Raw genomic sequence first — 57671 nt, forward strand, 5'->3', positions numbered from 1 at the left:
TTTAAATCGTAATTTTTTAAAATAAAATCGGTTTCAGTCAAAACAAAAATTTTGAGCAAAGATACTAGTTTTAGCTAAACATTTTCTAATCTTTGAAGTACATCTTTTTTATAACTTCTACTTATTGGCAAAGCCTTTTTATTTACTTCAATAAATTCATTTGTAAACGATTCAATTTTTGAAATAGAAACAATATAAGAACGATGAATTCTTAAAAAACTAGCTTTTGGAAGTTTAGCTTCTATACTTGATATAGTTTCACGTGTTACTATCACTTTTTCTTTTAAATGAAACTTAATATAATCGCTAAAACTTTCTATGTGGTTTATTTCAGAGAAATTTATTTTTACCATTTTCCTGTCAGCTCTCACAAAAATAAAATCGTTTTTTTCTGGTGTAATTTCTTCTGAAGCCACAACAACCTCAACATTGCTTTCCCCTATAAATTTATTTACAGCTTGTAATAAACGTTCAAACGAAATTGGTTTTAATAAATAATCAACAGCTTGTAAATTAAAACCATCAATTGCATATTCTCGGTAAGCCGTTGTAAAAATTACCTTTATGTTTTTATTGATAGATTTTGCAAACGAAAGCCCTGTAATTTCAGGCATATTAATATCTAAAAAAATTAAATCTATTTGGTTAGAATTAATTTGATTAAAGGCTTCAATGGCATTTTTACAAGTAGCAACAACATTTACTGCTTCAACTTTTTGCAAATGATTTTCAATAATTTCTCTTGCTACTGGCTCATCATCAACTATTATACAATTTACTATTTTACTCATTTTTAAATTGTTTTAAATTATCAATAGTTAATTTAACTTTAAAATATTTTTCTGTTTGATTTGTTTCTAAAATATGTGAATTTGCGTACAACATTTCTAGTCGTTTTTCAATATTCTCTAATCCAATACCATTATTGGTTTTGTTTTCTTTTATTGAAGTGTTTTCAATTTTAAAAAACAACTGATCTCCTTCTGTTTTAATATCAATTTTCACTTTTAAACTTCCATTTACAATATCACCGTGCTTAAAGGCATTTTCAACAAAAGGAATTAATAACATTGGCGCTATTTGAACTGTTTTATCTGTTATATTTATTGTTGTTTCTACTTCTAACGTATCGTGAAAACGCATTTTTTCTAATGAAACGTAATCTAACAAATGGTTTATTTCGTCCATTAATAACACTTGCGGCTTTTCAATTTGATATAAAATATAATCTAACAAATTAGACAGTTTTAAAATCATTTCTGGCGCTTCATCTTTCTTATTTAAAGCAAATCCATAAATAGTATTTAACGAGTTAAATAAAAAATGTGGATGAATTTGCATTTTTAAAAACCGAAGCTCTTGATCTTTAATCTGCAATTGAGTTTCTAATATCTTACTTTTTAAATTCTCGTTACTTACAATAGATTTATAATTGTGCATTATTAAACTAAACGACACAATAATTAATACCACAAAATAAACACCTAAAATTATAAATGGTAGTGTTTTTGTTAACGGAACTGTGCCAACTTCTTTATAACCTTCAGAATATAATAACCCATATAATATGGATAAAATAATTACATATATGGAAATTATAAATGTGTAAATACAATATAAAATAAAATATTTATACTTTTTTGTAAGTAGGTAATTTGGTATTAAATAATAAATTAAAAAATAGCTAATTAATATAGTAACAGGCATTAAAAATCCTGAAAACTGATTTACATACTTGGTATTAGAACTACCATAACCCAAAAAGTAAGCGTAAAAATAATAGATGACTATCCAAAATAGTAGATGACCACAAATGGTTAAAAGGTATTTTAAAATAGTATTCTTACTTTTCATAAAGTGCAATATGCAAATAATGCTAAAGCTACATTTATTTTAGCGACAGAAATAGAAAAACATACGTCTTTTCACCATTTTTTAGCTTAATTCAACAAAATCATCATTTAATCAGTCAATTATCGTATCTTTTTAGTTAAATATCGCATTAAAAAATAATAAGTCCGTTCAGCGCTTACTTTTGATTTATAATTTTAAAAAAACCGTATTATGTTATTAGCTTTTCAAACCATTAAACCTTTAGTTGGAAACCCATTTATTGCAAGATTAAATGAAGGTGGACCACTTTTTATGTACACAACATTATTTTTACTAATAGTAATTTTAGCACTTTTAATTAGAGGCTTTATTAAAACCAAAGCAAGACAAAAAACCATAACATTGGTAAGTTCCATTAGTTTATTTGTATTGGTTTGGGGATTTTTAGGTCAAATGATTGGCTTAATAACTGCTTTTGATGCCATAGAAGCAGCTGGAGATATTTCACCTGCAATGTTAGCTGGCGGACTTAAAATAGCAATTCTTTCTCCTTTATTTGGAATGGTAGTTTTCTTAATTGCCAGAATTGGAATTATTATTTTGAATGTACTTAAAAAATAAATTATTTCTTATTTGAATTCATTATTAAAGTGAAGTTTATCAACAAACTTCACTTTTTTTATTTGTATCCTTGGAATGATTATTATTAAGTTTACACCCTAGAAAATTCATTTTTACTAACTAAAACATCAAAAATGACGAAACGTTTTATCATTGCCGTATTTTCTTTAATAGTTTTATTTACAGCTCAAAAAATACAAGCTCAAATAAATACAGACACCAAAAGTGATAGTATTTATTCAAACACCTTTAATGAGTTCAAAAATATTTGGGTGAAGTTACCGGATAATTACAATCCAGCTAGTTCCGAGAAATATCCGGTTGTTTTTATTTTAGACGGAAGTGTTCAATTAAATACGTTAGAAACTGTTTACAATAATTATTGGGGACATTATTTACCACATATGATTTTGGTTGGAATCTCTAACCAAACAAATAGAACACGCGATTTAACAACTTCGCAAATAAAAATGCGCCGTGGTACTGAAATGGATGAAGATACTGGTGGTGCTGAAAAATTTACCGAATATATTACTAAAGAATTGATTCCACATATTGACAAAAATTATCCTACAACTTCTTACAGGACGCTAATCGGACATTCTTATGCTGGCTTATTTACAGTAAATATGCTAATTAATCATAAAGAATTCTTTAAAAATTATATTGCAATCGACCCGAGTTTAGATTGGGATAACCAAAAATTATTAAAACAAGCAAAAGAAAAATTAGCATCTGAAGATTTTAAAGGAAAATCGCTTTTTGTTTCAATGTCGGCTGAACAATTACATATGATGGATGAAAGTGTAACTATTGATAATTTAATGGAAAACACATCTGAATTCACCCTATTTCCTCGTTCAATTATGGAGTTTTCAAATTTTGCTGAATCCCACAAAGAAAGCGGTTTAAATTTCTCTTTTAAAATATATCCTGAAGATTTGCACGGTACTGTTCCTTTGCCTTCCATTAGAGATGGCTTGGTTTTCTTATTCAATTGGTTTCAATTTAAAAATCCACCAACATACAATAATCCAGAAACCACAGTTGCAGAATTGACCGAATTGTTAAACATTCAGGCAAAAATTTATGCAGAAAATTTTGGTTACAATGTACCACCAATGGTTGAAGAATTGTTTAATGGTTATGGTTATATGAATATGCAAATGGGAGCTCCTGAAAAAGCTAAACTATTTTTTGAAATGGGTGTAAAATATTATCCAAATAGTGCCAATGTATATGACTCATTAGCTGAATACTATGAGTCTGTTGAAGATTTTTCAAATGCTTTAAAATATATTAAAAAAGCATTTGAAATTAGCGGAAGTTTAACTCACAAAAAAAGGCTAGAAGAAATTCAAGCTAAAAATTAAACACATCAATCTTAAATAATAAATCAAACTAGTGTCTCTTTTTAATTAAATTTGCATTTATGAAGTTAAAAAAAGCATTTATTTTATTAAATGGTTTAAAACCAAAAGTGTTTCCTAATTTAGATAATTACCACTTTTCTTGTGCCATTGATGGCGCATACAATCATTTTGAAGCTAACAATATTGTTCCAGATTTAGTTACTGGTGATTTTGACTCTATAAATTCAGTTCCTACCACTGTTGAAGTTATAAATACACCCGACCAAAACTTTACAGATTTTGAAAAAGCGCTTCAAATTTTAAAAGAAAGAGGTTATACTTCTATAGATATTTACGGTGGAAGCGGAAAAGAACACGATCATTTTTTAGGTAATTTAAGTACAGCTTTGCTTTGGAAAAAAAATGTACGAATTACTTTTTTTGACGATTATGGAACTTATTTTTTTATTGAAGATGAATGTGTTTTAGACAATGTTTTAGATAAAACCATTTCATTAATTCCTTTTCCAATTGCGCAAGGTGTAAAAACTGAAGGATTAAAATATCCTTTAAAAAATGAGCCTTTAACTTTTGGCAAACGTATTGGAACTAGAAATAAAGCCGTAGCAAACAATGTAAAAATATCTATAAATACTGGTGAATTATTAGTTTACATTAGCAATAAATAAAATGAATAGAAAACTAAAATTAATTTGGGATTTTCGTGGACCAGCTTCACAAAAAACAGCAGAACACCATTGCATTCATTTAAAAGAATTTGCTACAATAGAAAAACTCCATTTTTACGAAGTTGATTTTAAAATACTTTCTGAAATGCATGCCATTGCATTTATTACAGTAGATGAAATTGATATGAAAACTTACAGAGACGCTTTAAAACCTCATCGTGGGCAATTAGCGTAACTCTTCTTTTACAAACTTTGCTGTAATTTCATTTAAATAATTTGCACTATTCTCCATTGCATCTTCAAGGCTTAATGCTCTTTCAATCACAGAATCTATATATGAAATTCCCATAGTTGAAATTTCTTTTTCATTAATAGCTACGCTACCACAAAAAGCCGCAGTTTTAATATTCAATTTTTTAGCAGATTCTAAAACTCCTTGAATTACTTTGCCAGACAATGTTTGATTATCTAATTTACCTTCACCAGTAATAATCCAATCTGCATTTTTTATATGCTCATCAAAACGTGCCAATTCTTTAATCAAGTTTATACCTGAAATTAATTCACCGTTTAAAAACACTTTTGAAGCAATTCCCATTCCTCCTGCCGCGCCGGCACCTTCAATATTTTGAGGATTTATTTTAAAATCCTGCTCAATTAGTTTGGCAATATGCTGTAATCCATCATCCAACATTTTTACTTCATCTTTTGAAGCTCCTTTTTGAGCCGCATATACATAAGCCGCACCATTTTTACCATATAACGGATTGGTTACATCACACGCTATTTTAAAAACCGTATCTATTAAAAACGGATGATTTTTTGAAGCATCTATTGTAGTAATTTCGCTTAAATTTTTACCAATAGGAATTACTTTATTGCCTTTTTTATCTAAAAACTGATAGCCTAAAGCTGCTGCCATACCAATTCCACAATCGTTAGTTGCACTTCCTCCTATTCCTAAAATAATAGTTTTTACACCTTTTTCTAACGCATCAATAATTAGCTCACCAGTTCCAAAAGTAGTAGCCTCCATACAATTTAGTTCTTCCTTTTGAAGTAATTTAACGCCAGAAGCTTCAGCCATTTCAATAAAAGCAGTTTTGGAATTTTCAGAAAATAAATACGAAGCTTTTACTGGTTTAAAAAATGGATTGTTTACTATTACTTCAACAAACTCACCTTCTAAATAATAATTTGCAACTTCTATTGTTCCATCTCCACCATCAGCTAATGGAAGTTTCAAAATTTCAGAATTAGGTTTTAATTCTAAAATATTTTCTTCAACAATATTGCAAAACTCAATACCCGTTAATGAACCTTTAAATTTATCTGGAGCAATAACTACTTTCATAATTATTCTATTGAATTTGCCACAATCCAACCGCCTGTCCAAGCATTTTGAAAATTAAAACCTCCTGTTACCGCATCAATATTTAAAACTTCCCCTGCAAAGAACAAGTTTTTATGGATTTTACTTTCAAAACGTTTAAAGTTAATTTCTTTTAAATCTATTCCACCTGCAGTAACAAACTCATCTTTAAACGTACTTTTTCCATTTACTTTAAATACACATTTTGTTAATTGGTTTGCTAAATCTTCTAATTGTTTATTGCTTAACTGTGCCCATTGCGTAGTTTCAGAAATTTGTGCTGCTTTTACTAGTTTAGACCATAAACGTTTAGAAATATCTTCAAAAACCGAACGCAAAATGACTTGTTTTTTTGTGTTTTTATTCTTTTGAGATTTTAAAAACTCCAGTACATTTTCAGTTCTTTTAGACAACCAATTCACTTCAATTTCAAACTGATAATTTTTATTAAATAATTCTAAAGCTCCCCAAGCTGAAAGTTTTAAAATTCCAGGACCGCTTAAACCCCAATGCGTTATTAATAAAGGTCCTTGTTCGGCTAATTTTGAGTTTAATATTTTTACTGAAGCATATGGAACTGATATTCCAGGAATGTCTTTCAATCGTTCATCAGAAATATTAAATGTAAATAATGATGGAACTGGTGGTTCTATTTTATGACCTAAATTTTTAATCAAATCCCAAACCTTTGTATTGCTACCGGCTGCAATCAACACATAATCTGCAATAAATTCTTCGGAATTAGTTTTTACTATATATTGATCATCTTTTTTATCTATTGAATCAACTCTGGAACTCATTTTTACAACTACACCAGCATTGTTAGCACTATCAATAAAACAATCTATAATAGTTTGAGATGAATTACTTTCAGGAAAAATTCTATTGTCATCTTCAATTTTTAATGGTACTCCTCTTTTCTCAAACCATTCCATAGTATCGCCTGTCATAAATTGATGAAATGGACCTAATAATTCTTTTCTACCACGTGGATAAAACTCGGTTAAATCTTTTGGAACAAAACAAGCGTGTGTAACATTGCAACGTCCACCACCACTAACTTTTACTTTTTGTAATACTTTGTTACTTCCTTCTAAAATAACAACTTCCAATTCCGGATTTAACTCTGCGGCATTAATTGCTGCAAAATATCCTGCTGCTCCACCACCTACTATTATTAGTTTTTTCTTCATATTTATTTTTTAAAAAACGTCAATCTGAATTTAGTTCAGGTTCTCATCCTCATTTTTTATTAGTATGATGTGATTCTGAAACAAGTTCAGAATGACGAGTTACTCTATTATAAAATTAAATCTTTATAAGGAATTACAGTTTGAAATCCTTTTTGTTTGAAATATTCTGAAGAATCCTCGTTTCCAGTAGCTAAAATAAAATCACCTCCCCAAGCACCTAAACTTTTTGTTTGCCCAAAATAATCTGCAAAGTATTTTTCTTGAACCGTTTGCAACTGAATAGTTTTTGAAACAATTTGCTCGTGTTCTTTTAGTAAACCTTCAAAATCATTCAAATTTGAACACTTCAAAAACGCATCACTTAATTTTGAAATTTGTTGTATTTCTGAAGTTAAATTACCTTTTAACTCTTTAAAACGTTTAATACCTTCTCTACTATTTTGTTTTTGATTTAAATACACAAAATACAATTGATTTTTAAACACAGGATTGAATTCAACTTCTTCTACCATTGGTGTTTTTCCCACATTCGCATAAAAAATTGGCGTATTGTGTTTTGCACAAGCTAAATCGTAACCACTACCTCCAAATGTGTTTTCTAATAATTTATACGGATTCACTTTAGCCCAACTGGCCAAATTATTTATTAATGTGGAAGATGTTCCCAATCCCCAGTTTTTAGGAAACGTTAAATGAGTTTCTACCAAACACCCTTTATTGCAATTTAAAAATGCTGGATTTAGATTTCGAACTTCATTTAATATTTTCATCAAGTTTTCAGCCAACATATCATTTCCTCCATCTTCAGTAGCTTCAAAATCGGCACTAAACAAACGTAGTTTTGGTAAATCGAAAACAGCCTCTAACCAACACTCATTTGTATTTGTATAACTTTTCCAAATTAGTTGTGGTTCTGCAATTGGCTTCACTATTAAATCTTGTCCACAAGTAGTTGGTACTGCAAGAGATTTTGCTCCGTCTAAAACAAAATACTCTCCAGTTAATAATAACTTTCCGTTGCTGTAGAATTCTTTCATCAATCTTTTCCTTTTTGGTGGTTGAGCGTAGTCGAAGCCTTTTTACTAAAATGAGTTTCATTTTTACATTCCGCAAATTTCGATAATTCTTCTATTTTATTATTTATTAAAGCTAATTTCTTTTTCCTACTCCAACCTTGAACTTGTTTTTCTCTTTTAAAAGCTTCTTCAATACTAGTAAACTCTTCAAAAAACATAAGTTTAACAGGTAATCTTTTTCTAGTATGATTAGCTCCCTTACCTTCTTGATGTTGAATAAACCTTAACTCTAAATCAATTGTACTTCCTGTATAATAGCTCCCGTCTGAACATTCTAATATGTATACAAAACCTTTTTTCATACTTAACAATGTGGTTTCGACTCCGCTCAACCACCGATTAAAACTACTTCAAAAACTTACTTATTTCTGAAATGTTTTCAACTTCTAAATAATTATATTCAGCTAAACTGCCATTAACTTCTTCGTGTGACCAAGTTGTATGAAACGGAACATGAACTGCTTTTGCTCCAATTTTTAAGACAGGAAGTACGTCAGATTTCACTGAATTACCAATCATTAAAAAATGTTCAGGTTTACAATCTAAATGTTTCAATAGCTTTTTATAATCAACACTTTTTTTATCACTCATTATTTCAATATGATGAAAATGTTTTTCTAAACCAGATTTTATTAATTTTCGCTCTTGATCCAATAAATCTCCTTTTGTGGCTAACACTAACCTATAATCACCATTTAGACTTTTTAAAACTTGTTCAACGCCATCTAACAATTCAATAGGCTTATTCAGCATCTGTTTACCAAGCTTAATAATTTTATTAATAAGTTGAATTTTACCTGAACCGTTGGTTATTTTCGAGGCAGTTTCAATCATAGAAAGCATAAAGCCTTTTATACCATAACCATACAAAGAAAGGTTTTTAATTTCAACCTTAAACAGTTCTTTATTTATTTCATCTTCAGGTAAAAACTCTTTTAATAATTCTGCAAATTTTTGTTCTGTTTCTCGAAAATAGGGTTCATTAACCCACAACGTATCATCTGCATCAAAAGCAATTACTTTAATGTTTTTCATTACTATTTTTACTTTCTTAAATTATTATAAGCTTCTACAACTGCATTATGAGTTACTGTTTTATTCTCAAAATAATTGATTAAAAATTGTTTATCAGCTTCACTAGCACCTAGCCCTTTTATAATATTTGTTAAGTGCATTTTCATATGTCCTTTTTGAATTCCTGTTGTTGTTAAAGCCCGTAACGCTGCAAAATTTTGAGCTAAACCAGCTACTGCAATAATTTCCATTAATTCTTTTGCTGAAGGTTTTCCAAGCATTTCCATTGCTAATTTAGAAAGTGGATGTAACGCTGTTAACCCTCCAACTGTTCCCACTGCCAACGGTATTTCTATCCAAAATTTAAAAATACCATTTTCAATAGTAGCATTTGACAAACTCTTGTATTTTCCATCTTTTGCAGCATAGGCATGCACACAAGATTCAATAGCTCTAAAATCGTTTCCAGTAGCAATTACAACAGCATCAATACCATTCATAATTCCTTTATTATGTGTAACTGCTCTATGCGGCTCTACATTAGCAATTTGTACGGCCTCTACAAATTTTTGCGCTAAATATTCTGAATTTTCAGCATATAAATTCTCAACCTTACAGCTAACTTCTGCTCTTACCAAACATTCAGGAACATAATTTGAAAGAATACTCATTACTATATGAATATCATCATTCCTAAATTTATTTGCCATTGCTTCTAAACAAGAATTAATAAAATTGGCTCCCATACTATCAACTGTTTCAAATGTAACGTGCAATTGATAATAATTAGCTAATTCTGAAGTCTTATCTCGTAATTCTATATCTAAAATCCCACCTCCACGCTTTCGCATATTTTTAGTGATATCTTCAGTAGTTTTTAGTAAAGCTTCTTTTTTTGAAGTGAAATAATTTTGAAGTTCTGCCTTATCACCTTCATACATAAAATGAACTTGCCCAATTTTAGTAGTTGAAATAACTTTAGCTTTAAATCCTCCACGTGTACTCCAAAATTTAGCAACTAATGAAGCTGCTGCAACTACCGAACTTTCTTCAATTGCCATTGGTATTGTAATATCTTTTCCGTTAATCACAAAATTTGGAGCAATTCCAAAAGGCAAATAATAATTTGAAATTGTATTTTCTATAAAATCATCGTGTAAATCTTGAATAATTTTATTCTCGTTCCAATATTGACTTAAAATATTTTTTGTGTTGGTATCACCTTCAAAAAAGTTTTCAATTAACCAGTTAATTTTTTCGTCTTTTGTTAATTTTGAAAATCCGTTGATAGTTTTAGACATAATTAATCTTCTATTATAAAAAAGCAAAGATACTTGATTAATTAATTATAATTCTAAATTGATATAATTGTATTTTTATGACTTTACACACTAGTAAATTGCTAGATTTTTCTTAAACTTGAACTTTATTTTTCGAAAACTTATTTATGAAGAAAATTCTTTTCGCCTTTTTAGTTGTAACTTCCATAGTTTCAGCTCAAAAAAAAGATATTACATTAGAAGAAATTTGGAGCGGAGCCTTTAGAACTGAAGGCATGAACGAGTTAAACTCTATGAACGGTGATTATTACACACTTTTAGGGTTTAATAGAGATACCAGAAGTACAAGCGTAGATAAATACAGCTACAAAACCCTTGAAAAGGTTGAAACTATTGTTGATAGCAAAAATTTGGACAATTTAAAGTATTTTGAAACCTATAGTTTTAACAATAATGAAACAAAACTACTTTTAGGTGTAGATTCCGAACCTATTTATCGTCGCTCTAGTTTAGGTATTTTCTTTGTCTATGATATCGCATCAAAATCTTTACAATTAATTGATGAAGAAAAAATTCAAGAACCAACTTTCTCCCCAGATAGTAAAAAAGTAGCTTATGCTAAAGGAAACAATATTTTTATTAAAAATTTAGAAACCAATCAACTTACTCAAATAACAAATGATGGGGAAAAGAATAAAATTATTAATGGTATTTGCGATTGGGTGTACGAAGAAGAATTTAGTTTTGTAAAAGCTTTTGAATGGAGTTCTGATAGTAAAAATCTTGCTTTTTTACGCTTTGATGAAACAGAAGTTCCAACATTTTCAATGGATATTACGGGAAAAAGTTTGTATCCTACCCAACAAGTTTTTAAATACCCGAAAGCAGGTGAAAAAAATTCAGTTGTTACACTTCATTTATTTAATAATGAATCAAAAAACATTTCAAACATAGATTTAGGAGATTACGAATATATTCCACGAATCAAATGGACAAAAGATACTTCTACGTTAAGTGCAACAACTTTAAATCGTCATCAAAATAACTTGAATTTATTTTTTGTTAATGCTAAAACTAATAAAGCTACAATTGTTCTAAATGAAACAGATAAAGCGTATGTTGATATACATGATAATCTTACATTTTTAAAAGACAATAGTTTTATTTGGACTAGTGAAAAAGATGGTTTCAATCATATTTATCATTATTCAAAAGAAGGAAAACTTAAAAATCAAATAACATCAGGAAATTGGGAAGTAACTAGTTTTTATGGTGTAAATGAAAAAACTAAAACAATTTATTATCAATCGGTTGAAGATGGTTCCATCAACAGAACAGTTTATTCTGTTGGTTTAAATGGGAAAAACAAAAAACGATTGACAAACCCTTCAGGTACAAATCGTGTTTCATTCAGTAAAAATTTAAATTACTTTATAAATACATTTTCTGATGCTAACACTCCTCCTATTTACACACTTCATAATAGCGAAGGAAAACAATTAAAAGAAATTCTAAACAACAGTAAATTAAGTGAAGAACTTAAAAACTTCAACCTTTCTAAAAAAGAATTTTTCATTTTAAAAACTGAAAATGCAGAATTGAATGCTTGGATACTAAAACCTGCTGATTTTGATCAAAATAAAGAATATCCGTTGTTTATGACTCAATATTCCGGACCTGGTTCACAATCGGTAAGCAATTCTTGGAATGGTTACAACGATTATTGGTACCAACATTTAGCACAAAAAGGGTATGTGGTTGTTTGTGTTGACCCTAGAGGAACAGGTTTTAAAGGAAGAGATTTTAAGAAAGTTACTTATAAAGAGTTGGGTAAATACGAAGTTATAGATCAAATTGATGCTGCAAAAGAATTAGGACAACTTCCATACATAAATAAAGATGAAATTGGAATTTGGGGTTGGAGTTACGGTGGATTTATGTCTAGCAATTGTTTGTTAAAAGGAAACGATGTATTTAAAATGGCAATAGCCGTTGCACCGGTAACTAGCTGGCGTTTTTATGACAGTGTTTACACAGAGCGCTACATGCAAACACCACAAGAAAACCCTTCAGGATATGATGAAAATTCTCCATTAAATTTTGCTTCAATGTTAAATGGAAAATTTTTACTAGCGCATGGATCTGGAGATGACAACGTTCATATTCAAAATACAATGAGATTAACAAACGCATTAATTGAAGAGAATAAACCTTTTGAACAAGCAATTTATCCAGATAGAACGCATGGAATTTATAGAGGTAAAAACACACGTTTACACCTTTACAATAAAATGACTAATTTTATCGAGCAAAATTTAGGAAATAATAAACAAACATTAGAGCTTCTTAAACAATAGAAGTCCAATAAATTAAATTTTTAAAACATGAAAGAAATACCATTTAGAAAATCACATCCTAAAGGTCTTTATACCTTATTTGCAACAGAAATGTGGGAGCGATTCAGTTATTATGGCATGCGTGCTTTATTAGTACTGTATCTAACTGCCGAATTAGTTAATGGTGGTTTTGGATTAGAAAGACAAGAAGCCCTTGAATTGTATGCAATCTTTACAGGATTGGTTTATTTAACTCCTATTTTAGGAGGTTGGGTATCTGATAAATATTTTGGCCAACGAAAAACAGTTTATATTGGTGGTTTAGTTATGGCCATTGGGCAATTTTTATTAGCTGCCAGTGCTTTGTTATATCAATCTACTCAAACAAGTTCTGATCATCGTCAGTTCTTATTTAATTTTGGATTAGGAGTACTTATTATTGGAAATGGTTTTTTTAAACCAAATATTTCTACAGTAGTTGGTGAATTTTATCATAATAATGATCCAATGAAAGATTCTGCTTTTAACATCTTCTATTTAGGAATAAATTTAGGAGCTATTCTTGGTACTTTTATTGCTGGTGGTTTGGGAGAAAGTGTAGAATGGGGTTATGGTTTTTTAGCAGCAGGTGTAGGTATGATTTTAGGTGTATTTTGGCTTAAAATAAAAGAAAAAACACTAGAACATTATGGATTACCACCAAACTCTCCTGAAGATAAAACTATATTAAATAGTAAAGATTGGGTAACTATTTTTATTTCAATGATTGTTTTAATTGTTGGTACTTATATTTTAATGTTCTTATGGGCTTTATTACCAGATATTGTAAAAACAATTATTACTTATGGTGGTTTTGCAGCAATCATAATAGGTTTAGCTTACACCATTACTAAAGGTACAAATGGTTCTGATGAATGGAGTAGAATGGCGGTAATTATTGTACTAGCAATTTTTAATATTGTTTTCTGGGCTGGTTTTGAACAAGCAGGAGGAACATTTAGTTTATTTGCAAAAGATAATACAGATAGAATAATGTTTGGTTGGGAAATGCCAGCAACTTGGTTTCAAAATGTTAATTCATTTGCCATTTTAATATTTGCCTCTATATTTTCTATAATGTGGATATGGTTAGACAAAAAAGGATGGAATCCTAGAACTCCAATGAAGTTTGCATTAGGTTTTTTCCTAGGAGCTATTGCCTTTTTTGTAATGACACAGGCTCAAAATCTTGCTGATACAGGTATTAAAATTTCACCTTGGTGGTTAGTTTCAGTATATGTGTTGTTAACTTTAGGAGAGCTAATGCTTTCTCCTATAGGATTATCAATGATTACCAAATTAGCACCACCTAAATTAGTTTCAGTTGTAATGGGATTATGGATGGCAAGTTTTGCTGCTGGAAACTTTATGGCTGGAATGCTAGAAGGAATTCTTAATAAGTTTGATTACCCATTATACCCTTTTATTATGTGGGTAATGATTATTATTGGAGTTATAACGGTACTTATATCTCCTCTATTAAATAAGGCAATGAAAGGAATTCACTAAAATGAATTTACATACTATATAAATATAACTTTTAAAGCTCACGTACAATGTATGTGAGCTTTTTCATTCTTAAATATAAATTATGAGTACAGAAAATAAAGATTTAGGTTTTATCGGATTATTAAAATCTTTTACACAACCTTTTTGGATTGCAAGTGCAATGGAATTATTTGAACGTTGGGCTTGGTATGGTTTATTTGCTGTTTTAGCATTGTACTTAACAGGTTCAACTGATGACGGCGCTTTAGGCTTCACTCACATTGAAAGAGGTGAAATAATGTCGTATGTAACTTTTATTTTATACTTATTACCAATTATTACAGGAGCAATCTCGGATAAGATTGGTTATAAACTTTCATTAATTATAGCATATCTATTATTGGGTATTGGCTACTATTTTATGGGAGAAGTAACTTCATATTCTGCTGTTTTTCTTTTGTTTTTAATTGTAGCAGTTGGCGCAGCAATGTTTAAACCTGTAGCCTCTGCAATAGTTACAAAATCTACTAATGAAACTAATTCATCATTTGGTTTTGGGGTATTTTATATGATGGTAAATATTGGAGGTTTCTTTGGCCCACTTTTTTCAGCAAAATTGAGAGATCAATACGGTTGGAAAATTGTATTTTTAATGGCTGCCATTGCAATAGCAATAAACTTAATAATTGTAATCTTCTTTTTCAAGGAACCAAACAGAGAAAAAAATGAAGATTCATTAGGAGAAACAATCATTAAATCATTAAAAAATATTTTGGAAGCTCTTTCGGATATGAAATTGACTTTACTTTTAGTTATTATGGTTGGATTCTGGTTAATGTTTAATCAATTATTCTATACATTACCTGTATTTATTGAAGAATGGGTAAACACTAAACCTCTTTATGATGCATTATCAAACTATTCTCCTTGGGTAGCTGAATTCTTCAAAAATAAACATGGTGGTATTAATCCTGAAATGGTTGTAAATCTTGATGCGTTTTTTATTGTTATTTTACAAATGATTGTTTCAACCATCATCTTAAAATGGAAACCAATTAATGCTATGATGACTGGAATTTTTATTGCAGTTATTGGTATTGCATTATCTTTTTACACTTCAAATGTATTTTTTACAATATTTGGTATATTAATTTTTGCAATTGGAGAAATGACTTCAAACCCAAAATTTTCTGATTATATTGCTAAAATATCACCTAAAGGAAAAGAAGCGCTTTATATGGGTACTTATTTTTTACCTATTGCTTTTGCAAATTTATTAACTAAATGGATTACAGGAGATTTGTATCAAAACCTATCGGATAAAGTAAGTTTAATCCGAAAAGAATTGACCTCAAAAAATATTGAATTACCAGAAATAAGTGAAGCATATACAAAAAATCAGTTTTACGAAGAAGCTGCATCTAAATTACAAATGACACAAGATCAAATGACCAACCATATATGGGATATTTATCATCCTGGTAATATTTGGTATGTAATTGCTGTTATTGGATTTTCTACTATTATTGGGCTAGTAATCTATGATTATGTAATTAAGAAAAAATTAAAAAAAGAAGCTGTAAACTAACATTTTAAACATGAGTAAAAAACACAACGAGTTTTTCGAAACACAAGTATTAGGACATCCTTCAGGGCTTTTTGTTTTATTTTTCACTGAAATGTGGGAACGGTTTTCATTCTATGGAATGAGAGCATTATTAGTTTTGTTTCTTGTTAGCTCATTAGGTATTGGAGGCTGGGATTGGCCTAGAGAAAATGCTTTAGCTTTATATGGAACTTATTTAGCGCTTTTATACTTAACGCCTATTATTGGAGGAACATTAGCCGATAAATATCTTGGAAACAGAAAAGCCATTATTATTGGTGCGTTAATTATGACTTTTGGTCATGCGAGTATGGCTATTGAAACTCCTTTTTTCTTATATTTAGGATTGTTATTATTGGTTGTTGGAACTGGTTTTTTTAAACCGAATATGAGTTCGTTCATATCAATTTTATATAAAGATTTTCCAGAAAAAAAAGATGGTGCCTACACTATTTTTTATATGGGAGTTAATGCTGGTGCTTTTCTAGGAATAATGCTTTGTGGCTATTTAGGTGAAATTTTAGGTTGGAGCTGGGGATTTGGTTTAGCTGGTATTTTTATGTTACTTGGTTTATTACAATTTACATTAGCCCAAGGTATATTTGGTGATGCAGGAAGCAAACCCAATAAGGTTAACAAAACTATTGAAGCAGATGACCATACTGAAATTGAAGACAAGTTAAACCCGTTTAAACTAATTGATAAAATACTAATTGTAGTAATTGCTACTTTAGGCTTAATATGGATTATAAACGATCCTTTATCTAAAATAGGTGGTGTAAACTTTCTTGAATTTGGAGGAACAGATTATTCTGGGCAAACTATAATTACAACACTTATTCTATTTTTATATTTATTGGTTTCTAGAATTGTAAGATACAGTAGAATTACACGTGATAAAATGATTGCGGTTGTAATAATTGCTTTCTTTATTATCTTCTTCTGGGCTTCATTTGAGCAAGCTGGTGGATCTATGAGTATTTTTGCAAAAGATTATACCAATAGAATTTTAGCAGGAAATGCTGCTTTAATTTTTAATATTATTGATGTTATTATTACGGTAGTTCCAATAGCTTTAATTACTTGGGTTTTATACTTATTATTTCGTCAAACATTTCGAAAATATTTGGTTTCTAATTTAATTTTAGGATTTAGTTTTGTACTAATTTGGGGAATTGTTGGTTGGAAAATCTATAACAATTTTAATACATATTCCTATGAGATTAGTTATCCTAGTTATAAAATGGCGCCAGATGATGAAAAATCCATTGCTATAACTCCAATAACAACTGTTCCTGAAAATGCAATTATTGGAGAATCATTAACTGTTATTAGATCTTCTTCAGAGTTTACAAAAAACACTTCGATTTCAATAATTGATCTTGATAAAAAAGGGATTAATTATAAATATTTACCAGAAGATAAGGCTAGTCAAATAAACACTTCGTTTAAAGCATCTGTTGTAAGAAAAAAAGAGAATGAAATTCAAATTCCTGCAACATGGTTTTTAATTTTAAATTCATTATTTATTATTGCTTTTGCTCCTTTATTTTCAAAATGGTGGGAAAGTAAATACAATCCTGCTCCTGCATCTAAATACGCTATTGGTTTGTTCTTTTTAGCAATTGGATTTGGGTTTTTAGCTTATGGAGCTAACGGAATACCGCAAGGTGCAAAAACTGCTTCGGTAAGTTTGCTCTGGCTTGTATTAGCTTATTTATTCCATACGCTTGGAGAACTTTGTGTTTCACCTGTTGGACTATCATACGTAAGTAAATTAGTACCTCCTAGAATGATTGCTTTTATGTTTGGTGTTTGGTATTTAGCTTTAGCTATTGGTAACAAAGCGTCAGGAAAAATGGGTGCTATGATTGATGTTATTACAACAAAATATGATATTTCAACATTCTTTTTAATATTTACAATTGTTCCAATAATTATTGGAGTAATTGCGTTATTATTAAGTCCGTTACTCAAAAAATTAATGCACGGAGTTAAATAATTGTAACTTTGGCAAGTTTTTTGTGTCAAATCAATAGAAATCTAAAAAAATCAAAAAGTTGAAGAAATTAATTATTGCACTAGTTTTAATCGTTGGGTTTTCAATAAATGCCCAAGAGATTAAGTGGATGAGTTTGGAAGAAGCTGTAGCAGCTCAAAAGGTAACGCCTAAAAAAATTATGCTAGATGCCTACACCGTTTGGTGTGGACCATGTAAAATGCTCGATAAAAAAACATTTAAAAATAAAGATGTTGCTAATTATGTAAATGAAAATTTTTACGCGGTAAAGTTTAATGCTGAAGGAAATGAAACTGTAAATTTTCTAGGGAATACATTTACCAATCCTAACTTTGACTCTAGTAAGGGAAATGGTAGAAATAGCTCACACCAATTATCTCAATATTTTGGAATTAGAGCATATCCAACAATTGTATTTTTAGATGAAGATGCTAATTTAATTGCTCCGCTACCAGGTTATAAAACACCTCAACAATTAGAGTTATATTTAAAATTATTTAAATCTGACGATTTTAAAACTATAACTGAACAAGGTGATTGGGAAGCTTACCAACAAAATTTTAAATATGCTTTTAAAGATTAATTAGCGTATTTATTTAGAATAAAAGCTCCTTTTTGTGATGTATCATAAAAGGGAGTTTTCTTTTTTATGCATGTTTTACTCCAATTAAAAATAGAACTTTTGTAATTGGAACCATCAGCAACAATCAATTTTGGTTTATAGGTATTAATCAACCGTTCTAGATTTATTTTGGGAGAATTTTGTAATAGTATAATTGTTGGATTGATTGAGTTAAATTCAAATAACAATAAGCTATCCACAACTAAAATCTCTTCATTATTAAAATTAAAATAATTCACATTCGATTTGATAAATTCAGATTTATTAAATCTATTCTTTAAACTATAATCTCTTATAAAACCACGATTATTAAATATTGAATCGTTAGAATAAATTTTAAAACTATTTCCATTTTTTAAACCTATTACACTTTCTTTATTTTTATGAAATACAATAAACTGGCTTGAAGTTTCAACATTATATTTTTCAAAAATTAGTACAGTACTAATCAACAGTAGAGAAGTTAGAAAAAGTGTAAATCGATAAAATAATTTCTTTTCTATCCACTTAAAAAGTAAAAGAAACGAAACATACCAAAGAATTAAAATTGAAAATGATATAGATAAACTATCTAGTATAAATTCTTCATGAGAAGCAACCCAACCAACAAAATAGTTTAACAAACCAATTATAAATTGATAAGCTTCAGCAATAACCTTTGGTAATAGATCTACTAATGCTAGTGCAATAACTAGAAAACCTGCAACTAATAAAAATCCTAAAAAAGGAATAATCACTAAATTCGAGACAAAAAACAATCCTGGAAACTGATTGAAATAAAAAATACTTAAAGGAGCAACACCAATTTGAGCTGCTAACGAAACAGTTAATAACTGCCACAATTTATTTATTATCCAAATTTTTGGTTGCCAAACACTTGCAAATTTAGGTTGTAACCAAACAATGGAAAACACTGCTAAATAGCTTAATTGAAAACCTACTTCAAACAAATAAAAAGGATGAATTAATAATAAAAAGAACATTGAAATAAATAGCGTATTATAAATATTTGTTGGTTTATTAGCATAAATCCCAATGGTTAACGCACTAAACATAGTAACTGCACGCACTACTGAAGGTGATAAACCAGCTACAACCGCATACATCCACAACAAAATAATTATAGCTATTGATATAAAAATTTTACCATTTTTAAATAACTCTAATGGTTTTAAAATAAATGAAAGTATTAATAATATAATTCCAATATGAAGTCCGGATACAGCTAAAATATGAATAGCTCCAGCTTTTGAATAATCAGTTAATAAATCTTTTGAAACTGTTTGACGCTGACCTAATAATAATGCGTTTATAACCGCTAACTCTTCATTTTTAAATCCATTTTTAATTAATGAATTGTTTATATTTTCTCTAAATACAGCGGCAATACTAATTATAGTTTTTCTTTTTCCAACTTTTTTAAAGTGTTGATTATTATAAACTGTAATTTGATGAAAAATTTGTTGATTCTCTAAATACTTTTTGTAATTGAATCCAAAAGGATTTTTAGGCAAAGGAATTGTTTTAAATACGTTTTTAACTAGAATTAAATCATCTACTTTTAAGTTACTATTTATAGAGTCTTTTTGAATATTTAATAAAACTTTCCCTGTGACTTTTTTAGAATTTAATTCTTGTATTTCTGCTTTATACTTAAAATAAAAATCGTTAGATTTTAACTCCTTTCTAATTAACAATGTAGAAACATTTACTGAATCTAATACAGTCAATTGCTTTGTATAATGATTTGTTTTATTAGTTTGAGTTTTATAGATAATTGAAGCTGCACCAATAAGTGTCACCACTATAAAAACTAGTATTGAAAACACAAACCCAATTCTATTTAACCTAGTTGAAACAACATAAACTAACGCTAAACATACTACAAAAAAAAGAGAAACAACACCAATAATTTCTGGTTCAACAGAATAATAAGTAGCAAATAAAATCCCTATAATTAAATACAAGGTAAGTTGCACAGGTATAAACCTTAACATTTTTTTCATAGCGTTATAAAACTACTAAAAATATATCTAACTATCAATTGCAACCTATAGTAACATTAGTTACATAGTGATTTATATCATAATAGCCATTTTTTAGAATTGTTATCTTGAAAACTTAAACAAACACAATCATGAAAAAACTATTTATTAGCATTCTTTTAGTCTGCTCTTTTAACTATTTAGCTTCACAAGAGCTATCTCCATATATTAAAGTGGGAGAATCGACAGAATCAGTTGAAAACATTTCTGCAAAAATTATAACAACTTTACAAAACAATCAATTTACTGTTTTAGGTACTTACAATCCTTCCAGTAAAATGAATTTAAAAGTAATTACCTTTACTAATAATACTTTAAAAAATACGGTTATAAAAGTAAAAGATAGAGGTGCTTTAGCAGCTGTTTTTAAAATTGGATTGGTAAAAAAAGATGGTAAAGTTGTTATTTCATACACTAACCCAGATTATATTTTACGTGCCTATTTAGGAGATAGTTTTAATACTTACAAAAGTGTTTTTTCAAAATTTAGTAGCGATTTAAAAACTGCAATGACACCTTTTGGAACATATTTTAAACAATTTGGAGGAAAAATTAAAGCCGATAAACTAAAAAAATACCATTATAAAGTAATGATGCCTTATTTTTCTGATCCTGTTACTTTAAATGAATTCTCGTCTTTTGAAGAAGGATTAAAAATTATTGAAACAAATTTAAATGCTAGAAAAGGAAATACAACAAAAGTATATACTCTAAAATATACTAACCAAAAAGTGGCTGTTTTTGGTGTTGGTTTAAGAAGTGGTAAAGATGGTGAAGCTAATTTTTTACCAAAAATTGGAGAAAATCATGTTGCTGCAATGCCGTATGAAATTATTTTACAAGGTACTAAAGCAACAATGCTTCATGGAAAATATAGATTGGCTTTACATTGGCCAGAATTAACTATGGGAACTTTTATGAAAATTATGAGTACTCCTGGAGATATTGAAGATACTTTAGAAGCACTTTGTAATAATTAATTATTGGTTATTTATTAAAAAACTCTAAAGTATTAAGTTGTTTTAGAGTTTTTTAGTATTAATTCAACTGTTTTTTTAGAAGCTCCTTTACCTCCTAATTTCTGTTCTAAATCATAGTAATCTAGAAATAACCTTGCTCTATTAGTATCGTCTAATATTTTAACCAATTCTTTCTCTAAACTTTCTTCATTAAAATCATTTTGAATTAATTCTTTTACAACCTCTTTATCCATTATTAAATTTACTAAAGAAATAAATTTTAAATTAATTAAACGTTTTCCTATTTGATAGCTAATCCAACTTGTTTTGTAACAAACAATTTCTGGTACTTTAAACAATGCTGTTTCTAAAGTTGCGGTTCCAGAGGTTACAATTGCAGCGTAAGAAATTGACAATAAATCATATGTTTTATTACTTACAAATTGTACATTATTTTGCGTAATAAATGGTTTGTAAAATTCAAAATCTTGACTTGGAGCACCAGCAATTACAAATTCAAAATCGGGAAATTTTGCGGGCATTTTAAGCATTATAGAAAGTAATTTTTGAATTTCTTGTTTTCTACTTCCAGGTAATAATGCTATAATTGGTTTATTTGATAAGTTATTGTTTTTTCTAAATTCTAGTTCGCTTACTTTATTTCTATTTGAAATAGCATCTAAAAGTGGATGACCCACAAAATTTACATTGTAATCAAACTTTTTGTAAAAATCTTTTACAAAAGGTAAAACCACATACATTTCATCTATATCACGTTTTATTGCTTTAACCCTACCTGCTCTACTTGCCCAAACTTGAGGTGAAATATAATAGATAGTATTAAAATTGTGTGCTTTTGCCCATTTAGCAATACGAAGATTAAATCCTGAATTATCTATAAAAATTAATTTATCTGGATTAAATTCTAAAATATCTGCTTTACAAAACTTTATAAACCCTAAAATTTTAGATAGGTTAGTAAACACTTCAGCAAAACCCATAAAAGCACGTTCTTTATAATGTGTTACAAGTATTCCGCCAGCTTGCTCCATTAAATCGCCTCCCCAACATCTAATTTCAGCATTTTTATCCTGAATTTTTAGTTGTTTTATAAGATTTGAACCATGTAAATCTCCCGAAGCTTCACCAGAAATTATGTAATATTTCATTTAAAAAAACAATGTTAAAACTGTTACAAATAACGCAATTAAAATGGTTTCTAACAAAACACCTCTTGCTCTATAAATTTGATTCTTTTTAATAAACATAAAAAACACAAATAAATTTGCTAACGCACCTATAACCAAAACCTTACCTTGCAAATTACCTTCTTTTATTAAAGCTAAACTTTTCTCAAAATCATAATTTGAAAAAAATTCAATAAAAATATAACTTCCAAAACTTGTTGCTATTAATGCAATAACAAATCCAATTGCCATTTCTTTATACATGTTGTCTTTATTCATTTAAATTCCATGTATTTAATTTTTGAATAAAATGATGTGCTGTTAAATCGAACTGCACAGGAACTACAGAAATATAGTTTTGCTCCAAAGCTCGTTCATCAGTATCTTCACCAGCATCCATATTGGTAAATTTACCCGTTAACCAATAATACTCTCTACCTTGCGGATTTACACGCTTATCAAATTCTTCTACCCAGTTAGCACGTGCTTGTCTACATATTTTAACACCTTTAAATGTTCCACTATTTGGAAAATTCACATTTAAAACTACACCATCTGGCAAGCCATTTTTTAAAACATTTAATGCAATTTTTTTAATAAATTCCCTTAAAGGTTCAAAATTTGCATTCCAAGAATAATCTAACAACGAAAATCCAATAGCAGGAATTCCTTCAACACCAGCTTCAACAGCAGCGCTCATAGTTCCAGAATAAATTACATTAATAGATGAGTTTGAACCATGGTTAATACCTGACACACATAAATCTGGCTTTCTTTTCATAATTTCACTTACTGCCAATTTCACACAATCTGCAGGAGTTCCAGAAGATTTATACTCAATTTGTGGTCCATCATCAATCTTAATTTTATTACAATACAATGTTTCGTTAATAGTAACCGCATGTCCCATTCCACTTTGTGGCCCATCAGGTGCTAACACAACAACATCACCTATTTGATTCATCACATCAATTAAAGTTCTAATTCCTGGAGCTGTAATACCATCATCGTTTGTAACTAAAATTAAAGGTCTTTTTTTCATTTTTACTGTTTTAAATAACAAAACTACTACATTTTAAATTGTTTCAACCTAACAAACTTTAACATTTTGTAAACTCACTATAGCTATTGTTTTCGCTATAATTGTACATAGATTTTATAATTTAAATTGCAAACGCTAAATATTCAATTACGTTACTCATAAATTATTGTAAAAAATATAATGGGAAAATTCAAAAAATTAGTAAGACACTTAAAGGAATCTATAAAAAAAAGTTAAATTAGTCGCTCTGCAAAATAATGGCATTATTTTAGCAGTTTAAATAGCATAAAAATATAGAACAAGAATATGTTGATTAGAAAAATTATTGTAACCGTACTATTTGGATTAAGCTTATTAATAAGTTTTCCAATAAATGCAACTGAAAAAGAAAAAGACAAGGTATTATTAAGCATTTTAAAATATGTGCTTACACAAGGTCATTACCATCCACAGGAAATGGACGACGCGTTTTCTGAAGATGTTTTTAACGACTTTATTAATAAATTAGATTCATCAAAACGCTATTTTCTACAAAGTGATATTGATGAATTCAGTAAATATAAAACACTTATAGACGACCAAATTAAAAATGAAGATTTAACGTTTTTCTTTTTAGTACACGATCGTTTTATTCAACGTTTTAATGAAAGTAAAATCTATTATGAAGAAATTTTAGCTACAGAATTCAACTTCGATAAAAAAGAAATTTTAGATGTCAATTACGAAAACAAAAAGTATGCAACAAACAAAACTCAACTAATCCAAAATTGGCTAAAACAATTAAAGTTCAGTACATTATCTAGAATTCACGATAAAATAACAGATGAAGAAGATAAAAAGAAAGAAGATGAAACATACCAAGTAAAATCGTTTAAAGAACTTGAGGTAATTTCTCGCGAAGCTACTTTATCTAATATGAATGATTTTTATGAAAGAATGGACGAATTAACTTCATCTGATTGGTTTTCAACCTTTGTTAATTGTATAACTGAAGATTTTGATCCGCATACTACTTATTTAGATCCAAGCTTAAAAAAACGTTTTGATATTTCTATGGCGGGAAAATTAGAAGGTATTGGAGCACGATTAATGAAGAAAAATGATTATACTAAAGTAAGTGAAATTATTTCTGGTGGTCCAGCCTGGAAACAAGGTGAATTAGAACCTGAAGATCTAATCACAAAAGTAGCACAAGGTGATGAAGAACCAGTTGATATTGTTGGTATGCGTTTAGATGATGCTATTGAATACATAAAAGGTAAAAAAGGTACTGAAGTTAAACTTACTGTAAAAAAAATTGATGGAACTGTAAAAGTAATTTCAATAATTAGAGATGTTGTTGAACTAGACGAAACTTTTGTTAAATCTTCTATAGTTAAAAAAGAAAACAAAACTTTTGGTGTAATTAATTTACCTAAATTTTATATAGATTTTGACGAAAAAAATTATCGAAATTCTGCTACAGATATGGAGCAAGAAATAGAGCGTTTAAAAGAAGAAAATATTGAAGGTTTAGTAATTGATTTACGAAACAACGGTGGAGGATCTTTAAAAACAGCCATTGAAATTACAGGTTTATTTATAGATAAAGGTCCTGTTGTTCAGGTAAAATATAGAGACGAAAACGCTAAAGTAAAATCTGATGAAGATTCAAAAGTTGTTTGGGATGGACCATTGGTTGTACTAGTAAATGAAATGTCTGCTTCAGCTTCTGAAATTTTTGCTGCAGCAATGCAAGATTATGGAAGAGCAATAGTAATTGGCGGTAAACAAACCTATGGAAAAGGTACAGTTCAAAGTGTATTAGACTTGAATAGATATACCAATTTAAAAGAAGATTTGGGTGCTTTAAAAATGACTATTCAAAAATTTTATAGAATAAACGGAGGTTCTACACAGCTAGAAGGTGTAAAATCTGATATTATTATTCCAAGCAGATATAGCTACATGGAAATTGGTGAAAGAGATTTACCAAAAGCACTGCAATTTGATAAAGTTCCACAAGCTACTTATAACCTATGGAATTATTATAAGAATTTTGACAAGGTAATTAATAATAGTAAAAAAAGAATTTCAACAAATTCACAATTTAAATTAATTGACGAAAATGCAAAGTGGCTAAAAAAATCACAAGACGATACAATTATTTATTTAAGTTACGAAGATTATAAAAACGATTTAGAATCTCATAAAAGCGAATCTGAAAAATACGAAAGTATATATGATTACAGTACTAATTTAACTTACAGCTCTCCAAATTACGAGCAAGCAATTATAAAAACTGATGAAGGTTTAGCTGAAAAACGCGAGCGTTGGCATAAAAATCTTAAAAAAGATATTTATATGGAAGAAGCTTTAAATGTAGTATCAGAATTAAAAATTAAACCATCACATTTATTAGTTAAAAACTAAACCTAAAATTGTATTTTTACGCTTGTAAAACACAAGCATTTGAAAACAAATACCAATTCATTAACAATATTAGCACTTCAAAAGTTTAAAAAAAACACTATTGGAGTGCTTTCTTTTTGGTTTATAGTTTTATGTGGTTTTGTTGCTATATTTGCGTATGCAATTGCACCAGATAGCAGCAGTAATGCTAATCAAATGCATTTAGAAATTCATTCTAAAAAACCAGGTTTTGAAACATTAATGTTATCTATTCCTTCTAAAAATAAAACAGAACAATCTTTTTTAAATAAATTATTTTTTGGAAGTATAAACACTAATATTGAAGTACCTATTTCTGAATATCAAATGGAAAACAATGAATTAAACTACACCACTTTTCCTCAAAACATTCATAAATCAATTTCAATTACCTCATTTCAAAACAAAGAAATTTCAAACTTTATCTCAAAAAGAAAATTTTATTTAGGTACCGATAAATATGGTAGAGATTTATTAAGTCGAATGCTTGTTGGAACACGAATTTCGTTTTTTATTGGTTTTGTAGCTGTGTTTATTTCATTAGTTATCGGTATTTCAATTGGAGCAACTGCTGGTTATTTTGGCGGAAAAGTTGATACATTTATCATGTGGCTTATAAATATAACATGGTCAATACCTACACTTTTATTGGTAATAGCAATTACATTAGCTTTAGGAAAAGGGTTTTGGCAAGTGTTTATTGCTGTTGGACTTACTATGTGGGTTGAAGTTGCCAGAGTTGTTCGTGGTCAAATAATGAGTTCCAAAAAAATGCAATATGTTGAAGCTGCCAAAGCTTTAGGTTTTTCAAACTTTAGAATAGTATTCAATCATATTTTACCAAATATTATGGCGCCTGTTATAGTTATTTCAGCTGCAAATTTTGCGGGAGCAATTTTAATAGAAAGCGGTTTAAGTTTTTTAGGAATTGGTGCCCAACCTCCTACTCCTTCTTGGGGCGCAATGATTAAAGATCACTACAGTTATATTATTTTAGGCAAAGCCTATTTGGCTATTATTCCTGGTTTAGCAATTATGAGTTTAGTTATGGCTTTTATGCTTATTGGAAATGCACTACGAGATGCTTTAGATGTGAAAAGCTAAATTTTTAATCCACTTTATCGAATCAACACTACCGTTAATAGATTCACTCTTTATTTCACTATTCATTGACTATATATTTGTTTGACAAATATTTATTTTAAATTCTCACAAACAATTTCAGAAAAAGATTGATGTAGTATTTAATTACGAAAAAAATAAATAGTCCCTATATTTTTATTTACACAAAAGCAGTTAGTTTAGAATTAACTGCTTTTTCACTTTATCAAATCAACATAACACTTCATCGAATGAAGCTATTTTTTATAGTATTACTAGTATATGTTTGTAATTGAACTTTAATAAATTATTATGAAAACAAAACTACTTTTAATTACAGTACTGTTTATTAGTACATTTGGATTTAGCCAAACTATACTTATACCCAATGGAGGCTTTAATATAGACACTTCAGGTTGGGCAATTACAGGAACAGATACAAGTATTAATGCATCTGGAGGAGAGATGTACCTAAATGTTTCAGGTATCTATACTAGAGATTTTATACTTACTTCTCCTCAATTTTATTTAGATGCTAGTAAAGCGTATAAATTATTTACTGAATATAAGAATACTCAGTATGACCCAATGATGGGAGAAATAGGGCTTGGTGGATTTTGGGGTGTTAATTTAAAAGATATCAATGGTACAACTGTAACAAACGTTGGATTAGTTAATGGCAATTCTAGTGGTTATTTAGAAGAATGGAGTTCTGGAAGTTTCAATATTGTAACTAGTGGGGTTTATTATTTAGAATATACTGGGCAACATAGTCAAGACGCACAATTTATTGTAGATAACGTTGGTTTTAGAGAAGTTATTGAAAACACATTTAGTGGTAAAGTAACCTTAGATGTTAATAATGATGGGTGTTCCACATCAAGTACAATAATTGAGAATTTTTCTATTCAGTTAAATGAAACTAATTCTAACACAAGCTACAATGTACTAACTGATGCAAATGGAGATTTTTCAATAGAAACATCAGCATCAGGTAATTTTGTAACCCAAACAAATCAAACACTCTACAATGCAACTCCAGCAAACTATACAAATACAATTAACTCTGGAATTAATAATATTACAAACCAAGATTTCTGTGTTACTCCAAACTCTGTTGTAAATGATGTAATAGTATCTATAATTCCAACCACTCAAGCAAGACCAGGTTTTAATACAGCTTATCAATTAAGATATACCAATATTGGGACTACTACATTAAGTGGCGTAGTAGATTTAACTTACGATAATACAAAGGTTACGTTTTTAGGAGCATCTATACCACCTACAGCAACTACTAGTCCATTAATTTGGAGTTACAATAATTTAATGCCTTTAGAGACTAGATATATAGATATTAACTTTAATATTTTTACGCCACCAACAGTAAATAATGGAGATATTTTAAGTTATACAGCTTCTGTTACTCCAATTACTGGAGATTACACACCAACAAACAATACATTTACATTTGACCAAATTACTATTGGTTCTTACGACCCTAATGACATAACATTTCTTGAAGGCCCTTTAATTACAGAAACTCAAGCAGATGATTTTTTAAGTGTAATTATTAGATTTCAGAATACAGGAACAGCTTCAGCAATTAATATTACTGTAGAAAACACTCTAGATGCATTTTTAGATTGGAGTACCTTTCAACCTATAGCTGCAAGTCATAATTATAATACAGTTATTAATAATGTTAATGAGATAGATTTTGTTTTTAATGGAATTAATTTAGCAGACAGCACAACCGATGAACCAGGAAGTCATGGTTGGATTTACTACAGAGTAAAACCCAAAAGCACATTTGTTGCAGGAGATATTATTTCTAATATTGCTCATATTTATTTTGATTATAACTTACCAATTATTACAAATACGGCAACCACACAAATTAACACAACCTTATCGTCTAACGAATTTTCAAAAAACAATTTGAAATATCATATTTTTCCAAACCCAGTAAAAGAAAAATTAACTGTAAAAATAAATAACGAAGGAAGTTTTATACTCTCTAATCTACAAGGTCAAACTGTAAAAACTGGTGAATTACAAAACGGTAACAACGTATTAAACATTTCATATTTAAACAGTGGTATTTACTTTATAGCCATAAAAACTTCTGAAGGGATTTTAACTAAAAAAATTGTAAAAAAGTAAGTTATGCATCCCGAATTATTTAGTTTTCCTATTGGAAATCATCAAATAACTATTTATACCTATGCTTTTTGTATTGTATTAGGAACCTTATTGGGTACGTTGTACACAAAATGGAGAGCAAAAAAAGAGTTGGGAATAAAAAACCTTTCCAACAATTTCTTTTACATCATATTTATAGCTGGTTTTGTTGGAGGAAAACTATTTTATTATTTAGAAAGACCAATCCATTTTTGGAATAATCCTCACCTAATGCTCGATAATTTTTCTGGCGGATTTGTATTCTATGGATCGTTTGTAACCATAATTCCAATTGTAATTTGGTATTTAAAACACTATAAAATACCCGTATTACCAATATTAGATATTATGGCTATTACAACAGTTATAGCGCATAGTTTAGGTAGAATTGGATGTTTTAACGCTGGCTGCTGCTATGGTTCAGAAACCACAAGTTTTTTTGGAGTAACATTTCCAAACTCTAATAATTTAACAGTTCACCCAACACAATTATATGAAGTAAGTATTTTAATTAGTATCGCTCTAATTCTTCTTATCATAAAAAAACGACAACAATTTAAAGGCCAACTATTTATACTCTATGTTTCAATGTACGCAATTAGCAGAACTATTATTGAACTTTTTAGAGGCGATAACCGAGGCTATATTATTGAAAATTGGCTTTCTCATTCTCAATTTATAGCAATCCTTATATTAATCATAGCTTCTTTATTCTACATTAAATTAAAAACAAAAAATAAATTAATCTTAAAATAAACAATATGAAAAAACGAATTATAAACATCGGTATTCCTTTAACACTTTTAGTAGTTGCAATATTTATAATTGGACCTGCGTGTTCAGGAGAACCAACTTATAGATGGTATCCAGATATGGATGACGACGGATATGCCGATACTTCAGCTACACCAATTGAAGCATATCTTGCAGACCAACCTGCAGGTTATATTAGAGGAGCACAAGCAGATTGTGATGACACCAACGCTGATGTTTATCCAGGAGCAACAGAAATACCTGATAATTTAACTGATGAAGATTGCAATGGTAAAATTGCAATTACTTTTTATGCTGATAAAGATGAAGATGGCTTTGGGAATCCAGATAGCCCAGTTATAATAGAAATTGATGATTATAATAATGATGACGCTCCAAACGGGTATTCATGGGTTGCTGGTGATTGTGATGATAGTAATGTTGCAATTAACCCTTTAGCTGAAGAAATTTACAATAATGGTATGGATGATAACTGTAATGGTGAAACTGATATAGACGACGTTAAATATAAAGACGCCGATGGAGATGGATATGGTTCAACAACATTTGCAGATGGAGATGGCGGCGTGTCAAATAATTTAGATTGTGATGATTCAAATGCCAAAGTTCATCCATACGCTAAAGAAGTTTTAGATGGTTTGGATAATGATTGTGATGGTACTATTGATGAAATTAGTTTCTAGTATAAACATATAATTTCATTTTAAATTATATATTTAGAACCAAATCAAAATAATTGAAAATAAAAAGGCTCCATATTATTAGTGTGCTCACATTATTAATGTGGAGTTTTTCTTTTGCGCAACAGTTTACCAATTATTCTATTAAAGACGGGTTACCAAGCAACCACATTTATACTATTAGACAAGATGCCAAAGGTTTTATATGGTTTTTAACCGATAAAGGAATGGTAAGATATAACGGTAACGAATTTAAAACGTTCACAACCAAAAATGGCTTACCTAAAAATGATATTTGGGAAGCAATTACTACTCCCGATGCTAAAGTTTGGTATTTAGCTAAAACAACAAAATTAGGATATATTGAAAATGATACAGTGCAATCATTTCCAAATGAAGATCCACATGAAATTATGAATCCTATTTTTACAAGTCAAGTTGAAAATAACATATACCCTGCTGGACCCAGAAAATCATTCAAATTATCAAATGGAAAATGGGTTAAAACCCATGTAAATTATAATAATAAAGATGACCGCACAATTCTTTATCATAAAAATTTAAAAAATTTTTATTTAAATCATAATTATGATACTTTAAGTTTATATAATAAAAATAATATACTTATAAAAAGTATTGCTTTCAAAGATAAACTTTGCTCTTCCGACGCATACAAAAAACAACTAAATGATAGCCTCTATATTTGGGCATCACCAAAAAATTATGTAGTTCTAAATTTAAACACTTTAAAAACTCACAAATATTCTTATAAAAACCAAATTGGTATAGAATTTTCAAAACATAATAGAATTAATACGGTAAATGGTGAAATTCAAATTTCTGGCACTGGGTTTGTAGGTTATTTAGATGAATATTTTCAAATTAAGAATGCCTATATTTTCCCTAAAGAAATTAAATCACATTTTGCTTTAATAGACAAAAACGAAAATATTTGGTTCGCTACTTTTTCAAACGGAATTTATAAACTTCCGGTATCTAAAAAATTGAATAAATATGTATTAAATAAAGAAAAAGTTAAAAAGTTTAATACGGTAGATGCTGAAATTTACACAAGCATAAACGAAAAAGGTTTTTATAAATACAATAAAAATAAAAAAGATTTTAATCTTATTTTTAAAGCTTCAGACTATCCATTTAGCACCATAAAAATTGACAGTTTAAATTCACAATTCTTTTTAACAAAAAATAAGTTTATTCAAATAAAAAAAAACACACGTACAACATTAAATTTATTTAATACCATTAACCAAAAAATAGATAATCCCTCTCAAGTTATTCTTTTAAATAAATCACTATATGCTGTTTATTATTTTGGAATGTATAAATTAAATCCCACTACTTTTAAACTAGAAAATCACATTTCCCTACCTGGAATAAACAAAATTATTAAGTTTAACAATCGGCTTTTAGTTGCAACTAATTATGGACTAAAAGAATTAAAAAATGATAGTTTAATTGATATCTCTTTTAAAAATAAACCATTTACAAAATCTATTATATCTATAAATAAACTTTCTGAAAATAAAATTGTGCTAGGTACCGATGGTTTTGGAGCTTATATTTCCGATTTTGACACCATTTACCAACTTCCAAAATCAGAATATTTAGCAATAGAAAGTAGTTTTGTTGAAAAGGATACATTATGGCTTGCAACAAATGAAGGTATATTTAACTACGTTAAAAAAAACAACTCTTATAGCTTTCATAATAAATATGACATTAGTGATGGTTTACCATCAAACAATATTAACGATATTGTAATTATTGACAATGATATTTTAGCAAGCACAAACAATGGCGTAGCATTGCTTCCAAAAAAACATAAAAACTACTCACAGCTTTCGTCTATTTATTTCAATAAAGTTTTATACAACAACACAACCATTACCTACTCCAACAAAAGTCAAAAATACACAAGTAACAACAGTGTAAATTTTAAAATAGCAACCATAGATTTTTCTGAAGGAAATTTAAACACCTCTTATGAGTATAAATTAGAACCTATTCAAAATGATTGGATTTCTTCCAACTCAAATAATTTAACTTTTAGTAATTTATCTCCTAAAAACTATAAATTAAAAATAAAAAAAGATGCTTTTGAAAATGAATTTTCTTTTAAAATTACACCTCTCTGGTACCAAAGAATTTTAGCTAAACTACTATTTACATTATTTACAATTGCTTTTTTAGTTTATGTATTATCAATTATTAGAAACAAAGAATTAGCAAAAAGAACAACTAAAATTAATACTCAAAAACAACTTGCAGAATTTGAACTACACGCTTTAAGATCTCAAATGAATCCACATTTTGTATTTAATTCATTAAATTCAATTCAATATTACATTAACAAAAATGAAATTGAACTTTCTGAAAAATATTTGGTGAAATTTTCAAGACTTATTAGAAAATTTTTCGATTTCTCAAGAGATAAATTTATTTCTTTAGAACAAGAAATTTCTCTACTTAACAATTATTTAGAAATTGAACAAATGCGTTTTGGAAATGATTTTAAGTTTAAATTTAATATTGATAAAAAGCTTAACCTAAGTGAACAAAAAATTCCATCAATGCTTTTGCAACCCATTGTTGAAAACGCAGTAAACCATGGCTTATTTCATAATGAAGGAAAAGGGTTAATATCAATTGGTTTTATCTATAATTCAACAAATACCTTCACTATAAAAATATGCGATAACGGAATAGGACTTACAAAAGCTAAAGAAATTAAAGAAAACTCTATTAGAACTCATGTTTCTAAATCTACTGAAATAATAAAAGATCGAATAATGCTATTAAACAAATCCAAAGAGTGGCATATTACGTATTCTATAAATGAATTAGAAAAAACAAACGGAACCTGCGTTCAATTAATATTTTTAAAAAATGGATAATACTATAACAGCCATTATTGTTGATGATGAGAAAAATGCTCTGGAAAGTTTAGCTCTAAAAATTGAAAAATATTTTCCTAATATTACTATTACTCATAAATTTCAAAATTCGCAAAAGGCACTAAAACAAATTAATGCTCAACATCCTAATCTATTATTTGTTGATATTGAAATGCCTGTTTTAAGTGGTTTTGATTTATTATCTAAAATAAACAATCCTAACTTTGAAATTATTTTTGTAACCGCTTATAATGAGTATGCAATTGAAGCTATACAGCATTGTGCTATAGGCTACATAGTTAAACCAATTGATAATGAAGAACTTAAAAATGCAGTGTCAAATGCTTTAAAAAATATTGACCAGAAAAGTGCTTTTGAAAAAAATAGACAACTCCTAGAAAACTTAACAAATAATGGAAATTCTACAATTGTAATTCCCACACAAAAAGGGTTAAGTTTTCTAAAAACAGAAGATATTATTAGGTTTGAAGGCGTAGATGGTTACACCAAAATTGTACTCGAAAATACATCTATATTAAGTTCATACAGTATTGGTAAATTTTCAAATTCATCAAAGCTTCAACATTTTTTTTCAATTCATAAATCTCATTTTATTAATCTTAATTTTATTTCAGATTTTTTAAATGAAGGTTATGTAGTTTTAACAAATGGAGATAAAATTCCAATTGCACGTGCAAAACGTAAAGTTTTTTTAGAGAAAATTCAAAACATTTAGTTTAAATTTGAAACTTCAAAAAAAATAAACATGAAATTTCAAGTTACATTTAACACCAAATGGTCAGACTTTGACCCAAACCGTCACATGCGTCATACAGCCTATAATGATTATGCTGCTGAAGTACGCGTTCGTTTTTTTCAAGAACACGGTTTATCTATTAACGAATTTGCAAAACTAAATATTGGTCCAATACTTTTTAAAGAAGAAACTTCATTTTTTAAAGAAATTCATATTGGAGAAAATATTGAAGTGCACATGGAATTAGAAGGTGTTTCAAAAGGAATAGAACGTTGGCGCTTTACACACCAAATTTTCAACCAAAAAGGCATACTTTCAGCCGAGATTAAAGTTTATGGTGCTTGGATAGATTTATACAAAAGAAAATTAACCGCTCCACCTGCTGAATTTGTAAAAATTTTTGAAGGATTACCTAAAACTGAAAACTTTAAAGAAATACCTTTAAAAAGTGAGAAATAGAAAAACCATTTATGCTGCTCTAACAATATTTTTTGCAATCTTGTTTTTTGTTTGGGATAACTTTTCAATCGAAGATATTAAAGAAATATCTAAAAGTAAAACTGAAAAATCTGAAATTGATTTTTTACCAACTTCAACAACTGGTACCATTGTAAATCATAATTTTTATTCGCTTTCATACAGTGAAAAGCATGAGCAAGCTGAATGGGTTGCATACGATTTACGAAGTGAACATATTTCAACTACCAACCATAAAAGGCCTTATTTTGAAAAAGATATAAAAGTATTAAGCCAAAGTGCTCATTACAAAAACTACTCTAAATCTGGTTACGACAAAGGACATCTTTGCCCTGCGGGAGACAGAAGGTTTTCAAAATTTGCACATGATGAGACTTTTTTAACAAGTAATGTTACCCCACAAAAACATGATTTTAATGCTGGTGTTTGGAATAGATTAGAACAAAAAACACGTTACTGGGCAACTAAATATAAAAAATTGTATGTTGTTACTGGTGGAATTCTAACCAATAACACCAAAACAATTGGAACGGAAAAAGTGACAGTTCCTAATCAGTTTTACAAAATTATTTTAGATTATCATGAGCCAGAAATAAAAGCAATTGCTTTTTTAATGCCTCATAAAGAATCAAATAAACCTCTTTACAAGTTTGTAACTTCAATAGATGAAATTGAAAATTTAACTGGAATAGATTTCTTCCCTGAATTAGAAGATGCTCTAGAAAATAAATTAGAAAAATCTACTAATTATTCCAATTGGAGTTTTAGATAGTTAAATTTTTCTAAAAACTACTATTTTAATTAGTCACGCTTCATTAAAAAAATTATTTTTAACGGAACTAATTAAAATTATCAATGAAATATTACGGACTATTGTTTATATTTTTAACACTTTTTTCATGTAAAGAAGTTCCTGAAAAAGAAAAACAAGTTGAATTAAAAAAATTAAACTTTGAACAGTTTAAAACATACCTAAATAAAAACGAAGACAAAACCTTTGTAATTAATTTTTGGGCAACTTGGTGCGCTCCTTGTGTTAAAGAATTACCTTATTTTGAAGAAATTACTAAAACCTACTCTAAAAAAGATGTTGAAGTTATTTTGGTAAGTCTAGATTTTCCTAATAAGGTAGAAAGTAATTTAATACCTTTTATTAAAAAAAATAATTTACAATCTGAAGTTTTATTACTAGATGCTCCAAATGAAAACGAATGGATACCAAAAGTAGATTCAACTTGGTCTGGAGCAATTCCTGCAACTGTAATTTACAATAAAAACAAACGACTATTCTATGAACAATCGTTTACCAAAGAAGAACTATTTACTGAATTAAATCAATTTATAAAACACTAATTATGAAAAAACACGCAAACAAATTCTTATTTCTTACTGTATTAAGTTTAATATACGCTTTTAGTACAGTAAATGTAACTACTCCGCCAATTGAAGATAATACCGGTTATAAAGTTGGAGATATAGCTACTGATTTTTCTTTAAAAAATATTGATGACAAAATGGTTTCTTTAGCAGATTATGATGAAGCTAAAGGATTTATAGTAATTTTTACGTGTAACCATTGTCCATATTCAATTGCTTATGAAGATAGAATTATTGCGTTAGATAAAAAATATGCAGATAAAGGTTACCCTGTAATTGCTATTAACCCGAACGATCCTGCTGTACAAAAACAAGATAGTTTTGACTTAATGAAAGTAAGAGCAAAAGAAAAAGGCTTTACTTTTCCTTATTTATTTGATGAAGGACAAAAAATTCACCCACAATACGGAGCTACAAGAACACCTCACGTATTTCTTTTACAAAAAGAAACTGAAGGTTTAAGAGTAAAATATATTGGTGCTATTGATGATAGTTCTAGAAACCCATCTGCTGTTAAGACTAAATATGTAGAAAATGCTGTGGATGCATTATTAGCTAATAAAACTATTGAACAAAACCAAACAAAAGCAATTGGTTGCTCTATAAAAACTGTGAAATAAACCAAATAATTTAAACTAAAAAGGCTCCCAATTGGGAGCCTTTATTCTTATCATGTTATATTTATGTAACTTATTAAAAGTTCAATCCACATATAACTGTTATCTATATTGAAATCGTTTATTGCTGTACCATCTGGCATATATACTTGATGGCTTTGAACGCTACTATTTGAAACTTCGTATTCTACATAATAGAGTAAAGTATCACTTGCATTGTAAATACTCTCTTTAGTTTCTCTGTAATTATTTGCTGGGTCACGAGAATCTATAATGGTATAACCTACTAATACTAAATTTTCTGGAGTTCCTTCATAATATTCTTTTTTAGATTTTAATGGATATTTATAAACATCATTATATGTATATTCAGAAGTTCTACAATATTCAAAAATATTAGTCTCATAATCATATTGAAAAACCCAGGATTTAATAAATTTAAATCCTTCTCCGTAATCTTCAATATTTCGAAGCGCTAAAAAATCATTTTGAGTATTATTATCTAACATACTCATATAATCATTTGTATATTTAATTTCATTTCTATCATTTGTCTCATCTTCCTCATAAAACTTTATTAATCTTCCAGTACTATCGTACTCAAAAATATTGGTATCATCTAAAATGTCATCATCATAATATTCAAGTTTTATATTTCTATTATTACTATCAAAATAATATTTTACAAAATCACCTAAATCACTTCTAGTGTTTCTATACTTTGTAATATTTCCATTAGAATCTTTTTCAAAAATCTCATCCCATGTAGTAATCATCGCATTTATTTTTGATTGATTACTGTTACTTACAACATCTTCTTTTTTGAATATTGAAGGAAGTCTTAACATTTTTGTTGATATATGATCATGGGTTATTTTTACTATTTGATTTGAAGTGTTGTATTCTAAATTAAGTACTTCATCAAGATCGTTATCCAACATGATTTTTGTAATAAACCCTTTATTATCAAATCTATATGTTAACTCTTCATACAGATCAGGATCACTAGTAATATTAATACTTTTAGCTGATTTAGCTGGTTTAGCTCCAGAATGGTATTGGTATAAATTTTCAATAGTTGTGGATGTAACAACTCCACTACTATTAAAATTGTGAGTAAGCGTTATTAATGGGCCACCAAATTTCCCAAATACTTTATAATTAAAGTAGCTTTCCAATGCTTTTCCATCATCTACTAGGTGAGTATATCCCGATAAATTTAAAGACATTGGTTCTGAAATTAATTTTACTTGCTCTAACGATGCAATAAAATTTTTCATATTAAACGTTTGTGTATCATCAATTATGATGTTTCTATCTTCAAGTCCACTAATTACATCATCATCGTCATTATCACAACTTGTAAAGGCTACTCCTAAAAAAAGTAGTGTAGCTAGTAACTTTAAACTTAATGTTCTCATAGTAAAATGTTTTAAAAAAGGTCTACTCTTTTAGCTTTTCGACTTCCGCTTGTTTAGTAGATACATTACACATCTATTAAACCTTACAATATGAAAACTTGAAAACAATTGCTGCTATAAACTTTTAGGCATTGAGGAATATTCTAAAAATTTACCTATTGGGAATGGAGTAAAATCTTTAATTCAAGTTTATAGTAAATTATAAAGTAACTCTATAATTCTATGTTAAATTAAGGTAAATCTGTGTAATTTCAACTGATAAATATCAGTTTTCCTATTACTTAAACATAAAATTGATGCATTAATAATTAGTAGATTCTAATTTTTTAAATTCTAAAACGCTCACTTTTTGTTTGTTTTTTGACTTTTAAAAAACTGACGCGATATTGGAATTATTAAAATACCAATAACTGCAAATATTAAAAAGGCATTTTTTAATCCAAACGCATGTGACAAATAACCAATTAAAGGAGGACCAATAAACATTCCTAAAATACCATACGTTGAAATAATAGAAATTGCCATTCCTGGTGAATACTTTTTGGATGTTCCTGCCAAAGCAAAAGTCATTGGGAAAATTGCAGCTGTTCCAAAACCAACCAAACAAAAACCTATTAAAGCTGCCCAAAAGAAAGGAAATAAAATTGCTGTTAAAATTCCTGTTGTAATAACTATTGCACTAAAAATATATGTTTTTTGCGAACCAATTTTTGTTATTAATTTATCTGAAAAAAATCTAGAGAATGCCATACAAGCCATAAAAGATAAATACCCATAAGTAAATACTTCTTCTTTTATAACTTCTTTAAAATAAACGCCGCTCCAATCAAACATACCTCCTTCGCAGATTGCTGCTAAAAATATAATTAAACCTAGATACAGTATAAAAGTATCTGGTTTCCCAAAAATTAATTTATTGCCTGTTGGTGATTTATCATTTTTAATAACAAAAAAGTACGCTGTAAAAGTTAATAGTATTGAAAAAATTGAAACTATTAACAAGTGAGTGCTAATATGTACATTTAACTTTACCATAATAGTAGAAAATGCAACTCCAATTAAACCTCCTACACTCCATAAACCGTGAAACGAACCAACTATACGTTTTTTAAATTCCCTTTGAAGAATAATGGACTGTGTATTCATAGAGATGTTTAAAATTCTCATAAAAAATGAAAACAAACTAATACCTACAATTAAAAAAAATGTAGATTTTACAAACCCAATAAATATTAACGATATATTAAATAATGTAAAAGATGCCAACAATGGCTTTCTACTATCAAATTTTGAAACCAACCAACCAGAAATTGGCAAACCTATAAGTGAACTCACTGGCATTGCTAAAAGTACAGTACCTAGTTCTGCATCGTTTAAATCAAAAAAAGTTTTAATAGTTGGAATTCTGGACGCCCATGTAGCAAAACTTAATCCAGATACTAAAAAAAACGTTCCTAACGCTATTCTTTGTTGTATTTTTAACTCCATTCAAACAAAAATAAAATATTAACCATACAAATTTATACTAAAAAAAGCTTCTCAATAAAATGAGAAGCTTTTTATATGTGCGGGCGGAGAGACTCGAACTCTCACACCTTGCGGCACTAGATCCTAAGTCTAGCGTGTCTACCAATTCCACCACGCCCGCAAATTGGATTGCAAATATACACATTATTGTAAAATTGCAAAGTGTAATTAATAAAATTTACTAATTCATTTCAAAATAAAATTTTCTTACTTTTGAATAAAACAATTTAAACTTTAATGGAAAATATAAAATCATATATAAACGAACATAAAGATCGTTTTATTAACGAATTAATTGAACTTCTAAAAATACCTTCAATAAGTGCAGACAGTGCATTTAGTCAAGATGTTTTAAATACAGCTGATGCTGTAAAAATTGCTTTAGACAAAGCTGGTTGCGAAAAAACTGAAATATGCGAAACTCCAGGATACCCAATAGTGTATGGTGAAAAAATAATTGATGCCAGTTTACCAACTGTTTTGGTTTATGGACATTATGATGTTCAACCTGCCGATCCTATTGAACTTTGGGACTCACCTGCGTTTGAACCAGTAATTAAAATAACGGATAAACATCCTGATGGAGCAATTTTTGCTCGTGGCGCTTGTGATGATAAAGGCCAGTTTTATATGCACGTAAAAGCTTTAGAATATATGACTACTCAAGGTGAACTACCTTGTAATGTTAAATTTATGATTGAAGGTGAAGAAGAAATTGGTTCTTCTAGTTTAGCGTGGTTTGTAGAGCGCAACCAAGAGAAATTAAGTAATAATGTGATTTTAATTTCAGATACTGGGATGATTTCTAATACGCAGCCATCCATAACTACTGGTTTACGTGGTTTAAGTTATGTTGAAGTTGAAGTTACAGGGCCAAATAGAGATTTACATTCTGGATTGTACGGAGGTGCTGTTGCAAACCCAATTAATATTTTAAGTAAAATGATTGCTTCATTACACGATGAAAACAATCATATCACCATTCCTGGTTTTTATGATAAAGTTGAAGAATTAAGTACTGAAGAAAGAGCAGAAATGGCAAAAGCTCCGTTTTCATTAGATGCTTACAAAAATGCTTTAGATATTGATGAAGTTTACGGAGAAAAAGGCTATACAACTAACGAGCGTAATTCTATTAGACCAACTTTAGATGTAAATGGAATTTGGGGAGGTTATACTGGTGAAGGAGCAAAAACAGTAATTGCAAGTAAAGCGTATGCAAAAATATCTATGCGTTTAGTTCCAAACCAAGTTTCTCAAGAAATTACAGATTTATTTCAAAAACACTTTGAAAGTATTGCGCCAAAAGCAGTAAAAGTAAAAGTTACTCCACATCATGGAGGTGAAGGTTATGTTACACCTATAGATAATATTGGTTATAAGGCTGCAAATAGAGCCTACACAGAAACTTTTGGAGTTCAAGCTATTCCACAACGTTCTGGAGGAAGTATTCCAATTGTAGCTTTATTTGAGAAGGAATTAAAAAGTAAAACTATTTTAATGGGATTTGGTTTAGATAGTGATGCAATTCATTCACCAAACGAACATTTTGGTATTTTTAATTATTTAAAAGGAATTGAAACCATTCCTTTATTTTATAAGTATTTTACTGAAATGAGTAAATAAAAAATAAAAAAAGCCGGTAAATTTAAAATTTACCGGCTTTTTTTTATTTTAATCTATTTTAGTCTTTCACTATTTCATTAACGTCAATAAATTTAATTACTTTATAAATTCTTACATTTTTTTCTCCAACATAATTTTTACTATATTCTTCATAAAAATCTTCTGGAAAATCCATGTCAGGAAAATCATTTGGTCCTAATGCATCTTTTAATGTTGAAAAGAAATCATACGAGTACGTTTTACATCTAAACTCATCAGATTTAGGTGATAAAATTAATGCATTTCCCCATCCTTTAATACTAGTTTTTCCATTGTCCATAGCTTCTTTAAAAAATGGCTTTACATGTTCTGCTTCAAAATTTAAATGCCACCAAATATCTTTCATATTATGGTAATTAATTCGCACATATTTAAAATCTTTTTCAGGAATAACATTTTCTGGTTGAATGTGATTACCCAAGTCTCTTAAAAATATTTTATCGGTAGTTTTACTAATTGCTCTAGCATCCATATCTTTAAACTTCATTTTTGGAAAAAGACCTGTAATACTATTCCAATTTACTTCTTTATCAATATCAACAAATGTATTAATTCTTAAAATATTAGGTTCGTTTAATTGATGTTCACCTCCAACTCTTTGCAAAACAGCCCAATACGTTAAATTACCTTTTTTCATTTCACTTTCAGCAAATTTACTCCAATAGACAACCTCTCTTTTAATATACTCATCCATATCTTCAGGTGCAACTGATCTATATTCGTGGGTTGTAAATTCTTGCGCATTTACATATGCACAACTCATTAACAGTGTAAACAAAATAATGAATGATTTCTTCATAATAATTAAAGTTTGAAATTTATATATATTTATTTTTTTTGCTAAAACGAGAATTTTTATAAATTGTAACTATTAATTTTACTAAAGACTAAAAGTATGCTCAACAAAAATAGTACTTGTAGTTTTTGAAAAATTGTGTATTAAATATAGTGAAAAAGCCTGTAAATTTAAAATTTACAGGCTTTTTTTATAAAAACTTTAAAATGTTTCTATTAAATTTTCTTAACGTAATCAGTAATAATTACAATTTGTGTTGGTCCAACTTTACCTTCAATGTATTTTTCATTATCCCTATCTAAAGAAATTCTTCTAACAGCTGTACCTTGTTTTGCAACCATGCTAGAACCTTTAACTTTTAAATCTTTAATTAAAACAACCGAGTCTCCTGCTTCAAGCACAACACCATTTACATCTCTATGAATAACTGTATTTTCGTCCACTTCTTCACCTTCACCAGTTGCTTTAGCCCATTCTAAAGTTTCTTCATCTAAATACATCATATCCAGTAAATCTTGTGGCCAACCTTCTGCTTTTAATCTTGTAAGCATTCGCCAAGCTACAACTTGCACAGCAGGCACTTCACTCCACATACTATCATTTAAACAACGCCAATGATTTGGATCCATGTCATCTGGATTTTCAATTTGATGTAAACAAGTAGCGCTAACAGCTATCTCTTCTTTTGATGGTTCAACTACATAAGCAGTAACATTTTCATCTGAACCACTTAACTCACATTTTCCACCGCTTCTTTTTTGTAACTCTCTAGATAAACTCATTATTCTTTTTTTTATTAAAGTGCAAAAATACACTTATTCTGTCAATTCATCCTATTTAGGGCGTTCCTTTTCGTTACACTCCAAGTCGGGCTTTTTATTACAAGTCCTCGCTATCGCTGTGGGCTTTTCATTTCAATCCCTAACGCAATAATTAACTTAATCAAAATTTTATTGATACTGTTTCAAAAAATCGAAAAAAGATTCTTGGCTAATTAATAGTTCGTAACATTTTATTACTTAATCTATTCGAGTAAATATTTCTGGGTTATTAGTATTAAAAAAAGTTGGTCTATTTGGAAAAATAGATGTTTTTATTTCTATAGAATCTGTACTAATAAATCTCACTATTCCAAACATTTTTTTACGAGAGCTATCGACTAAATTATATACAACATAATCTAAACTTTTTGGTTTAGTATTCTCATCATATTCATACAATACTTTTCTGTATTCCTTTTTTAACCTAAAAACTTCATCAGTAATATTATACTCTCCTCTAAATACTTCATAATTCAATTCATTATTCTTATGAAAATTTAATAGTATTTTTATTCCATTATCTCTTTTATGAATCCATTTTCCTTGAATTCCGTTATTTGAATTACAAGAAATAAATAAAGTAATTATTAATAAACATAAAATTCTCTTTAAATAATGCATAATATTGTAACTATTAATTCATAACTATTTTAAAACTAGTTCCTTTATTTTTACAGCTTTTTCAAAATGATCTAGTTCATTTGTTTTAATCCACCATTCAGCAGCTTCCATTAAAAGTTTAGGATTGTCGTTTTTATTCTTAAAAAAGGCATAAAATGAAATTCCAACGTTGTCTCCTTTCTTTGCAATTTTTGTATTGCAAACCTCTATTATTTTCTGTTTTAATTCAGGGCTCATTTCACAACTAATTTAATTAATCTTCCAAAGGATAAATAGTTACGCTATAACCTAACCAACTTTGTAATTTATCATACATACGTTGCTGATCTTCTTTAGAAAAACTTTTAATTCTAGTTGTATGCGAACCTTCTTTTAACACCATTTTTAAAGCATCAACGTGTGGTTTTGGGTTTGGAGCACAAGCTCCCCAAGTATCATATTCACCATAAATGTATAAAATTTTATTTCCTTTATTTTCAACAAAATCTCTTACATTTTTAATGTAATCTGGGTTGTAGGTTAAATCTACGTTTTTTGGTGCAAAACGCTTATTTGTTGGTTTTTTCACAACCTGTAACAAATCTTTTACTGGAGTAGTATCAAAACCATAATAACCTAATTCTGTCCAATGTTGGTAGTAGCTAGGCAATAAGTCAAAGTATGTTTGATCACTATAAAAACTAATACCTACAATGCTATTTACATACTCAAAAAGTTCATTAACTGTTGCATTTTTTGATGGAATTGATTCACAATTTCCTCCCCATTGCCAAAACGAAAATGGAAGTTCTAATACTGCATATTCCAAAGCTTCCTCCATAGGAACTTCAGTAAAACCAAGTTTTTTTTCTTCGGCATACTTCTTAATTTCTTCAATTACTCCATCTCTATTTTCTAAAACATTTCGTTGAAATTCTGTAATTTTTTCTCTGCACTCTTCTGTTCCAATTGTATTTATATGTGCTTCCGTTTTTGGATCTTCTTGTGTATCAATTAACGGTGCAACATAAGGTACTGCAACTTCTACATCCCAAGGGTATTTAGATTTATAAATCAATACGGTTTCACCACCTTTACTTATTCCAGTTGAAATCCATTTCCCATCGTACAACCTTCTTAATTTTGTAACTATAAAATGGTAATCTTCAATTGCCTGATCATTTTTTAAATATTCCCAAGGTATAGGATTTGGACGTGATTTTCCATAAAATCTATATTCAACCTGAACTTGATTTCCTTTTAATATTTTACTTAACTCGTATGTTTTTGGGTATGCATTGTAACCTTCGGTTACTAAAACTGTTGGCATATTTTCATCTACGTGTGATAAATAAATATGTTGTTGAAAAGTTCCTGCTTCTTTATTGTTATGGTCTAATGGCTGATTTAAAACTATATGATACGCTCTTGTAAAATGGTCTTTTGCTTCCATTTTAGAAATTTCAGCATTCGGGAACAATTTTTCTAACTGCTGTTTAAATGTTAGAATTTCAACCGGTTCTAAATGAACTCTACAACTAACTAGTGAAGCACTTAAAGCGACAAATAAAAAAATTGATTTAAATAATTTCATATAACAAATTGTTGATTTTTAATTTTACAGCAATAATAGTAACTACTCATTTAGCAGATTATTTTTAAATAATGTATAAAACTACGTCATTCTGAACTTGTTTCAGAATCTCATCAGGTAGATAATTAATTGTGATGAGAACCTGAAACAAGTTCAGGTTGACGGTTTCTTTTTTAGAAATAATTATTTAAATTTCTTTACATTTTTCTTTTAACCAATCTTTTTCACTTGGTTTTAGTTTTGGTGAAATAATTTCATATACTTTTTTATGGTAATTATTTAACCAATTAATTTCCGAAGGAATTAATAATTTTTTATCAATCAATTGCGTATCAATTGGAAAAACTGTTATGGCTTCAAAACCATAAAAAGTACCAAAACTATTTGTTTCTAGTTCTTTAGAAACTACAACATTTTCTATTCTAATTCCGTACGTATCTTTTTTATAACAACCTGGTTCTATAGTAGTAAACTGATTTGGTTTATGAGCTTCTGTTCCTCTAGAAGTTGCTAAATTACCTGCAAAACCTTGAGTTGGCTCGTGTACCATTGCATAACTTCCAATTCCATGACCTGTTCCGTGAGGAAAATTTAAACCTTGTTTCCACAAATGCATACGTGCAAAAGCATCTAATTGAATACCAATAGTTCCTTTTGGAAATTTCATTTGATCTAATTCTATATGACCTTTTAAAACCGAAGTATAAGCTGTTTTTATTTCATCAGAAATTTCACCTCCTAACCAAACAGTTCTTGTAATATCTGTGGTTCCATTTTCATATTGCCCACCACTATCTATCAACAGTAAATTTTCTTTTTTCACCATTGCAGAACCTTCTTTTGGTGCTGAATAATGAATAATTGCTCCGTTACCTTTATAACCAACAATTGATGAAAAAGAATCATCTTTATACAAAGGTTGCTCTGCTCTATATGAAGTTAATTTTTTTCCTATTTCGTATTCTGAAAGTTCTTGATTTTCTAATGTTTCCTCTAACCACATATAAAATCTAGTTAATGCAACACCATCTTTTAACATACATTTTTTAGTGTTTTCAATTTCAACTTCATTCTTCACAGCTTTCAATTGCTGTACTAAAGATTGTTGAAATATTATTTCTCCTTTTATACCATCAAACGAAGCATAATTTAAAGAAGCAGCATCTGTTACAATTATTTTTCCTTCGCTTAAAATTGGTAATTTTTCAGCAATTAAATCGTAGTTTAACACTTCAACATTTAATTGTTTAAATATTTCGATTGTTTTAGAATTATATCGTGAAGTATCAGAAAATAAGTATGTTTTTTCTTCACCAACCAACGCATAAGCAGTTACCAATGGTGTAAAATCTATATCTGTAGATCTAATGTTAAACAACCAAGCAATATCATCTAAACTAGATAAAAAGTAATAATTCGCTTTTTGATTTTTAATCTCCGCTTTTACTTTATTTAATTTAGATGCAGTACTTTCTCCACTAAATTCAATAGGATGAATTTTAACTTCATCTGAAGGCAGCTCTGGTCTATCTTGCCATATTTCACCTAATAAATGTGGATAATTTTTAGTTTCAATATTTTTTTCTGAAGTTAAACATTGAATATAATCGTATTGCGATTTTGAAAACTGGCGGTAATCGATACCAATCACAGCATTTTCATTCAACACCTCTGCCAACCAAGGAATATGTTCTGGCGCGTGTGGAATTTGCTGTTTGTACAATTCAACACAAGTATCAGCACATTGATCTTCAACTTGTAAAAAATATCGCCCATCTGTCCACATTGCAGCTTCATTTTGGGTTACTACCAAAGTTCCTGCTGAACCTGTAAAACCAGAGAACCACACTCTTACTTTCCAATAATCACATACATATTCACTTTGGTGAGGATCTGAAGACGGAATTATAAAAGCATCTATATTATTAGCTTTCATTTTAGCTCTTAAAGCCTCAATTCTTTCATTTATTGTTGTCATATTTTCTAATCTTTTAATCTATTTTTTCTGAAGTTTTCACTCCGTTTATATTTCTTAAAATCCCTAACGGGTTTTCATTTTTTAATTCATTTGGAAGTAACTCATTTGGCCAATTTTGAAAGCTAAATGGTCTTACCCATCTTTTTATGGAATTTACACCAACAGCTGTAAACCTTGAATCAGTTGAAGCAGGATACGGACCACCGTGAACCATTGCGTCACAAACCTCAACACCTGTTGATACACCGTTAAAAATTAATCGCCCAACTCTATTTTGAAGTGCCAAAACTATTTCATCATAATTTTTAACTTCATTATCTTCTGAAATAATTGTTCCCGTTAATTGCCCTTCTAATTTTGAAATTATTTCTTTTAACTCTTCAATATCTTCACATTGAACTACCAAAGAAAATGGACCAAAAACTTCTTGATGTAACGTAGGGTTATTTAAAAAAGTTTTACCATTTACAGTTGTAACTAATTGTCTTCCATAATTTACACCAGTTTTTTCTTTAGCTGCTGAAACCGTACTAACTCCTTCTTCATTTACAACTATATTCTTCTTTGTTTCATATGCTCCAATTATATTTGGATGCAACATACAAGAAGGTTCAATTTTCACAATTTCTTCAGCCAAATTTTGAATAAATGTACTTAAACCTTCACTTTTTAAACCTAAAATTAATCCAGGATTTGTACAAAACTGTCCAGAACCTAATGTAATTGAATTGGCGTAGGTTTTTGCCCAAGTTTCAGCTTTTAATTTTAACGCATTTGGCAATAAAACAACAGGATTTACACTTCCCATTTCGGCAAAAACAGGGATTGGTTCTTTTCTTTTTGAAGCCAAATTAAGCAACGCTCTACCTCCATTTATGCTTCCCGTAAAACCAGCTGCTTTTACTAAAGGATGTTTAACCAACAGTTGTCCAACCTCAATACCTGAACTATTTAAATTAGAAAAAATACCGTTTGGCATTTTTGTGATTTCTGCAGCTTTAATAATTGCCGAAGCAACTAATTCTCCTGTTCCGGCGTGCATTGGATGCGATTTTACAATAACTGGACAACCCGAAGCCAATGCTGAAGCGGTATCACCACCAGCTGTTGAATATGCCAATGGAAAATTACTGGCTCCAAAAACTACAACCGGACCCAAAGGAATATTTAGTTTACGTAAATCTGGTTTTGAATTGGGTTTTCTTTCAGTATTCCCAACATCAATAGTTGCTTCAACCCATGAGCCTTCTTTTATTAAATCTGCAAATGAGCGCAACTGAAATAAGGTTCGTGTACGTTCTCCTAAAAAACGTTCTTTAGTTAAACCCGATTCTAAACAATAAACCTCTTGTAGTTCATCACCTAACAACAATACTTGATTAGCAATTTCATTTAAAAAATCACTTTTTCTATTCCCAGAAATAGTTTTATAAACCTTAAAAGCTTCTGTTGCCAACTCAACTGCTTTGTTTATTTCAATTTTTGTAGCTTCAGCAAACAACCAATTATTTTCTTTGTTTTGTTCTGGATTAAAAGTTTTAAATATATTTTCTCCTACTGATGTAAGTACGTTTCCTATGTAGTTTTTTCCTGTAATCACCTATAACTATTCTAATATAAAAAGTTGCATAAAATTACAGAATTCTATTTACTTCGTTCTAAAATTTATCACAATTTTATAACCTCTAAAAAACTTAAAGCAATATTATATTAACATTTTTTTGTACTTTTGAATTCACATTGATTAATATATGCATATTTAAAGCTGAATGAAAGTATTACCTTTTTCAATTCCAAAGCCACAAAACGTTACTTTATATATTGAAAGTTACAAAGGCAACACTTTTTACGAAAAATTACATCAACACAAAGAAATTCAAATTAGTTTAGTTATTTCTGGTGAAGGAACCTTTGTAATTGGTGATTATGTAGGTGCTTTTAAAGCAAATGACATTTTTGTAATTGGAGAAAATTTACCTCACGTTTTTAAACAAGATGATGCTTTTAAAGGAAAAACAGAAATGGTTTCCATATTTTTTTCAAAAAACTCTTATGGCGAACACTTTTTTGAATTGCCCGAGTTTGATCATATGCAACTTTTATTAAATGATATTGGTTTAGGTGTACGAATTAAATCGAACAAAAAAGAGCTTTCAGAACTTATAAATACAATTAAAACTCAAGTTAAATTTAATCAGTTTTTAAGTTTTTTACACATTCTAAATTTACTTTCAGAATCTAAAAGAGAAACACTTTCTTCATTAATTAATCTGAAAAAATACGGTGGAAATGAAGGAAAGAGAATGAGTGATATTTTTCAATACACCATGAATAATTTCCATAAAGAAGTTAGTTTACACGATGTTGCCAATATTGCTAACATGACGCCTAATGCATTTTGCAGATACTTTAAACAGCGAACTACAAAAACATTTGTAAACTTTTTAATTGATATTAGAATTGGAAATGCTTGTAAATTATTAGCTAAAAATAACGATTTAAGTATTACTGAAATTTCATACAAATCTGGGTTCAATAATCTAGCTAATTTTAATAGAAAATTTAAAGCTATTAAAGGTATTACTCCAAGTGAATACCGAAGAAAACGATAGTGTTTTATAGAAAACCTAACTCTTTTTGTTTCTTTTTAGTCATTCCTTTTACCACCAAATTATAAGAATGATCTATAAGTTCAAGAATTAGTTTATTAGTTAAATTTCCTTCTAAAATTAACGTGTTCCAATGTTTTTTACTCATGTGGTAACCTGCAAAAATATCAGAATATTCTTCTCGTAATTCCAAAGCTCTTTCTGGGTCGCATTTTAAGTTTACTTGTGAAGGTTTACGATTTAATGCAGTCAATGCAAACATTTTATCAGCTACTTTAAACACCAAAGCTTGATCGTCAAAAGGAAAACTTTCTGAAACATATTTTTTTGATAAACAATACTCTCTAAATTGCTCAATATTCATGGATTTTGGTTATTGATTTTGAAATTGCTTATTTCTGTATTTCTTCTATTTTTTTTGTTTTTACTTCAGGTAAAACCAATTGAGAATAGTTGAGCTTCCAACCAGAAGTTTCAATCATTTTTTCAATCATTAAAATTGTATCTAACGCTTCTTTACTTGCAGAATTTAGCAAACCACTATCAGGAATTTTATCAACAATAAATTTCTTTGCTTCTTTATTTAATTCTGTTAAATCTTCAGCGTTAAACTTATTAAAGAAACCTTCAGATTTATCGTAATAACGAACATCCGTTTCTACTGTTAGAACTTGTGGTTCAGGAAAATACGTTATAATTATTTCTTTTTTAGATGTATTTGCATTCATTTCAATTTTTGATAAATCAAAACCTATATGCGCTTTTGCATTTACCAATAAAATAGCTCTTTTTTTACCTGTTAGAAATCCGAAAAATTGATTTTTAGTATCTTGATAATGGTAAATTTCTGCAAAATCACCTTCAACAGAAATTAATTTACAAACACTTTTTATTTTCTCAATTAACACCACAGATTGATGTTCTATTTTTTGTACTCCACTTTTTTTATTGAAGAAAGAAATCCCCCAATACATTGAAATGGCTCCTACTATAATTCCTAAAAATATTTCCATAGTATTTATTCTAATTCAAAGATAAGAATTGTTTTACACTCTAAACAAATCACTGGCAATTCCATCAGCTAAAAACTTACCTTTTTTTGTTGTTATTAATTTGTTATTGGTTGAGATTTCTAGCAAACCTTTGGATATTAATTGTTCAGAATTTTTTAATAAATTTTGTAAATACAATTCTCCAAAATCTGTTTTAACTTTTTCTAATGAAATTCCCCAAATAGTTCTCAAACCAGTCATAACCAACTCATTAAATCTATCTTTTTTAGATAAATTTTCCGCTTCAGAAGGTAATTCATTTACGGCTAACGCTTTGATATACTTTACATTATTTGAAATATTCCACGAACGTTGTTTTCCGTTAAACGAATGTGCTGAAGGTCCTACTCCTATATAATTTTCGCCTAACCAATACGAAGTATTATGCTTTGAAAAATAATCTGGCTTTCCAAAGTTAGAAATTTCATATTGCACAAATCCTTGTTTTTCAGTTTCTTCAACCAATATATTAAAATGCGCTAATGCTACTTCTTCACTAATATTTGGGACTTTACCTTTTTTAATAAAATTATGCAACGCTGTTTTTTCTTCAACAGTTAGGGCATAACTAGAAATATGTGGTACTCCAAAATTAAAAGCTTGCTGTAAATTAGACTGCCATTTTGTATTGCTCATATTTGGAACTCCGTAAATTAAATCGATGGTAATATTGTCAAAATATTTTGTTGCAATAGACAAGCATTTTTTAGATTCTTCAGCAGAATGAGCACGATTCATAAATTTTAAATCTTCTTCAAAAAAAGATTGAATTCCAATACTTAATCTGTTAATTGGACTTTTAGAAAGTTCAATTATTTTTTCTTCACTTAAATCATCTGGGTTTGCCTCTAACGTAATTTCTGGATTTTCTACAATGTTATAATTAGAATAAATCACTTTAAAGATTGATGCTAATTCGTTATTAGTTAATAAACTTGGTGTTCCTCCTCCAAAATAAATGGTTTGTATTGTTTCAAAAACTTCATTTTTACGCATCACCAATTCTTTTTTCAACGCTTCTAAAAAACCTTTTTTATGTTTTAGTGAAGTTGAAAAATGAAAATCGCAATAATAACACGCTTGTTTACAGAATGGTATATGTAAATAAATTCCTGCCAAATTATTTAATTATAAAAAAACAAATGTACGCTTTTAAAAAAACTTTAAAAAAGTGATTTTTGTTACTTGTTTTTTGCAAACCATTCTGTAAATTTGAGTAAAATCGATTATTATGTATGTACATGTTGTATCATTTAAAGTAAAAGAAGGTGACGGAATTTCTTTTGTAGAATTGTTAAAATTCGAGGAATTAACAGAAGCAAAACCAGCTGGTTTAGACCATTTTCATATATTCAAAGATAGAAATGAAACTACTAGATTTTTTCTAATTGAGTATTGGAACTCTAAAGAGGATAAAGAGAAAATGGAAGGTTCTAAAGAGTATCAACTATTTAGAGAACACCGTAAATTAGTAATTGAAAAAAAATATGAAACATATGAATGTGATGTAATTGTATAAAAATTATTTCACACGTTTTTCATTCTGTTTTACAAAAGCTGCCCAACCTGTATAGTTTTTTCCTGTTGTAACTTTTCCGCTGTTATAAAAATGACAAACAGCTGCGGCCAAACCATCTGTTGCATCTAAATTTTTAGGTAATGTTTTAATTTTCAATAAACTTTGTAACATTTTAGCAACTTGCTCTTTACTTGCATTTCCATTTCCTGTAATTGCCATTTTTATTTTTTTTGGTGAATATTCTGTAATTGGGACTTCTCGAGACAATCCAGCAGCCATAGCAACACCTTGTGCTCTACCTAGTTTTAACATAGACTGAACATTTTTACCAAAAAACGGGGCTTCAATTGCTATTTCATCTGGGTGAAAGGTTTCTATTAAATGAATAGTTCTCTCAAAAATAAATTTTAACTTTACATAATGGTCTTCATATTTTTTAAGATTTAACTCATTTAACTGAATTAATTCCATTTTTTTATCAATAATTTTAATCAATCCGAAACCCATAATAGTTGTTCCTGGATCTATACCTAATATGATTTTTTCTGAACTCAATATTTTGTTTATTTGTAAAACCAAATGTACAATTTCCTACAGAAATATAAATCTTCAATTTTTACGTTGCTAAAAATAGCAATAGTAATGGTTGCCTGTTATTTTATTTATCAAAAGTTAACAAACAACAACCTATTATCTATCAATGAGTTAATTAAACAATTATCATTTTTGTTTTCTAACAATATTTGGCTAATTATAGCTTTGCTTTTATGTACTGATGTAAACTGGTTATTAGAAGTTTACAAGTGGAAAACTTTAGTTTCAGTTGAAAAAAAACTAACTTTTATGGAGGCTTTTGAACAAAGTTTTGGGTCTCATGCAGTTTCAATAATTACACCTAATAAAATTGGTGAATATGGCGCAAAAGCATTGTTTTTTAAAAAAGAAAAAAGAAAAAAAATACTGGTTTTAAACCTTGTTGGGAATCTATATCAACTAATTACAACTGGATTTTTTGGAATTAGTGGTTTAACTTATGTAATCCTAAATTTTGATATAAATTTCAAATATCCTTTATTAGAAAAGAATAATTATTGGATGGTAATTTTAGCATTAATACTACTATCTATTTTTATCATATACTTCAAAACTTGGATTTTGAAAAACATCAAAAAAACTATTCATTATTGTCGTCAGATACCTAAAACTGTTCAAATTAAGGTTGCAATTTTAGCAATTTTAAGATATTTAGTTTTTTCTCATCAATTTTATTTTTTACTAATTTTATTTAATATTAAAATTGAATATTCTGTTGCAATGTCAATCATTTTTTCAATGTACTTATTAGCTTCAATTGTTCCGGCATTAAGTATATTTGACTGGGCTATAAAAGGTTCTGTAGCAATTTGGTTATTTAGTTGGTTACATATAAATCCTCTAACAATAGCAACAATAACTACGCTTATGTGGTTGTTAAATTTTGCTGTTCCAGCTTTATTAGGAATGAGTTTTGTATTAAACTTTAAACTATCTAAACAAGTATGATTGCACTTCTTATATTTATTGCGCTTACTTACAATATTATAATTATTGCATTTATTATTGGAATTGATGCTATTGAAATATTTACAGAAATAAAAAAACCTAAAAATAAATTTTCTATTGTAATTCCGTTTAGAAATGAACGTGAAAACTTACCTGATTTATTAAAATCTATTGCTACTATTAACTATCCAAAAAATTTATTTGAAATTCTTTTAATTGATGATTATTCAAAAGATAATTCAGTAAAAATTATTGAAACATTTACATCTAAAAATACTGATTTTAATATTTCCATTCTAAAAAATAAAAACACCTTTGGTTCCCCCAAAAAAAATGCGCTTAAACTAGCAATTAAAAAATCTAAATTTGATTGGATTATTACTACAGATGCAGATTGTTTAGTGCCAAAAAACTGGCTACAAAGTTTTAATTCATTTATAGAAACACACCATCCAATTTTTATAGCAGCTCCAGTAAAATATGAAGCAGAAAATTCATTTTTAAATAGCTTTCAACAACTTAATTTTACAAGTTTAATTGGCAGTACAATTGGCTCTTTTGGTTTAAAAAAACCCATATTTTGTAATGGCGCAAATTTATGTTATTTAAAATCCTCTTTTATTGAAGTGAATGGTTTTAATGGCAACAATAAAATAGCAAGTGGAGATGATGTTTTTCTTTTAGAAAAAATGACTGAAAAATATCCTAAAAAAGTTAAGTATTTAAATTCTACAGCTGTAATTGTAACTACAAAACCAGAAAAAACTTGGAATAATTTTATAAATCAACAACTACGTTGGGCTGGAAAAAGCGGTTCATACACAAACAACTTTACAAAATTTGTTGGGATTTTAGTTTTTTTAGAGAATTTGATACTAATTGGTTTGTTTTTTACAAGCTTTTTCTCTTTTACTGCACTTATAACTCTTGGAGTTATTTATAGCTCAAAGTTAGTATTTGACTCAATTCTAATATCAAAAACAGAAAAAAACTTAAACATTAAAAGTAATTATTTTCAATATTTAATTTCGGGTATGATCTATCCATTTTTTTCCGTGATTATTGCTTTAACATCATTATTATTTAAAGGCTTTACATGGAAAGGAAGAAACTTTAAAAAATAATTATTTTGAAGTACTAAACAAAGCTGTTATAAAATCTTCAGCATTAAACCATAAGTATAAAATTACAGCTAGTGCTAAAATTAACAAAAACCCTCTTTTAAAATTTGGCTTTTTCCGTTTTCTAATAGTTCTAAAATTCATTTTTTTATTCTTTTATTGCTCTTAACATTTCTCTTTTCCCTGGTGGTCCAGGCAATCTTTCAACTATAAATCCAACTTTTTGCATGGCTCTTCTAACACTTCCTTTTGCGCTATATGTTACTAAAATTCCATTCTTTTTAATAGCTCTAAACATTAATTCGAAAATAGCTTCAGTCCATAATTCTGGTTGAACTCTTGCTCCAAAAGCATCAAAATAAATTAAATCAAATGTATTTTTATCATTAATTTCTTCAAACTTTTTTTGTTGTTTTTGTAATGTAAAATTTTCTGAAATTAAAATTTTTTCTTCCCATTTTGAAGCATGCATTAAATCAAACTCTTTTTGAAAATTTATTGCATTTAATTCAGAAACATAATTTAGTTTTTTAACTTCTTCAACACTTACAGGAAAAGCTTCTACTCCAGTGTATTTAATTTTTCTAGAATTATTCTGAATCTCTAAAAAAGTAATAAACGCATTTAATCCTGTACCAAAACCTATTTCAAGAATTGAAATATTTTTTAATTTAATTTCATCTAAACCACTTTTTATAAAAACATGCTTTGCTTCTTGAATGGCTCCATGTTTAGAATGGTATTGCTCATTCCAATCTGGTAAATGAATGGTTGAAGAACCATCTGATGTTATTATAATTTCTCTTTTCAAAAATTGTCTAAATTTATACAGTCACAAAACTAACTATTATAAACTTTACATTTTTATTTATTACAAAATTTATTAATCCTAAACTTAATAATGATTTAATTTATCTTCAAAGATTATACTTAATAAAACATTAAAACCACAAATAATTAATAATTAAGCAATTACACAACACAAATTACACAACGCAAATTAAAAAAAATAAGTAAATTTGTTATACTATTAAAATTACTTACTATGGCTTTACATATTGAAAAAATTGCGAAATCAAAAATCTCGGATGTTGATTTTAGTAAACTAAAATTTGGAGAAATTTTCACAGATCATATGTTTGAATGTGATTATGAAAACGGCAAATGGCAAACTCCAAAAATTAGGCCTTATCAACCAATTCCTTTTGATCCATCTGCTAAAGTATTTCATTACGGACAAGCTGTGTTTGAAGGAATGAAAGCTTATAAAGATGTAAATGATGATATTTGGTTGTTTAGACCAGATCAAAATCAACAACGTATTAATAAATCTGCTGAACGTTTAGATATGCCAGCATTTCCAAAAGAATACTTTTTTGAAGGTTTAAATGAATTATTGAAACTAGACAGTGAATGGGTTCAAAAAGGAGAAGGAAATTCTTTATATGTTCGTCCATTTGTAATTGCTACAGAAAACTGTGTTTCTGCATCATCTTCAACAAAATATAAATTTATGATTATTTGTGCGCCAGTACAATTATATTATTCAGGTGAAGTTAGAGTTGTGTTTGCTGATAAATTTAGTAGATCCGCAAATGGTGGTGTAGGTTTTGCAAAAGCGGCCGGTAATTACGCTGCTTCATTTTATCCAACTAGATTAGCGGCAGAAAAAGGTTATCAACAAATAGTTTGGACAGATGCCTCTACACACGAGTATTTGGAAGAAGCTGGAACTATGAATGTGTTTTTTAGAGTAAATGACACATTGTTAACAGCACCAACAAGCGATAGAATTTTAGATGGAGTTACTAGAAAAAGTTTATTAATATTAGCTGAAGATGAAGGTATTAAATTTGAAGTAAGACCTATTACAAGAAAAGAAATTGTTGAAGCTGCCAGAAAAGGTGAATTAAAAGAAATGTTTGGAGCTGGTACAGCTGCAGTAATAAGTATAATTAAAGGTTTTGCTGATGGAGATGAAAGCTTTGAACTTCCTGAAATGGAAGATAGTTATGCAAAACGTTTAAAAACTAGACTAACAGGCATTCAACAAAATAAATTAGAAGACAAATTTGGTTGGCGTTACAAAATAAAATAACTAACAACCTAGTTATTTGTCTAAACATATAAGATTTAATAAATTGCATACTTAATAAACAGTAATACTACTTTTTATTTGGCATATTTTTTGGTTTAAACACATCAAAACAAAACTTTACATGACCACACTAGAAAAAGCAAAAAAAAACCTAGAAGAAAAAGGGTTTTTAGATATTGAAACACCTGAAAAAATTGACTACGTTAAAGAAATAAACAAACTTCGAAAAGAGAAAAACGCTG

The 57671-nt window shown here is 28.6% G+C and carries 56 protein-coding genes and 1 tRNA gene (2 of these 57 cut by a window edge); 28 read left to right on the forward strand and 29 right to left on the reverse strand.

What is annotated here, in order from left to right:
* The 3 genes in view from R3X25_RS10165 to R3X25_RS10175 are tightly spaced (at most 33 nt apart) and all read right to left on the reverse strand, a layout consistent with a single transcriptional unit that may run on beyond the window.
* Positions 1 to 41, reverse strand: partial view of a diphosphomevalonate decarboxylase gene (locus R3X25_RS10165; protein ID WP_317675061.1) — the 5' portion only. The gene continues 1081 nt to the left of window position 1, outside the view; the window shows 41 of its 1122 coding nt (coding positions 1-41); its start codon is at positions 39 to 41; its stop codon lies off the left edge, out of view.
* A 33-nt stretch (positions 42 to 74) separates the two neighbouring features.
* A complete protein-coding gene (locus R3X25_RS10170) occupies positions 75 to 791 on the reverse strand; it encodes a LytTR family DNA-binding domain-containing protein (RefSeq protein WP_317674441.1) in 717 nt (238 codons plus the stop codon).
* Positions 784 to 1854, reverse strand: coding sequence for a sensor histidine kinase (locus R3X25_RS10175; protein WP_317674443.1), 1071 nt, complete (start codon positions 1852 to 1854; stop codon positions 784 to 786). Before R3X25_RS10175 ends, R3X25_RS10170 begins: the two co-directional genes overlap by 8 nt.
* A 210-nt stretch (positions 1855 to 2064) precedes the next feature.
* Between R3X25_RS10175 and R3X25_RS10180 the strand changes: the two genes are divergently transcribed.
* The 4 genes from R3X25_RS10180 to R3X25_RS10195 all read left to right on the forward strand — a co-directional run bounded on the left by R3X25_RS10180 (position 2065) and on the right by R3X25_RS10195 (position 4730).
* On the forward strand, positions 2065 to 2454 hold the full coding sequence (locus R3X25_RS10180) for a MotA/TolQ/ExbB proton channel family protein (protein ID WP_317674445.1): 390 nt from the start codon (positions 2065 to 2067) through the stop codon (positions 2452 to 2454).
* 134 nt (positions 2455 to 2588) lie between these two features.
* Positions 2589 to 3827 carry an alpha/beta hydrolase-fold protein gene (locus tag R3X25_RS10185; RefSeq protein WP_317674447.1) on the forward strand — a complete coding sequence of 413 codons (1239 nt, stop codon included), beginning with the start codon at positions 2589 to 2591 and terminating at the stop codon, positions 3825 to 3827.
* Positions 3828 to 3886: 59 nt separating this feature from the next.
* On the forward strand, positions 3887 to 4495 hold the full coding sequence (locus R3X25_RS10190) for a thiamine diphosphokinase (protein WP_317674449.1): 609 nt from the start codon (positions 3887 to 3889) through the stop codon (positions 4493 to 4495).
* 1 nt (position 4496) lies between these two features.
* Positions 4497 to 4730, forward strand: coding sequence for a hypothetical protein (locus tag R3X25_RS10195; RefSeq protein WP_317674451.1), 234 nt, complete (start codon positions 4497 to 4499; stop codon positions 4728 to 4730).
* Here R3X25_RS10195 and R3X25_RS10200 read toward each other — a convergent pair.
* From R3X25_RS10200 to R3X25_RS10225, 6 genes are all read right to left on the reverse strand, one after another.
* Positions 4722 to 5849 carry a glycerate kinase gene (locus tag R3X25_RS10200; RefSeq protein ID WP_317674453.1) on the reverse strand — a complete coding sequence of 376 codons (1128 nt, stop codon included), beginning with the start codon at positions 5847 to 5849 and terminating at the stop codon, positions 4722 to 4724. The genes R3X25_RS10195 and R3X25_RS10200 overlap by 9 nt on opposite strands.
* A 2-nt stretch (positions 5850 to 5851) precedes the next feature.
* On the reverse strand, positions 5852 to 7060 hold the full coding sequence (locus R3X25_RS10205; RefSeq protein WP_317674455.1) for an NAD(P)/FAD-dependent oxidoreductase: 1209 nt from the start codon (positions 7058 to 7060) through the stop codon (positions 5852 to 5854).
* Between the two features lie 107 nt (positions 7061 to 7167).
* Positions 7168 to 8097 (reverse strand): GYDIA family GHMP kinase, encoded by a 930-nt coding sequence (locus R3X25_RS10210; RefSeq protein WP_317674457.1) that lies wholly within the window; start codon positions 8095 to 8097, stop codon positions 7168 to 7170.
* Complete coding sequence (locus R3X25_RS10215; RefSeq protein WP_317674459.1) at positions 8097 to 8438, reverse strand: GIY-YIG nuclease family protein; 342 nt, start codon at positions 8436 to 8438, stop codon at positions 8097 to 8099. The genes R3X25_RS10210 and R3X25_RS10215 overlap by 1 nt, the downstream gene beginning before the upstream one ends.
* Positions 8439 to 8481: 43 nt before the next feature.
* Positions 8482 to 9171, reverse strand: a complete 690-nt coding sequence (locus tag R3X25_RS10220) for an HAD family hydrolase (RefSeq protein WP_317674461.1) — start codon at positions 9169 to 9171, stop codon at positions 8482 to 8484.
* 8 nt (positions 9172 to 9179) lie between these two features.
* Positions 9180 to 10451 carry a hydroxymethylglutaryl-CoA reductase, degradative gene (locus tag R3X25_RS10225; protein WP_317674463.1) on the reverse strand — a complete coding sequence of 424 codons (1272 nt, stop codon included), beginning with the start codon at positions 10449 to 10451 and terminating at the stop codon, positions 9180 to 9182.
* Positions 10452 to 10597: 146 nt separating this feature from the next.
* Here R3X25_RS10225 and R3X25_RS10230 point away from each other — a divergent pair, with 146 nt between their 5' ends.
* The 5 genes from R3X25_RS10230 (at position 10598) to R3X25_RS10250 (ending at position 18502) form a co-directional block, all read left to right on the forward strand.
* Positions 10598 to 12787, forward strand: a complete 2190-nt coding sequence (locus R3X25_RS10230) for a S9 family peptidase (RefSeq protein ID WP_317674465.1) — start codon at positions 10598 to 10600, stop codon at positions 12785 to 12787.
* Between the two features lie 27 nt (positions 12788 to 12814).
* Complete coding sequence (locus R3X25_RS10235) at positions 12815 to 14314, forward strand: peptide MFS transporter (protein ID WP_317674467.1); 1500 nt, start codon at positions 12815 to 12817, stop codon at positions 14312 to 14314.
* 82 nt (positions 14315 to 14396) lie between these two features.
* On the forward strand, positions 14397 to 15881 hold the full coding sequence (locus R3X25_RS10240; protein WP_317674469.1) for an MFS transporter: 1485 nt from the start codon (positions 14397 to 14399) through the stop codon (positions 15879 to 15881).
* A 10-nt stretch (positions 15882 to 15891) separates the two neighbouring features.
* Positions 15892 to 17901 (forward strand): peptide MFS transporter, encoded by a 2010-nt coding sequence (locus R3X25_RS10245; RefSeq protein WP_317674471.1) that lies wholly within the window; start codon positions 15892 to 15894, stop codon positions 17899 to 17901.
* A 58-nt stretch (positions 17902 to 17959) separates the two neighbouring features.
* Complete coding sequence (locus tag R3X25_RS10250; protein ID WP_317674473.1) at positions 17960 to 18502, forward strand: thioredoxin family protein; 543 nt, start codon at positions 17960 to 17962, stop codon at positions 18500 to 18502.
* Here the strand turns inward: R3X25_RS10250 and R3X25_RS10255 are convergent.
* Complete coding sequence (locus R3X25_RS10255; RefSeq protein ID WP_317674475.1) at positions 18499 to 20538, reverse strand: ComEC/Rec2 family competence protein; 2040 nt, start codon at positions 20536 to 20538, stop codon at positions 18499 to 18501. The genes R3X25_RS10250 and R3X25_RS10255 overlap by 4 nt on opposite strands.
* A gap of 140 nt (positions 20539 to 20678) precedes the next feature.
* Between R3X25_RS10255 and R3X25_RS10260 the strand changes: the two genes are divergently transcribed.
* Positions 20679 to 21566, forward strand: coding sequence for a hypothetical protein (locus R3X25_RS10260; protein ID WP_317674477.1), 888 nt, complete (start codon positions 20679 to 20681; stop codon positions 21564 to 21566).
* 32 nt (positions 21567 to 21598) lie between these two features.
* Here R3X25_RS10260 and lpxB read toward each other — a convergent pair whose 3' ends face one another.
* Genes lpxB through surE form a run of 3 tightly spaced genes read right to left on the reverse strand, consistent with a single transcriptional unit; the run spans position 21599 to position 23774 of the window.
* Positions 21599 to 22714 carry a lipid-A-disaccharide synthase gene (gene lpxB, locus R3X25_RS10265; RefSeq protein WP_317674479.1) on the reverse strand — a complete coding sequence of 372 codons (1116 nt, stop codon included), beginning with the start codon at positions 22712 to 22714 and terminating at the stop codon, positions 21599 to 21601.
* Positions 22715 to 23011, reverse strand: coding sequence for a hypothetical protein (locus R3X25_RS10270; protein WP_317674481.1), 297 nt, complete (start codon positions 23009 to 23011; stop codon positions 22715 to 22717). It abuts the gene before it with no gap.
* Positions 23004 to 23774 (reverse strand): 5'/3'-nucleotidase SurE, encoded by a 771-nt coding sequence (gene surE, locus R3X25_RS10275; RefSeq protein ID WP_317674483.1) that lies wholly within the window; start codon positions 23772 to 23774, stop codon positions 23004 to 23006. The genes R3X25_RS10270 and surE overlap by 8 nt, the downstream gene beginning before the upstream one ends.
* A 306-nt stretch (positions 23775 to 24080) precedes the next feature.
* Here surE and R3X25_RS10280 point away from each other — a divergent pair, with 306 nt between their 5' ends.
* The 11 genes from R3X25_RS10280 to R3X25_RS10330 all read left to right on the forward strand — a co-directional run bounded on the left by R3X25_RS10280 (position 24081) and on the right by R3X25_RS10330 (position 37089).
* On the forward strand, positions 24081 to 26186 hold the full coding sequence (locus tag R3X25_RS10280) for a carboxy terminal-processing peptidase (RefSeq protein WP_317674485.1): 2106 nt from the start codon (positions 24081 to 24083) through the stop codon (positions 26184 to 26186).
* A 39-nt stretch (positions 26187 to 26225) separates the two neighbouring features.
* On the forward strand, positions 26226 to 27308 hold the full coding sequence (locus R3X25_RS10285; protein ID WP_317674487.1) for an ABC transporter permease: 1083 nt from the start codon (positions 26226 to 26228) through the stop codon (positions 27306 to 27308).
* Between the two features lie 309 nt (positions 27309 to 27617).
* On the forward strand, positions 27618 to 29471 hold the full coding sequence (locus R3X25_RS10290) for a T9SS type A sorting domain-containing protein (RefSeq protein WP_317674489.1): 1854 nt from the start codon (positions 27618 to 27620) through the stop codon (positions 29469 to 29471).
* 3 nt (positions 29472 to 29474) lie between these two features.
* Complete coding sequence (locus R3X25_RS10295; RefSeq protein WP_317674491.1) at positions 29475 to 30245, forward strand: prolipoprotein diacylglyceryl transferase; 771 nt, start codon at positions 29475 to 29477, stop codon at positions 30243 to 30245.
* A gap of 5 nt (positions 30246 to 30250) precedes the next feature.
* Positions 30251 to 30946 carry a putative metal-binding motif-containing protein gene (locus tag R3X25_RS10300; protein WP_317674493.1) on the forward strand — a complete coding sequence of 232 codons (696 nt, stop codon included), beginning with the start codon at positions 30251 to 30253 and terminating at the stop codon, positions 30944 to 30946.
* Between the two features lie 83 nt (positions 30947 to 31029).
* Positions 31030 to 33858, forward strand: coding sequence for a histidine kinase (locus R3X25_RS10305; protein ID WP_317674495.1), 2829 nt, complete (start codon positions 31030 to 31032; stop codon positions 33856 to 33858).
* A complete protein-coding gene (locus R3X25_RS10310; RefSeq protein ID WP_317674497.1) occupies positions 33851 to 34594 on the forward strand; it encodes a LytR/AlgR family response regulator transcription factor in 744 nt (247 codons plus the stop codon). The genes R3X25_RS10305 and R3X25_RS10310 overlap by 8 nt, the downstream gene beginning before the upstream one ends.
* 30 nt (positions 34595 to 34624) lie before the next feature.
* Positions 34625 to 35074 carry an acyl-CoA thioesterase gene (locus tag R3X25_RS10315; RefSeq protein ID WP_317674499.1) on the forward strand — a complete coding sequence of 150 codons (450 nt, stop codon included), beginning with the start codon at positions 34625 to 34627 and terminating at the stop codon, positions 35072 to 35074.
* Positions 35064 to 35864: a DNA/RNA non-specific endonuclease gene (locus R3X25_RS10320; RefSeq protein WP_317674501.1), complete on the forward strand. Its 801-nt coding sequence runs from the start codon at positions 35064 to 35066 to the stop codon at positions 35862 to 35864. The genes R3X25_RS10315 and R3X25_RS10320 overlap by 11 nt, the downstream gene beginning before the upstream one ends.
* An 83-nt stretch (positions 35865 to 35947) precedes the next feature.
* Positions 35948 to 36445 carry a TlpA disulfide reductase family protein gene (locus R3X25_RS10325; protein ID WP_317674503.1) on the forward strand — a complete coding sequence of 166 codons (498 nt, stop codon included), beginning with the start codon at positions 35948 to 35950 and terminating at the stop codon, positions 36443 to 36445.
* 2 nt (positions 36446 to 36447) lie between these two features.
* Positions 36448 to 37089: a thioredoxin family protein gene (locus tag R3X25_RS10330; protein WP_317674505.1), complete on the forward strand. Its 642-nt coding sequence runs from the start codon at positions 36448 to 36450 to the stop codon at positions 37087 to 37089.
* A gap of 50 nt (positions 37090 to 37139) precedes the next feature.
* Here R3X25_RS10330 and R3X25_RS10335 read toward each other — a convergent pair whose 3' ends face one another.
* The 3 genes from R3X25_RS10335 to R3X25_RS10345 form a co-directional block, all read right to left on the reverse strand.
* Positions 37140 to 38507 (reverse strand): hypothetical protein, encoded by a 1368-nt coding sequence (locus R3X25_RS10335; RefSeq protein ID WP_317674507.1) that lies wholly within the window; start codon positions 38505 to 38507, stop codon positions 37140 to 37142.
* 342 nt (positions 38508 to 38849) lie between these two features.
* On the reverse strand, positions 38850 to 39995 hold the full coding sequence (locus R3X25_RS10340) for an MFS transporter (RefSeq protein ID WP_317674509.1): 1146 nt from the start codon (positions 39993 to 39995) through the stop codon (positions 38850 to 38852).
* Positions 39996 to 40073: 78 nt separating this feature from the next.
* A tRNA-Leu gene (locus R3X25_RS10345) sits at positions 40074 to 40155 on the reverse strand.
* A gap of 116 nt (positions 40156 to 40271) precedes the next feature.
* Between R3X25_RS10345 and R3X25_RS10350 the strand changes: the two genes are divergently transcribed.
* Positions 40272 to 41660, forward strand: coding sequence for a dipeptidase (locus tag R3X25_RS10350; RefSeq protein ID WP_317674511.1), 1389 nt, complete (start codon positions 40272 to 40274; stop codon positions 41658 to 41660).
* Between the two features lie 58 nt (positions 41661 to 41718).
* On the opposite strand, the gene R3X25_RS10355 is transcribed toward R3X25_RS10350, so the two are convergent.
* The 7 genes from R3X25_RS10355 to R3X25_RS10385 form a co-directional block, all read right to left on the reverse strand.
* Complete coding sequence (locus R3X25_RS10355; RefSeq protein ID WP_317674513.1) at positions 41719 to 42498, reverse strand: hypothetical protein; 780 nt, start codon at positions 42496 to 42498, stop codon at positions 41719 to 41721.
* 212 nt (positions 42499 to 42710) lie between these two features.
* The gene (locus tag R3X25_RS10360) at positions 42711 to 43277 is read right to left on the reverse strand and encodes a PhnA domain-containing protein (protein WP_317674515.1); all 567 of its coding nucleotides are present in this window, start codon (positions 43275 to 43277) and stop codon (positions 42711 to 42713) included.
* Between the two features lie 237 nt (positions 43278 to 43514).
* Positions 43515 to 43937: a hypothetical protein gene (locus R3X25_RS10365; protein WP_317674517.1), complete on the reverse strand. Its 423-nt coding sequence runs from the start codon at positions 43935 to 43937 to the stop codon at positions 43515 to 43517.
* Positions 43938 to 43961: 24 nt separating this feature from the next.
* The gene (locus tag R3X25_RS10370; protein ID WP_317674519.1) at positions 43962 to 44174 is read right to left on the reverse strand and encodes a DUF6500 family protein; all 213 of its coding nucleotides are present in this window, start codon (positions 44172 to 44174) and stop codon (positions 43962 to 43964) included.
* A 16-nt stretch (positions 44175 to 44190) separates the two neighbouring features.
* Positions 44191 to 45510 carry a S28 family serine protease gene (locus R3X25_RS10375; protein WP_317674521.1) on the reverse strand — a complete coding sequence of 440 codons (1320 nt, stop codon included), beginning with the start codon at positions 45508 to 45510 and terminating at the stop codon, positions 44191 to 44193.
* 187 nt (positions 45511 to 45697) lie between these two features.
* Entirely contained in the window at positions 45698 to 47488 is a 1791-nt protein-coding gene (locus tag R3X25_RS10380; RefSeq protein ID WP_317674523.1) for an aminopeptidase P family protein, read from the reverse strand.
* A 13-nt stretch (positions 47489 to 47501) separates the two neighbouring features.
* Positions 47502 to 49088: an aldehyde dehydrogenase (NADP(+)) gene (locus tag R3X25_RS10385; RefSeq protein WP_317674525.1), complete on the reverse strand. Its 1587-nt coding sequence runs from the start codon at positions 49086 to 49088 to the stop codon at positions 47502 to 47504.
* Between the two features lie 169 nt (positions 49089 to 49257).
* Between R3X25_RS10385 and R3X25_RS10390 the strand changes: the two genes are divergently transcribed.
* Positions 49258 to 50100, forward strand: a complete 843-nt coding sequence (locus R3X25_RS10390; RefSeq protein WP_317674527.1) for an AraC family transcriptional regulator — start codon at positions 49258 to 49260, stop codon at positions 50098 to 50100.
* A gap of 4 nt (positions 50101 to 50104) precedes the next feature.
* On the opposite strand, the gene R3X25_RS10395 is transcribed toward R3X25_RS10390, so the two are convergent.
* From R3X25_RS10395 to hemW, 3 genes are read right to left on the reverse strand one after another with little or no spacing between them, the layout of a single operon-like run.
* Complete coding sequence (locus tag R3X25_RS10395) at positions 50105 to 50461, reverse strand: MmcQ/YjbR family DNA-binding protein (protein WP_317674529.1); 357 nt, start codon at positions 50459 to 50461, stop codon at positions 50105 to 50107.
* Between the two features lie 28 nt (positions 50462 to 50489).
* Positions 50490 to 51110: a DUF4230 domain-containing protein gene (locus R3X25_RS10400; RefSeq protein WP_317674531.1), complete on the reverse strand. Its 621-nt coding sequence runs from the start codon at positions 51108 to 51110 to the stop codon at positions 50490 to 50492.
* 33 nt (positions 51111 to 51143) lie between these two features.
* A complete protein-coding gene (gene hemW, locus R3X25_RS10405) occupies positions 51144 to 52268 on the reverse strand; it encodes a radical SAM family heme chaperone HemW (RefSeq protein WP_317674533.1) in 1125 nt (374 codons plus the stop codon).
* A gap of 112 nt (positions 52269 to 52380) precedes the next feature.
* Between hemW and R3X25_RS10410 the strand changes: the two genes are divergently transcribed.
* Positions 52381 to 52668, forward strand: coding sequence for an antibiotic biosynthesis monooxygenase (locus R3X25_RS10410; protein ID WP_317674535.1), 288 nt, complete (start codon positions 52381 to 52383; stop codon positions 52666 to 52668).
* A gap of 3 nt (positions 52669 to 52671) precedes the next feature.
* Here the strand turns inward: R3X25_RS10410 and ruvC are convergent, their stop codons facing one another.
* On the reverse strand, positions 52672 to 53223 hold the full coding sequence (ruvC, locus tag R3X25_RS10415) for a crossover junction endodeoxyribonuclease RuvC (protein WP_317674537.1): 552 nt from the start codon (positions 53221 to 53223) through the stop codon (positions 52672 to 52674).
* 24 nt (positions 53224 to 53247) lie between these two features.
* Here ruvC and R3X25_RS10420 point away from each other — a divergent pair, with 24 nt between their 5' ends.
* Both R3X25_RS10420 and R3X25_RS10425 read left to right on the forward strand, forming a co-directional pair.
* Positions 53248 to 54210 carry a lysylphosphatidylglycerol synthase domain-containing protein gene (locus R3X25_RS10420; protein WP_317674539.1) on the forward strand — a complete coding sequence of 321 codons (963 nt, stop codon included), beginning with the start codon at positions 53248 to 53250 and terminating at the stop codon, positions 54208 to 54210.
* Positions 54207 to 55334 carry a glycosyltransferase family 2 protein gene (locus R3X25_RS10425; RefSeq protein WP_317674541.1) on the forward strand — a complete coding sequence of 376 codons (1128 nt, stop codon included), beginning with the start codon at positions 54207 to 54209 and terminating at the stop codon, positions 55332 to 55334. The genes R3X25_RS10420 and R3X25_RS10425 overlap by 4 nt, the downstream gene beginning before the upstream one ends.
* Here R3X25_RS10425 and R3X25_RS10430 read toward each other — a convergent pair whose 3' ends face one another.
* Both R3X25_RS10430 and mnmD read right to left on the reverse strand, forming a co-directional pair.
* Positions 55335 to 55475, reverse strand: coding sequence for a hypothetical protein (locus R3X25_RS10430; RefSeq protein ID WP_317674542.1), 141 nt, complete (start codon positions 55473 to 55475; stop codon positions 55335 to 55337).
* A 4-nt stretch (positions 55476 to 55479) separates the two neighbouring features.
* Positions 55480 to 56142, reverse strand: coding sequence for a tRNA (5-methylaminomethyl-2-thiouridine)(34)-methyltransferase MnmD (gene mnmD, locus R3X25_RS10435; protein ID WP_317674543.1), 663 nt, complete (start codon positions 56140 to 56142; stop codon positions 55480 to 55482).
* Positions 56143 to 56376: 234 nt separating this feature from the next.
* Here mnmD and R3X25_RS10440 point away from each other — a divergent pair, with 234 nt between their 5' ends.
* Together R3X25_RS10440 and nadA are read left to right on the forward strand one after the other, a co-directional pair.
* Positions 56377 to 57429, forward strand: coding sequence for a branched-chain amino acid aminotransferase (locus R3X25_RS10440; RefSeq protein WP_317674544.1), 1053 nt, complete (start codon positions 56377 to 56379; stop codon positions 57427 to 57429).
* A gap of 121 nt (positions 57430 to 57550) precedes the next feature.
* Positions 57551 to 57671 carry the 5' end (the start) of a quinolinate synthase NadA gene (gene nadA / locus R3X25_RS10445; protein WP_317674546.1) on the forward strand. 875 nt of this gene lie beyond the right edge of the window, so only the first 121 of its 996 coding nucleotides appear in the window; it begins with the start codon at positions 57551 to 57553; its stop codon lies off the right edge, out of view.

This window comes from Lutibacter sp. TH_r2, from assembly GCF_033101135.1.
Lineage (GTDB): Bacteria > Bacteroidota > Bacteroidia > Flavobacteriales > Flavobacteriaceae > Lutibacter.

Bases quoted from the DNA above. Each gene is read 5' to 3' on its own strand.
- R3X25_RS10170 (WP_317674441.1), bottom strand. From the start codon at position 791: ATGAGTAAAATAGTAAATTGTATAATAGTTGATGATGAGCCAGTAGCA.
- R3X25_RS10175 (WP_317674443.1), bottom strand. From the start codon at position 1,854: ATGAAAAGTAAGAATACTATTTTAAAATACCTTTTAACCATTTGTGGT.
- R3X25_RS10180 (WP_317674445.1), top strand. From the start codon at position 2,065: ATGTTATTAGCTTTTCAAACCATTAAACCTTTAGTTGGAAACCCATTT.
- R3X25_RS10185 (WP_317674447.1), top strand. From the start codon at position 2,589: ATGACGAAACGTTTTATCATTGCCGTATTTTCTTTAATAGTTTTATTT.
- R3X25_RS10190 (WP_317674449.1), top strand. From the start codon at position 3,887: ATGAAGTTAAAAAAAGCATTTATTTTATTAAATGGTTTAAAACCAAAA.
- R3X25_RS10195 (WP_317674451.1), top strand. From the start codon at position 4,497: ATGAATAGAAAACTAAAATTAATTTGGGATTTTCGTGGACCAGCTTCA.
- R3X25_RS10200 (WP_317674453.1), bottom strand. From the start codon at position 5,849: ATGAAAGTAGTTATTGCTCCAGATAAATTTAAAGGTTCATTAACGGGT.
- R3X25_RS10205 (WP_317674455.1), bottom strand. From the start codon at position 7,060: ATGAAGAAAAAACTAATAATAGTAGGTGGTGGAGCAGCAGGATATTTT.
- R3X25_RS10210 (WP_317674457.1), bottom strand. From the start codon at position 8,097: ATGAAAGAATTCTACAGCAACGGAAAGTTATTATTAACTGGAGAGTAT.
- R3X25_RS10215 (WP_317674459.1), bottom strand. From the start codon at position 8,438: ATGAAAAAAGGTTTTGTATACATATTAGAATGTTCAGACGGGAGCTAT.
- R3X25_RS10220 (WP_317674461.1), bottom strand. From the start codon at position 9,171: ATGAAAAACATTAAAGTAATTGCTTTTGATGCAGATGATACGTTGTGG.
- R3X25_RS10225 (WP_317674463.1), bottom strand. From the start codon at position 10,451: ATGTCTAAAACTATCAACGGATTTTCAAAATTAACAAAAGACGAAAAA.
- R3X25_RS10230 (WP_317674465.1), top strand. From the start codon at position 10,598: ATGAAGAAAATTCTTTTCGCCTTTTTAGTTGTAACTTCCATAGTTTCA.
- R3X25_RS10235 (WP_317674467.1), top strand. From the start codon at position 12,815: ATGAAAGAAATACCATTTAGAAAATCACATCCTAAAGGTCTTTATACC.
- R3X25_RS10240 (WP_317674469.1), top strand. From the start codon at position 14,397: ATGAGTACAGAAAATAAAGATTTAGGTTTTATCGGATTATTAAAATCT.
- R3X25_RS10245 (WP_317674471.1), top strand. From the start codon at position 15,892: ATGAGTAAAAAACACAACGAGTTTTTCGAAACACAAGTATTAGGACAT.
- R3X25_RS10255 (WP_317674475.1), bottom strand. From the start codon at position 20,538: ATGTTAAGGTTTATACCTGTGCAACTTACCTTGTATTTAATTATAGGG.
- R3X25_RS10260 (WP_317674477.1), top strand. From the start codon at position 20,679: ATGAAAAAACTATTTATTAGCATTCTTTTAGTCTGCTCTTTTAACTAT.
- lpxB (WP_317674479.1), bottom strand. From the start codon at position 22,714: ATGAAATATTACATAATTTCTGGTGAAGCTTCGGGAGATTTACATGGT.
- R3X25_RS10270 (WP_317674481.1), bottom strand. From the start codon at position 23,011: ATGAATAAAGACAACATGTATAAAGAAATGGCAATTGGATTTGTTATT.
- surE (WP_317674483.1), bottom strand. From the start codon at position 23,774: ATGAAAAAAAGACCTTTAATTTTAGTTACAAACGATGATGGTATTACA.
- R3X25_RS10280 (WP_317674485.1), top strand. From the start codon at position 24,081: ATGTTGATTAGAAAAATTATTGTAACCGTACTATTTGGATTAAGCTTA.
- R3X25_RS10290 (WP_317674489.1), top strand. From the start codon at position 27,618: ATGAAAACAAAACTACTTTTAATTACAGTACTGTTTATTAGTACATTT.
- R3X25_RS10295 (WP_317674491.1), top strand. From the start codon at position 29,475: ATGCATCCCGAATTATTTAGTTTTCCTATTGGAAATCATCAAATAACT.
- R3X25_RS10300 (WP_317674493.1), top strand. From the start codon at position 30,251: ATGAAAAAACGAATTATAAACATCGGTATTCCTTTAACACTTTTAGTA.
- R3X25_RS10310 (WP_317674497.1), top strand. From the start codon at position 33,851: ATGGATAATACTATAACAGCCATTATTGTTGATGATGAGAAAAATGCT.
- R3X25_RS10315 (WP_317674499.1), top strand. From the start codon at position 34,625: ATGAAATTTCAAGTTACATTTAACACCAAATGGTCAGACTTTGACCCA.
- R3X25_RS10325 (WP_317674503.1), top strand. From the start codon at position 35,948: ATGAAATATTACGGACTATTGTTTATATTTTTAACACTTTTTTCATGT.
- R3X25_RS10330 (WP_317674505.1), top strand. From the start codon at position 36,448: ATGAAAAAACACGCAAACAAATTCTTATTTCTTACTGTATTAAGTTTA.
- R3X25_RS10335 (WP_317674507.1), bottom strand. From the start codon at position 38,507: ATGAGAACATTAAGTTTAAAGTTACTAGCTACACTACTTTTTTTAGGA.
- R3X25_RS10340 (WP_317674509.1), bottom strand. From the start codon at position 39,995: ATGGAGTTAAAAATACAACAAAGAATAGCGTTAGGAACGTTTTTTTTA.
- R3X25_RS10350 (WP_317674511.1), top strand. From the start codon at position 40,272: ATGGAAAATATAAAATCATATATAAACGAACATAAAGATCGTTTTATT.
- R3X25_RS10355 (WP_317674513.1), bottom strand. From the start codon at position 42,498: ATGAAGAAATCATTCATTATTTTGTTTACACTGTTAATGAGTTGTGCA.
- R3X25_RS10360 (WP_317674515.1), bottom strand. From the start codon at position 43,277: ATGAGTTTATCTAGAGAGTTACAAAAAAGAAGCGGTGGAAAATGTGAG.
- R3X25_RS10365 (WP_317674517.1), bottom strand. From the start codon at position 43,937: ATGCATTATTTAAAGAGAATTTTATGTTTATTAATAATTACTTTATTT.
- R3X25_RS10370 (WP_317674519.1), bottom strand. From the start codon at position 44,174: ATGAGCCCTGAATTAAAACAGAAAATAATAGAGGTTTGCAATACAAAA.
- R3X25_RS10375 (WP_317674521.1), bottom strand. From the start codon at position 45,510: ATGAAATTATTTAAATCAATTTTTTTATTTGTCGCTTTAAGTGCTTCA.
- R3X25_RS10380 (WP_317674523.1), bottom strand. From the start codon at position 47,488: ATGACAACAATAAATGAAAGAATTGAGGCTTTAAGAGCTAAAATGAAA.
- R3X25_RS10390 (WP_317674527.1), top strand. From the start codon at position 49,258: ATGAAAGTATTACCTTTTTCAATTCCAAAGCCACAAAACGTTACTTTA.
- R3X25_RS10395 (WP_317674529.1), bottom strand. From the start codon at position 50,461: ATGAATATTGAGCAATTTAGAGAGTATTGTTTATCAAAAAAATATGTT.
- R3X25_RS10400 (WP_317674531.1), bottom strand. From the start codon at position 51,110: ATGGAAATATTTTTAGGAATTATAGTAGGAGCCATTTCAATGTATTGG.
- R3X25_RS10410 (WP_317674535.1), top strand. From the start codon at position 52,381: ATGTATGTACATGTTGTATCATTTAAAGTAAAAGAAGGTGACGGAATT.
- R3X25_RS10420 (WP_317674539.1), top strand. From the start codon at position 53,248: ATGTACAATTTCCTACAGAAATATAAATCTTCAATTTTTACGTTGCTA.
- R3X25_RS10425 (WP_317674541.1), top strand. From the start codon at position 54,207: ATGATTGCACTTCTTATATTTATTGCGCTTACTTACAATATTATAATT.
- R3X25_RS10430 (WP_317674542.1), bottom strand. From the start codon at position 55,475: ATGAATTTTAGAACTATTAGAAAACGGAAAAAGCCAAATTTTAAAAGA.
- R3X25_RS10440 (WP_317674544.1), top strand. From the start codon at position 56,377: ATGGCTTTACATATTGAAAAAATTGCGAAATCAAAAATCTCGGATGTT.